Below are 41,043 nucleotides of genomic sequence, written 5' to 3'. Positions count from 1 at the left end.
TTCGTCATGGGGGCCGTCGCGTCCTCCTGGCGGGACTTCTTTGCTCGACCCCCCCCCCCCCCCCCTCGACTCTACGCAGAGGGGGCAGGCACTTCGACCTGCTGCACCGGCAGGGTCACCATCATCACGGTCGGGTCGTCCGGGTCCAGCCGGGTCTTGAAGCCCAGGCTCTGGCACATCGCCAGCATGGTGCTGTTCTCGCGCAGCACCTGGCCTTCCACCACGTCCAGCCCCAGCCACTTGGCGTACTCGATCATGATCGCCATCAGGCGCCAGCCGATGCCGTGGCCCTTCAGGTCCGAGCGGATCAGGATGCCGTACTCGCCGCGATGGTAGTCGGCGTCGGCATGCAGGCGCACCGCACCGAGCATGTCGCCGTTGCGCGGGTCGATCGCCACCAGCGCGATCGAGCGCGCGTAGTCGAGCTGGGTCAGACGCGCGATGAACTCGTGGCTGAAGTGCTTCACCGACTGGAAGAAACGCAGGCGCAGGTCTTCATCGCTGACACGGGCGAAAAACGCGCGGAACAGCGCATCGTCCTCCGGCCGTACCGGACGCACGAAAGCGCGGCCACCATCGGACAGCTCGAGGGTGCGCTCCCACTCCTTCGGGTACGGGAACACCGAGAAGCGCGGGTGGCCGCGGCCCTTGTGCAGGATGCGCGACGGCGCGATGGCCACGCGCGCATCGAGGGCGAGAATTCCCTTGCCGTCCACCAGCAGCGGGTTGATGTCCAGCGTGCGTACTTCGGGAATGTCGGCTGCCAGCTGCGCCAGCTTCACCAGCGCCAGCGCCAGCACGCGCTCGTCGGCGGCCGGCACATCGCCATAGGCCTTGAGGATGCGCGAGGCCCGGGTCTGGCCGATCAGCTCATGGGCCAGGCGCAGATCCAGCGGTGGCAGCGCCAGCGCCTTGTCATTGATCACTTCCACCGCGGTGCCGCCGCGACCGACCACGATGACCGGGCCGAACGTGGCGTCATCGGCGATGCCGACGATGATCTCGCGCGCCTTCGGGCGGATGATGGTCGGCTGCACCAGCAGGCCGTCGATGCGTGCATCGGGGCGTAGCTGGCGGGCGCGTTCGAGGATGGCATTGGCTGCGCTCTGCACCGCCGGCAGCGTCGCCAGGTTCAGGCGCACACCATCCACTTCGGATTTGTGCGGGACGTCCGGTGAGAGGATCTTCAACGCGACCGTAGCACCGCGCTCCAGCAGCGGCTGCGCCAGGTCCATCGCTTCGTGCGCGTCGCGCGCATGCATCACCGGCGCCGACGGAATGCCGTAGGCCTTGAGCAGATCGTGGGTGGCCAGCGGGTCCAGCCACTGCTGGCCATTGGCCAGTGCGGCGTCGACCAGCGCGCGCGCACGCGCGGTATCCACGCTGAAGTCCTGCGGCAGGCTGGGCGGGGTTTCCATCAGCGCGTTCTGCGCTTCGCGGTAGCGCACCAGATGCTGGAAGCCGCGCACCGCTTCGGCCTCGGTGGGATAGGTCGGCACGCGCGCCGCGTTGAGCGTGGCGGTAGCCTGGTCATCGTTGCCCAGCCACACCGCGAACACCGGCTTGTCGCGGTGGTGGCGCGGGCGCAGGCCGAGCGTGCGGGTCAGCGCCTGCGCGGCATCGGCCGAAGAAGTGAACGCGGTGGGCACGTTGACCACCAGCACCGCATCGTTCTCGTTGTCGGCCAGCAGCGCCTCGATGGCAGCTGCATAGCGATCACCATCGGCGTCGACCACGATGTCGACCGGATTGCTGCGCGACCAGCCCTGCGGCAGCACCTTGTCCAGCGTTTCCACCGTGCTGTCGGACAGCTGCGCAAGGGTGCCACGCAGCGCCACCAGCTGGTCCACCGCCAGGCGGCCGACGCCACCACCATTGCTGAGCACGGCCAGGCGCCGGCCAGGGAAGGTACCGAGGCGGCCGAGGGTCTCGGCGGCGGTGAACAGCTCGTCCAGTGCATTCACGCGCAGCAGGCCGGCGCGGTTGAAAGCGGCGCCGTAGACATCATCGGCGCGGGCCAGCGCCTGCACGTGGGTGTCGGCGCTGCCGGGCTGCACGCGCTCGGCGCGGCCGGATTTGACCACCACCACGGGCTTGGCGCGCGCCGCGGCACGCGCGGCCGACATGAACTTGCGCGCGTCCTTGATGTGTTCGACGTAGAGCAGGATGGCGCGGGTGCGGTAGTCGGTGGCGAAGTAATCGAGCAGGTCGCCGAAGTCGACGTCCAGGGTGTCGCCCAGCGAAACCACGGCGGAAAAGCCCACCGAGCGTGCCACGCCCCATTCCACCAGCGCGGCGGCAATCGCCGAGGATTCGGAGATGAGCGCGAGGTCACCGGCCTGCGGGAAGTGCGCGGCGATGCTGGCGTTGAGCCGCGCATGCGGCGCGATGACGCCCAGGCAGTGCGGGCCGAGGATGCGCAGGCCGTGCTTGCGCGACGCCGTTTCCACCTGTTCGGACAGCGAGCCCGGGCCTTCGCCGAGATGCGCGGTGAGGATGATCGCCGCCTGCACGCCGCGCTCGGCGGCGGTACGCACCACCTGCGGCACGATTGCCGCCGGCGCGGTGATGACCACCAGGTCGGGCACCCAGTCGAGATCGTTCAGCCGCTTGACCGTGCGGATGCCGTCGATCGCGGCGTGGCGCGGGTTGATCCACGCCACCTTGCCGGGAAAGCCGGTGCCACGCAGGTTGCGCATCACCGCACGGCCGGCGGAACGCTCACGCGGGCTGCCGCCGATCACCGCGACCGACTGCGGACGGAACACGGACTGCAGGTGGTAGGTACTCATGCGCCTACGGTACACGGACTGGCGCTGCAGCGGCATGATCGTGCGCAGGCACACCGGCACACCGCATCCACGCCATGCGTGGATGACGCAGCGATCCAGTAGATCCACGCCATGCGTGGATGACGGCCCGGTTACAGCAGGGTGCCGTGCAGGATGAGGGCGGCGATGCTGAAGTAGATCACCAGGCCGGTCACGTCCACAAGGGTGGCCACGAACGGGGCCGAGGCGCTGGCCGGGTCGAAGCCCAGGCGCTTGAGGATGAAGGGCAGCATCGAACCGGACAGCGAACCGAACGTGACGATGCCCACCAGTGCCGCGCCGATGGTGATGGCCAGCAGGATCCAGTGCTCGCCGTAGTCATGCAGGCCGCCCAGCTGCCAGATGACGATGCGCACGATGGCCAGGCAGCCGAGGATGGCGCCCAGCACCATGCCGGTCGGTACTTCGCGCAGCGCCACCTTCCACCAGTCGCTCAAGCGCAGCTCGCGCAGGGCCAGGCTGCGGATCAGCAGCGAGGTGGCCTGCGAACCGGAGTTGCCGCCCGAGCTCATGATGAGCGGGATGAACAGGGTCAGCACCACCGCGCGCGCCAGCTCGTCCTCGTAGTGCTGCATCGCGCTGGCGGTGAGCATTTCGCCGAGGAACAGCACGCTCAGCCAGCCGGCGCGCTTGCGCAGCATCTCGAAGAAACCGATCTGCATGTACGGCTTGTCCAGCGCTTCCATGCCGCCGAACTTGTGCGCGTCCTCGGTCGATTCCTCGATGAGCGCATCGAGCACGTCGTCGACGGTGACGATGCCCAGAAGGTGCTGCTGCGCGTCCACCACCGGAATGGCCAGCAGATCGTGGCGGCGGATCAGCCGCGCCACTTCTTCCTGGTCCAGCAGGGCATCGACGGTGACCGGCGGATTGACCTGGGCCACGTCGAGGATCGACTCCTCCGGCAGGCCGGTGATCAGCCGGCGCATGGTCACCACCTGCTGCAGCTGCTGGCTGGCCGGGTCGAGCACGTAGATCGCGTACACCGTCTCGCGGGTGCGCTCGACCTGGCGGATGTGCTGCAGGGTCTGGGCCACGGTCCAGGTGGCGGGCACGGCGACGAACTCGGTGGTCATCAGCGCGCCGGCGGTGTTTGCCGGGTAGCTCAGCAGCGTCTGGATGGCCTGGCGGGCATCGCTGCCCAGCAGCGGGATCAGCCGCGCGCGTTCTTCCTCGTCCAGCTCGTGGACGATGTCGGTAGCACGGTCATCGGCCATCAGCCCCAGCAGCGCGGCGGCGCGGGCCGGCGGCAGCGCGGCCACCAGCTCGCCACTGCGGTGCAGTTCGGGCGCTTCGAGCATCTTCACCGCGCGCGGCAGCGACAGCGCGGCCAGCGTTTCGGCGGCGCGCTCCAGGTCGAGCGTGTTGAGGAACTCCACCGCGTCGGCGGTGTTGTAGTTGGCCAGGGGTGCGGCGAGGGCAGCGGCGTCGGCCACCGGGCGCAGCAGTTGCTTCTGGTTCATGGGCTTGCCTTGTGGGGATGCGACCTCGCGCAACGCCAACGCAGGCAAACCGACCCGATATCAGGCGGTAGCCATCGCTGGCGTCGAACGAGGTCGACTTCTACTGTCGCTGGACATGGGTTGGGGACTCCGGATGGGTGTACTGCCAGACACGCTCGACAACGGCTCGACCGGCAGCGGCGGGCAGTCTGGACCTGCCGGCGCGCCCGGTCAACCCTGGCCCGGGCGGGTAGTCAGGTTCCACTGGGGTCAGAGCCCTTTGCGGCGCAAGGGGATCTGACCCCGACCTTCCGTGGCCGTTGTCGTTCGTGCACAGGCGGGCGCGCATAATGACCGGGTGGCCAGCGCGGCCGCGCTCCCCCCGGCGAACCAACGCAGCACAGGCCCCCGCGATGACCAGGAATTCCCATGCATAGCGGTGGCCTGGAACTGGCGCTGGTGCTGCTGCTGGCCGCGGTGATCGCGGTGCCGGTGTTCAAGAAGTTCGGCTTCGGTGCGGTGCTGGGTTACCTCGCCGCCGGCGTGGTGCTGGGCCCGGACGGGCTGGGCTTCGTGCAGGATGCTGACCGCATCCTCGGTGCGGCCGAGATCGGCGTGGTGATGCTGCTGTTCGTCATCGGCCTGGAGCTGTCGCCGGCGCGCCTGAAGGTGATGCGGCGCTCGGTGTTCGGCGCGGGTGCGGCGCAGGTGGCACTGTCCGGCCTGCTGCTGGGTGGCCTGCTGCTGCTTGATCATTTCCAGTGGAAGAGCGCGCTGGTGGTCGGCATCGCGCTGGCCCTGTCGTCCACCGCAGTGGGCCTGCAGCTGCTGTCCGAACACAAGGCGATCAACAGCGACCATGGCCGGCTGGGCTTTGCCATCCTGCTGTTCCAGGACCTGATCGCGATCCCGCTGCTGGCCGCCATCCCGCTGCTGGGCGGGGCGAAGAACGAGACCCTGCGCTGGGAAGACGCGGCCGTGGCACTGGGTGCGTTGGCGGTGGTGATCCTGTGCGGGCGGCCGGTGCTGCGCAAGGTGTTCGGCATCATCGCCCGTACCCGCAGCCCCGAGGTGTTCACCGCCACCGCGCTGCTGGTGGTGCTGGGCACCGCCTGGTTCATGCAGGAGGCCGGCCTCAGCCCCAGCCTGGGCGCATTCCTGGCCGGCGTGCTGTTGTCCGATTCGGAATTCCGCCACGAGCTGGAAGCGCAGATCGAGCCGTTCAAGGGCCTCCTGCTGGGCCTGTTCTTCATCGCCGTGGGCATGGGCATCGACCTCGACCGCATCACTGCCGAGCCGTGGCTGATCGCCACCGGCGTGGCTGCGTTGCTTGTGGTGAAGTTCAGCCTGCTGTACCTGATCGGCCGCATCGCCAAGCTGGGGTCGCGGCAGTCGCTGCTGCTGGGCAGCGTGCTGTGGCTGGGCGGCGAGTTCGCCTTCGTGGTGTTCAACGAAGCGCAGCGCGCGCACCTGCTGGGCGACGCCAACCATGACCGGCTGGTGGCCATCGTCGGCCTGTCGATGGCGATCACGCCGCTGCTGATGCTGGTGCTGCTGAAGCTGCTGGGCCGGGAAAAACCGGCGTCGCGCGATGCCGCACCGGCCGACAAGGTGGCCCCGGACAACCAGCCCAAGGTACTGATCGCCGGCATGGGCCGCTTCGGCCAGGTGATCGCGCGCCTGCTGACCGCGCAGAAGGTGCCATTCGTGGCGCTGGAAGCGAACCCGGACACCGTGGCCGACCTGCGCCGCTTCGGCAACCAGCTGTACTACGGCGACCCGACCCGTCCGGAGATGCTGCGCGCGGCGGGTGGCGAGCACATCGATGTGTTCGTGATCACCGTGGACGACCCGGAAACCAACCTGCGCGCGGTGCGCATGGTGCGCCGCCTGTACCCGGATGCGAAGGTGCTGGCACGCGCGCGCAACCGCCAGCATGCGTGGCGCCTGATGGACATGTCGGCCGAGCCATTCCGCGAAGTGTTCGGCACCAGCCTGGAAATGAGCGGGCGCGTGTTGACCGCGCTGGGCGTGGCCGCGGATGTGGCGCAGCGCCATGTGCAGCGCTTCCGCGAGCATGACGAACAGCTGCTGCGCGACCAGTACCTGGTGTATGACGACGAAGCCGCAGTGATCCAGACCTCGCGCGATGCACGCAATGACCTGATGCATCTGTTCGAGGCCGACGCGGAAAGCGACGAGAAATAGGTGTGCCGACCAACGGTCGGCACCCACCTTCAGGTCACCGGGCATGGCCCGGCGCTGCCCCTGCGGGTGGCGATGTCCGGTAGCGCCGGGCCATGCCCGGCGGTTCTCAGCCGTTGTCGCGCAGGAACCGGGCCATCGAGGACACGCCGGGCACGCGCGGTTCGAATTCGCCGGCCACGTCGATGAAGCCGCGCATGACCGCGATCTCGCGCGGGCTGCGGTTGAGGCTGTCGCGTACTTCCGGATCGGCACCGGCGCGCAGCAGGCGCTGGACCAGCAGCGGCAGCCCGTGCAGGGCGGCCAGGTGCAGCGGGCCGAAGCCGCGCGGATCACGCACGTCCAGGCTCACGTCCTCATCCAGCAGGCGCTCCACGGCGGCCATCACCACCTGCTCGTCGCAGGCGGTGCCCGGCTCGGCGCGTGCACCCAGCAGCAGCAGCAACGGCGTGACCGACCCGGCCGCGGCCAGGTCCGGCTCGGCGCCAGCCAGCAGCAGGGTATCCAGCAGGGCCAGCAGGCGCGAACGGTCGCGGGCGCTGAAGCCGTACAGCGCCGCGCAGTGCAGCGGGCCCAGCTGCTGCGCATCGCCGGCATGCACGTCGGCACCAGCGGTGAGCAGGCGCGCGACGATGTCCGGCAGGCCCAGCGCCGAGGCCAGCATCAGCACGGTCACTCCGCCCGGCAGGCGGTGTTCCAGCTGGGCGCCGGCATCGAGCAGGGCCGAGACGATGTCCACCTGGCGCATGCTGACCGCCGCCGACAACGGGGTCGCGCCACTGGCGGCGCCGTGCTGCGGATCGGCGCCACGCGCCAGCAGCAGGTCGACCACCGCCAGATGGCCACCACCGGCCGCACGCAGCAGTGCGGTGCAGCCCTGCGCATCGACGGCGTCGATGGCAAAGCCCAGATCGTTCAAGCGGCGCACGGCATCGACGTCACCAACCATGGCCGCAGCCGGCAGGTCGCGTTCACGCAGGGTGCGGCGCGGCAGCGGCCACACCCGCCAATCCAGCCAGTCGGCCAGGTCACGGCGGCCGATCGACAGCGCCACGCCCAGCGGCGTCTGGCCATCGGCGGCGCGCGCTTCCGGCGATGCACCGTGCTGTACCAGCAGCTTCAGCGCGCCTTCGCGGGCCAGCGCGGTGGCCAGGTGCAGGGCGGTCATGCCGTGGCTGTCGCGGGCTTCGCGGTCGACACCGGTATTGAGCAGGGCCTGCTGCAGGCGCAGCCAGCCCAGGCGCACCGCCAGCGACAGCGGCGGATCACCGGCCGGCGAAGCGGCGAACGGATCGGCACCGCGTTCGAGCAGTTCCAGCGCCAGCTGCTCCAGGCCGCGTGCGGCCTGGTCGTGCTGCGCGCAGGCAGCGAGGAAGCGGGCCAGGCCACCGCGGCCGGCCGGCGACAGGCCACGCTGCAGCATCACCTGCAGCGCCGGCACCGCGTCGATGCCGCGCGACAGCAGGGCGAACATGGGGGTATCGGCACAGGCGTCGCGCACGTAGGGATCGGCGCCATGGCCCAGCAGCCAGTCGACCGCGCGCGGTTCCAGCGCCAGTTCCGGGTCCAGCAGCAGGCCGCCCAGCTCTTCCGGCTGGCACAGCTTGGCCAGCGCGGCCATGCCTTCGGTATTGCCGAAGCCCAGCGCTTCGCGCAGCAGGGTCAGCGGCGGTCGGTCGGGTAGCAGGCCGCTGGCGCTGGCGGCTTCACCGCGCTCGGCCAGGCCATCGCTGACCGCGGCCGGCAGCGGATAGGACGGGTCCAGCAGGGCCACGATCGCCCAGCGCCCGGCTTCGGCGGCGTAGTCCACCGCACGACGGCCAAGCGGATCGCTGGCATCGGCGGCGATGCCCAGGTCGACCAGGCGCTTGACCAGCAGCGGCGAGACATCTTCGGCCATCGCGGCCAGCAGCACCGCGTTGCGGCCTTCGCCATCGACCGCCACCAGGTCCGGCTTGTGCGGCAGCAGGTGTTCGATGACGGCAGCGCGACCGGCACGGGCCGCTTCCAGCCACGGCGTGCGGCCCAGCGCATCGCGCGCTTCGAGGTTGGCGCCGGCACCCAGCAGCACGCCGATGATCTCGACATGGCCGGCCAGGGCCGCTTCGTGCAGTGCGCTGCGACGCTGGCGGTCGCGTGCATCGGCGCGCGCCTTGTGCTTGAGCAGCAGCTGCACGCCGGCCGGATCGTCGTCCTCGGTGGCGGCAGCGGCCAGCAGCACCGGGGTGCCTTCGCTGGGTTCGCTGCGCGCACCGCGCTCGAGCAGGAAGCGGGCCAGGCGCCAGTTGCCGACCTGGCAGGCCACCGCCAGAGGCGACCAGCCTTCGGTGTTGAGCGCATCCACCTCGGCGGCGGCATCGCGCAGCAGCGCGGCCACGCCTGGGTCGGAACTGCGCGCGGCGTGATGCAGAGGCGTGTTGCCATCGCTGTCCATCGCGCGCGAATCGGCGCCGTTGGCCAGCAGGGTCATCACCGCTTCGGGGCGCCCATGCCAGCTGTCGCGCGTGGCGGCCAGCAGCGGGGTCATGCCACGGTGCGGAGCATTCACGTCAACGCCACGACCGATCAGTTCGCGCAGCAGGCGCAGGTCGGGCAGCACGGCGGCGAGCACGGCCAGGCTGCGCTGGTCGCGCCAGTTCGGGTCCGGCAGCGCGTGCGGATCGGCACCGGCCTGCAGCAGCTGCAGCGCGCGGTCGATGCGGCCGTGGCGCGCGGCTTCGTACAGCGCCGGGGTCAGCTCCTGCGGTGCCATCGCTTCCAGCGGCGTGCTTTCGGCGGCGGCGTTGAACAGGGCTTCGGCATCGCCGCTGGGCAGATCCTGCGTAGTGCTGCGCAGGCTGACCATCGGCGCCGGTGCCACCCGCTGCAGCAGCAGGTGCAGGACCGGCGACAGCACCAGCGTGGCCAGTGCGGCAGGCCAACCGGCGCCTTCCGGCAACAGGCCCGGCCAGGCCGGCAGCACGATCAGCGCGGCCAGGGCGACCACGATCGCCGCCACCAGCAGGCCACGCCAGGCGGTCAGGTCACGCCCGGCCAGCGCGTGCCAATGCTGGGCGAGGCTGCCATCAAGGCGTTCGACATCGTTCCACAACGGCCAGGTGCGCCACGCGGCCAGCAGGCCGGCACTGACCAGCACGCTCAGGCCGAGCACGGCGGCCAGGCTGCCGCTGTCACGCAGCGCCGCCAGCGGCCATGCCAGCAGCAGCGCCAGGCCTGCCGGGGCCGCAGCCCACAGCACCGCCAACGCCGGCAGCTCCCGCCGCGCGATCAGCTTCGGAGCCTGCAGCGTGCGGCTGCGCCGCCACCACGACACGCCCAGCGCGAACGCCGGCTGCGCCAGTGCGGCAAGCACGGCACCGGGCAGCCCACCCACGACCGAGGCCAGCGCCAGCACGGCGCCGAGGACGAAAGCGATCGACAGTGCGCGTGGGCGCGACAGCTCAGTCATAGTGGCGCCGCATCATGCTGGTCACCGACGGCGGCACCTGCAGGTAGAAACCCCGCTCAGTCAGTTCGCTGCGGACCTTGTCCGGGTCGGCCTGGGCCAGCCGGCGCTGCGCATCCAGGGTCACTTCGAGGACGAACGACAGCGCACCCAGCGAGGTGACCAGCGGCGCAGGCAGCGCGCTGAAATCATCACGACGGGCGAGATAGACGTAGGTGTCCGGCTTGAGTTGGCTTTTATAGACGTAGGCGTGCATGTCCGCGGGACGATAACCCGGGAAGAGCCATGATTGTGTCGGAAAGCCGACACCGGGGAAAGCCGTCGCGCGACGATGGCGGCGCGATCGACGGCGTTTCCCCGATGGGGTTCAGCAATGTGGCGATGGCGTTCAGGCACGACCCGCCATCTCCCGCAGTTACTTCACCTTGGCGTAGGTGCCCTTCAGCGCCACGCCCGCCAGGATCGCGCCGGCGTAGCATTCGTAATTGGTCGCGCTCTTGAACTCGTTCTTCTTGTAATAGCTGACGATGTCGACCACGGCATTGGCGCCGCGCGACTTGGCGCCATCCTGCAGCGCGCGCAGCGCCGACAGGGCCACCCAGCGGCAGGCTTCCGCGTCGCTCTTGTTGGCGGCGTTGGTCTTCTTGTTGGTCACGTCCTCGCCCAGGCGCTGCTGCACGCTGACCGGCTGGCCGGCCAGGTAGAAACGCACGCTGCCGTCGATGCCGGCATCCTTGGCGGCCTGCGAGCTGATCAGCTCGTGCAGGGACTGCTCGACGCGGGTGTCGCGGGCCGAGGCGGTGGAGGTCAGGGCCAGCAGTGCGGTGGCCGTGGCGATCATCAGGGTACGACGCATCGAAACTTCTCCTTGTTCGGGGTGCGGGGTGGAGCGCGGTGTGGGGCGGTGGATCATTCGCTCCAGCGGCGGAACACCAGCGAGGTGTTGATGCCACCGAAGGCGAAATTGTTGCTCATCACGTACTCGGCCTGCAGTTCGCGGCCCTGTCCGGTGATGAAATCGAGCTGGCCGCAACGCGGGTCGACCTCGCCCAGGTTGAGGGTCGGGGCGAACCAGCCGGCGCGCATCATCTCGATGCTCATCCAGGCTTCGAACGCGCCGCAGGCCCCCAGCATGTGGCCGACGTAGCTCTTCAGCGAGCTGATCGGCATGCGGTTGCCGAAGACCTGGGCGGTGGCCTGGGTCTCGGCAATGTCACCGTGGTCGGTAGCGGTGCCGTGGGCGTTCACGTAGTCGATCTGCGACGGCTGCAGGCCAGCATCCTCCAGCGCCAGGCGCATGGCCTGGGCCATGGTGTCGGCGCTGGGCTGGGTGACGTGCTGGCCGTCGCTGTTGGTGCCGTAGCCGACGATCTCGGCGAGGATCGTCGCGCCGCGGGCCTGTGCGTGTTCCAGGTCTTCCAGGATCAGCGTGCATGCGCCCTCGCCCAGCACCAGGCCATCGCGGCCGGCATCGAACGGGCGCGGGGTGGTGTGCGGTGCATCGTTGCGCGTGCTGGTGGCGAACAGGGTGTCGAACACCGCCGCAGCGGTGGCGTCGAGCTGTTCGGCACCGCCGGCCACCATCACCGTCTGCTTGCCGCTGCGGATCGCTTCGTAGCCGGCGCCCACGCCCTGGCTGCCCGAGGTGCAGGCGCTGGAAGTGGTGTAGACCCGCCCGGACAGGCCGAAGAACACGCCGATGTTGACCGGCGCGGTGTGGCTCATCATCTTCAGGTAGGTGGTGGCGCTGATGCCGTCGGTGGTGAATTCGTGCAGCATGCGGCCGAATTCGCCGGTGGCTTCATGGCTGCCCGAGGACGAGCCGTAGGCCACGCCGGCACGGCCGCTGCGCAGCACCGGGTGCTCGAACAGGCCCGCTTCGCGCAGCGCCACTTCGGTGGCGCGCACCGACATGATGGCGACCTTGCCCATCGAGCGGGTGGTCTTGCGGTTGTAGTTAGGCGGCAGGTCGTAGTCCTGCGCCGGTGCAGCCAGCTTGGTGTTCAGGCCGGCGTAGACATCCCACTCGGGCATCGTGCGCACGGCATTGCGGCAGCTGCGCAGGTGCGCCTCGATGGTCGGCCAGTCATGGCCGAGCGGGCTGATGGCGGCGGCACCGGTGACCACCACGCGACGATCGGCAGCCATCAGATCATGCCCCCGTTCACCGAGATCACCTGGCGGGTGATGTAGCCGGCCGGCTCGGACAGCAGGAAGGCGACGGTGGCGGCCACTTCCTCCGGACGGCCGACGCGGCCGGCGGGGATCAGCTTCAGCGCATGGTCGACCACTTCGTCGTTCAGCATATCGGTCTCGATCAGGCCCGGGGCCACGCAGTTGACGGTGATCTGGCGGCTGGCCAGTTCCAGCGCCAGCGCCTTGGTGGCACCGATGATGCCGGCCTTGGCCGCACTGTAGTTGACCTGGCCGCGGTTGCCGGCCACGCCGGACACCGAGGACAGGGTGACGATGCGGCCCGGCTTGCGCCGCCGCACCATCGGCATGATCAGCGGGTGCAGCACGTTGTAGAAGCCATCCAGGTTGGTGTGGATGACCTGGTCCCAGTCGTCCTCGGACAGCGCCGGGAAGGCGCCATCACGGGCGATGCCGGCGTTGCAGACCACGCCGTAATAGGCGCCATGCGCTTCCACGTCCGCTTCCAGCGCCGCACGTGCGGCTGCACGGTCGGCCACGTCGAAGGCCAGCACGCGGGCCTGCTGGCCCAGTGCCTGGATCTCGGCCGCCACGGCCTGTGCTTCCTCTACGCGGCTGCGGCAATGCACCACCACGTCGAAGCCCTCGCGCGCGATACGCAGCGCAATGGCCCGGCCGATGCCCCGGCTGGCGCCGGTCACCAGCACGCTTCGATTCCCTGTCATGCCTGTCCACTCTCCAGATATGCCATCGAGTCGGCCGGTTCGAACACCGACACGTTGGCGACCGCCCATTCTTCATCGCCTGCCAGGATCCTGCAGGCGAACATCCCTAGCCCATTGTCACCCAACAGCTCGCAGCGCGCGTGTACGCGCAGCACACTGCCGCTGGGGAAGCTGCTGCGCGGACTGGTGTAGCGTCGGCTGCCGAGCAGGAAGCCCAGCTGCGGCGGGTTGCCGGCCACGCGTGCACGGCAGCCGGCCCAGGCCGCGATGGCCTGCGCCATGTACTCGATGCCGACCCAGGCCGGTACGCCGCCGTCGTCGATGAACAGCCCCGCAGCGGGCACCACCAGCTCGGCCTCGATGCTGTCCTGGTCCCAGCGCACGATGCGCTCCAGCAGGCACATGTCGTGGCGGTGCGGCACCACGTCTTCGATCGCGAACAGGGGCAGGCTCATGCGGCCACCGCCTGCAGGGCCAGCACGGCATTGCTGCCGCCGAAGGCGAAGGAATTGCTGAGCACGCGCCGCGGCGCCCGTTCCAGGCGCGCACCCGGGGCGACCAGCGGCAATGCCGGCAGTGCCGGATCCGCGCTGCCATCCCACCAGTGCGTCGGCAGCCGGTGACCGGGATTCTCGGCCAGCAGGATCCAGCACACGGCCGCCTCGATCGCACCGGAGGCGCCGAGGGTGTGGCCGGTCAGCGGCTTGGTTGAGCTGGCCGGCACCGTGGTGCCCAGCACCTGGGCCACGGCCACGCTTTCCATCGCATCGTTGTGGCTGGTGGCGGTGCCGTGCAGGTTCACGTAATCCACGTCGCCTGCATCCCAGCCGGCACGCTGCAGCGCCTGCTGCAGGGCGTCGATCGCGCCCAGGCCCTTCGGGTCGGGTGCGGACATGTGGTGGGCGTCGGCTGATTCGCCCCAGCCGGCCAGCTGCACCGGGCCGGCGTCGCGGGTCAGCAGGAACAGCGCCGCACCTTCGCCGATGTTGATGCCGCAGCGGTGCTGCGAGAAAGGGTTGCAGCGCAGCGCGGATACCGACTCGAGCGCGCTGAAGCCGGCCACGGTGAAGCGGCACAGCGAATCGGCGCCACCGGCGATGACCGCATCGACGATGCCGGCGCGCAGCATGCGCGCGGCCGACATCAGCGCCTTGGCGCTGGAAGAACAGGCGGTGGACAGCGTCCAGGCCGGGCCCAGCGCACCGCTGCGCTGGCGCACGAACTGCGCGGCGGTGCCCATTTCCTGCTGTGCGTAGTCGAAGCCCTGCGGCCACTCACCGGTCCCGGCGCGGGTGCGCAGGGCCTGCTCGGATTCACCGATGCCCGAGGTGCTGGTGCCCAGCACCACCGCCACGCGCGATGCACCGTAACGGGCGATGGCGGCCTGCACCGACGGCGCGATCTGCGCCAGGGCCGCGTCCAGCAGCGCGTTGTTGCGGCCGCGCAGGGCCACTGGCAGGTCGTCCAGCGCGGGCAGCGGCGTGCGCACTTCGCCCAGCGCCAGGGTCTGGCCCGGCAGCAGGGTGTCGTTGTCGCTGAGGCCGCCCGGTGCGTCGGCAAACAGGGCGGCGGCCACGGCCGCGCGGCCTTCACCGAGCGCGCAGACCACGCCGAGGTCGTTCAGGTAAATCGCTGCGGTCATTTATCCTGCCCGGCCATGTCGATCGATTCGATGCGCAGGGTGTAGCCCTCGGCGCGGTTGTCCAGCTGCACGCTGCCATCGTCCAAGCGCCGCAGCTGCAGCCACACCTGGCCATCGCGCGAGAGGTTGCGCTGGTGGCCGTCATCGACCACCTGCCAGCCGGCCGGCAGCGCGGCGGCAATCGCGGCGGTAGGCCACAGCGCGAACTGCAAGTCGTCGAGCACGCGCTCAGCACGCACCTGCGGCGGCAGCCACGGCGCACGCTGCTGGGTCAGCTGCTGGCCGTCCCACTGCAGGCGCACGCCGGTCTGGCCCATCGCCTGAACGGCCAGCTGCACCTGCTGCGCATCCGCTTCCAGCAGCGCATCGAGGTCTCGTTCATGGCTGCCGAAACGGAAATGCAGCTGCTGCTGCAGCGCCAGCGGCGCCGGCAGGCTGGCCGGCGACAGGCGCAGCGGCGGCAGTTCAACCAGCGGGCGCGGCATGCGGCTGGCACAGGCGGCCAGCAGCAGGCACAGCAGCACCGCGCCGAAGCGGACGATCAGGCGCTGCACAGTTGCTCCAGCACACGCATGCGACGACCGCTGGGGTCGGCCACGTAGGGGTTGTTGGTGTCCCAGGCGTAACCGGCCAGGATGGAGCTGATCATGTCGCGGATTTCCGGCTGCTGGTCGGGGTGGTAGATGATCTTCTGGAAACCGCCTTCGTACCAGCTTTCCACGAAGCGGCGGAAGGTCTTGACCCCCGCGCGCAGCGGAATGGAGAACTCGTTTTCCCAGTCCACGGCCTCACCGGCGTATCGGCGTTTCAGGCATTCGCTGGCCAGCTGTGCCGACTTGAAGGCGATGGTCACGCCGGAGGAGAACACCGGGTCGAGGAATTCACCGGCGTTGCCCAGCAGCGCGTAGCCCGGGCCCCACAGCGAGCTGACGTTGGCCGAATAGCCGGTGATGCGGCGCACCGGCAGCACGGCCCATTGGGCATTGGCCAGCAGGCCGGTCAGGTTCGGGTCCTCGCCGACGATGGCCTGCAGCTTCTGCAGGTCGTCACCCTCGTAGCGTTCGAAGAACGACGGTTCGGCCACCACGCCCAGCGAGCAGCAGCCGTTGGAGAACGGGATGGTCCAGTACCAGACGTCGATGTGCTCGGGGTGGGTGGTGATGAGGATCTTGTTGCGGTCGAAATCCGCTTCGGCCGGGATGTTGTCGCGCACGTGGCAGAAGATCGCACCGCGCACCGGGAAGTTGGACGGCGATTCCAGGTCCAGCAGGCGCGGCAGCAGGCGCGCGAAGCCGGAAGCATCGAGGATGAAGTCGGCTTCGATACGGTACTCGCTGCCATCGGGACGGCGCACGTTCACCGCCGGGTGCTCACCGGCTTCCACCGCCAGCACTTCATCGCCGAAGCGCAGGGTGGTGCCCATGCGCTCGGCACCGCGGGCCAGCACGTTGTCGAAGTCGGCGCGCTGCACCTGGTAGGTGGTGCCCCAGCCCGGCGAGAACTTCTGCCGGAAATCGAAGGCGGTGCGCTCATCCCCATGCACGAAGGCTGCACCGTTCTTGTACTGGAAACCCGCCTCCACCACGTCCTGCAGCAGGCCGGCCGCCTCGATGTACTCCATGCTCTGCGGCAGCAGGCTCTCGCCGATCGAGAAGCGCGGGAACTGCTGGCGTTCCAGCATCAGCACCTGGCGGCCCTGTTGGCGCAGCATCGCTGCGGCGACCGAGCCGGCCGGGCCGGCGCCGATGATCAGGATTTCAGTTTGCTCGACGTCGGTCGGTTGGGCATTTGCATCCACGGCAGTGTTCATCGGTGCGTCCTTGTTGCTCGATCAGGTGGAAAGGAAGGCTGCGCAGTACAGGGCGGTCAGGCCGCCGGCAGGTCGTGCGGCGGCGGACGGAACAGCGGCGAGATCAGCCAGACCAGGCCGATGCCGAACAGCAGGGTGAGGCCGAACGCGCGCAGCGCCGGGGTCTGCGACAGGCCCAGCAGGCCGAACGACAGCCAGGTGCTGGCTGCGCCCACGCACACCGCCAGCCAGGCACTGGCGTCGCCGCGGTGTTCGATCAGGAAGATGCCGTAGTCGATGCCCATGCCCAGCAGCAGCATCAGCGCCAGCACATTGAACAGCTGCAGCGGCTGGCCGAACAGGCCCAGCAGGCCCAGGGTGAGCGCACCGGCGATCAGGGTCGGGGCGAACACGCGCCAGGCCTGGCGGCGGTAACGCAGCCACAGCGCGCCGAACACCAGCGCGATGCCGACCAGCAGCAGCCCGCCCATCAGCTTGCGGTAGTGGCCCAGCAGCGTGGAGAAGTCGGCCGTGCGGTCCACCCAGCGCACGCCGGGCAGGCCCTCGGCCGCGCCCTGCAGGGTGGCCAGCGCGTCGGCGCGCGAGAGGTCATCGACCATCACCACGCTGACCATCTGCCCACCCACCGCGCCCACCCACAGGTGGCGGAACGGCTTGGAGGCCGGCGAGGCGAGGAAAGCTTCGGCGGTCAGCGGCGACGCCGCGAAGTCCGGCCGCGGCAACGGCTCGCCCACCGCTTCGGACACCGCCGACAGCACGCCCGGTTCCACCTTCGCGGTCAGTGCGGCATCGGCCTGCTGGCGCGCCGGCGACGGCAGCCAGTCACTGATCGCACGGTAGCCGCCGATGCGCTTGTCGCTGGCCAGCGCACGCAGGCGTCCGGTCAGCGCTTCTTCGCGTTCCAGCAGCTGGCCGGCGTTGGCGCCCTGCACCAGGTAGAACTGCGCCGGGCTCGGCATGCCCAGCAGCTGGCTGAGGCGGATCTGCTCGGCCATCAGCGCCGGCGGCGAGGACTGCAGGCTGCGCAGGTCGTCGTTGCTCTGCAGGCGCGCGATGCCGATGGCCGACAGCGCCAGCGTGGCGACGATGAACACGGTGACCGGGCGCGTGCCATGCAGGCGCGGGAACCGTTCCAGCGTGTTGCCCAGCCACTGCGAGAAGCGGGTCTGGCGGATCTCGCCACCGTCCAGCCACGGGAACCAGAAGATCACCGTGAGGAAGGCGCCGGCGAGGCCGACCACCGAGAACAGGGCCATCTGCCGCAGGCCCGGGAACGGGGCCAGGCCGAGGGCCAGGTAAGCCAGCGCACTGGTTACCAGGGCCAGCCACAGGCCCGGCAGCAGGTGCTTGAGCAGCTTCCAGCGGCGGTCGGCCGGCTCGGCCTGGCGCGACGCGAACCAGTGGATGCCGTAATCCTCGGCCACGCCGACCAGCGACGCGCCGAATACCAGGGTCAGCACGTGCACCTTGCCGAACACCAGCACGGTCACCGCGAGCGCCACGCCGCAGCCGATCAGCAGCGAGGCGGCCACCAGCAGGATCGGCCGCAGCGAACGGAACGCGAGCCAGACCAGCAGCAGCACCGCGGCCAGCGAGCCCCAGCCGATCGTGTTGATTTCCTGGTTGGCCTGCACGGCGGCCGCTTCGGCATGCAGCGGCACGCCGGCATGCAGGATCTCCAGATCCGCGGCGGCGGCCTTGGCGGCCTGGCCGGCACGCTCCAGCAGGCCATCGATATGGCGCTCGCCGTCGAGCTGGAAGGCCGAGCCGGGGGTATCGAACTGCAGCGCGGCCCAGTGCTTGCCCTCGGCTTCGAGCAGGCCATCATCGCCCAGGCGCAGGCCGGAGCCCTGGGCCTGCTGCTGCCACCATTGCGGCCACAGCGACAGCGGGTCCTGCCGCCAATCGGTCAGCCGCGGGGCGCCCATCGGACCGTACAGCGCGCCCAGCGCCTGTTCGGCCAACGCGCCCGGTTCGGCCTGCTGCAGCTGTTCGCGCTGGGCAGGGGTCAACAGGCGGTCGCGATACGGCGCGTAGAACGCGCGCGCTTCATCGAACCAGCCTTCGATCGAACCGCTGGGCACCAGCAGTCCGCTGTCGGTATCGCTGGCCATGGCCTTGGCGAAGGCGGCCTGCGCCTGTTTGGCGGCGGCGCCATCGGTACTGCCCAGCAACACCACCACCTGCCGCGAGCTGCCATCGGCGATGCGCCGGGTGACATCACTCAGCAGGCGGTCGTGCGCATCCTGCGGCAGCAGGGCGAGGATGTCGGTGTCGATCCGCGATTCCTGGCTCCACAGGCGCCACTGCTGCGCGCCCATCACCAGCAGCGCCAGCAGCCAGGCAATGCCCAGCCAGTGCCACCAGCGGCGCAGGCGCTCCGGCCCCTTCCCTGCGGTGTCAGTCGACATATCAGTCAAAACGGCGCGCCTCGTCGGCGGACAGGCTGGCCGGCGCTTCGGTCAGCGCGCTGAAATGGATCTGCGTGCGGTCCTGGTTGGCCTCCACGATCTCCACCTGGCGCACGTAGCGGTCGCCCTGCAGGGTCAGTGATTCGAAGGCCTTGGCCAGCATCGCCGACTTAGGGGTCAGCTTCAGCCGCCAGCCCTGCCCTTCGCGGCTGGCCTGCACGTTGAACTGGCTCGACAGCGCCTGCACGTCGCCACTCATCAGCGCGAACATGATGGCGTTGACCGAGCGCATCGCCGGCTGCTGGCGCGCATCCAGTTCGACGCGGGTGCTGCCATCACGCTGGCGGCTGAGGATGCGGTCGGCAGTGACCACCACTTCGGACGGGAATGGCTTGAGCGTGGTCCAGATCACGCCGTGCTGGCGTGCGACCACGAACTGGCCCTGCGAGCGCAGCGGGTTCTTGAAGCCGCTGACCTGCTTTTCCTGGCTGAACTGGCCACGCAGCACGTCGGGCCGCGCCACCGCCTGGGTGACCGCATCGACGGCGGCATCGGCAGCCTGCACCAGCGGCGCAGCGGCAAGCATCAGCGCGCACAGCAGCACGCGCAGGAGCACCATGCGAAGAGAAGGGATGAAGGGATTCACGGGGCAGGCACTCCAAGACGCTGCCACAGCACCGGCGGGCACTGGTACAGCATTTCCTTGCTGGTCGCGTCCACCGCGACCTGGATGGTCATCGCACGGGTCAGCACCTGGCCGCTTTCCGCATCCAGGATCTCGTATTCGATCTTCAGCCGGTTCTCCCATTCCACGATGCGCGAGACCACGCGCAGCGCCTGGTTGAACAGCAGCGGCCGCACGTACTTCACCCGTGCATCGACCACCGGCCACAGGTAGCCCGATTCGAGCATCTGCGGGTAGTCGTAGTCGTAGCGGCCGAGCAGCGCGCAGCGTGCGATCTCGAAGTACTTGAAGTAGTTGCCATGCCAGACCACGTTCATCGGGTCGCAGTCATGGAAGGCCGGGGACAGCGAGATCTCGCCGACCAGTTCGATTGCTTCATTCACCGACATACAGCTCCCAGCGTTGCGTGCGGATCTCCACCAGCAGTTCCCGCAGTTCGCGATCCAGCGCGCGGTCTTCTTCGACCAGGGCGATGCGCTGTCCCAGATCGGCGTACATGTCGGCCAGACTGCCATGCAGCTGCGCGTTCAGGCCAACCCGCTCGCGCAGGGCCAGGCCCTGGCGTGCGGCGATCAGCATCGCGGCCACCACCTGTTCAGTCAGTTCGATCACGCGCAGGCAGTCGCGCGCGGCGATGGTGCCCATGCTGACCTTGTCCTGGTTGTGGCATTCGGTCGAACGCGAGAACACGCTGGCCGGCATGGTCTGCTTCAGCGCCTCGGCGGCCCATGCCGAGACGCTGATCTGCAGCGCCTTCAGGCCATGGTTGATGGCCGCGCGCGGGCCGGTGGCCGCCGACAGGTTGGCCGGCAGGCCGTGGTTGTAGCGGGCATCGACCACCAGCGCCAGCTGCCGGTCGAGCAGATCGGCGACGTTGGCCACGGTGTTCTTCAACGTGTCCATCGCCAGTGCGATGTGGCCGCCGTAGAAGTGGCCCCCGTGCAGGATGCGCTCGCCGTCGGCATCGATCAGCGGGTTGTCGTTGGCGCTGTTCAGCTCGGTTTCGATCAGCTGGCGCAGGAACGGCAGGCTGTCTTCCAGCACGCCGATGACGTGCGGTGCGCAGCGCAGCGAGTAACGATCCTGCAGGCGCTGTTCGTTGCGCGGCGGGCGTTCGCTGTGCAGGTCGCTGCGCAGGCGCGCGGCGATGCGGCCCTGGCCCGGGTGCGGCTTGGCGGCGAACAGGGTTTCGTCGAAGTGGTGCGCGTTGCCATCACTGGACAGCACGTTGAACGCGGTCAGGCGGGTCGCCATGCGTGCCAGGTAGTCAGCGCGCTGCCAGGCCAGGCAGGCCAGGCCGGTCATCACCGCCGTGCCGTTCATGATGGCCAGGCCTTCCTTCGGCCGCAGCTTCAGCGGGACCATGCCGATCTTCGCCAGCACCGGGCCGGCCGGCTGCACCTGGCCTTCGAACAGCACCTCGCGCTCGCCACACAGCACGGCGGCGACGTAGGACAGCGGGGTGAGGTCACCACTGGCACCGACCGAGCCTTCGGCCGGGATCAACGGCAGCACGTCGTGCTGCAGCAGGGTGGCCAGGCCTTCCAGCAGCGGCACGCTGACGCCGGACATGCCGCGCACCAGCGAGGCCAGGCGCGCGGCCAGCACGGCGCGGGTCTCGGCCGGGTCCAGGTAACGGCCCAGGCCGCAGCCATGGTAGGTGTAGAGGTGGTGCGGCAGCTCGGCTACCAGCGCCGGCGGAATGTTCACCGTGCACGAATCGCCGTAGCCGGTGGTCACGCCATAGATCACGCCGTCCTCGCGCAGCAGGCGGTCGAGGAAATCGGCGCCGCGCTGGATATGCGCGCGAAAGGCCGGGGCCTCGCTCAGGGCGGCGTCGCACTGGCGCTGGGCCAGGGCAACCACGTCTTCGATGGTCAGCGGTGCATCGCCGAAACGGCACACGGGTACGGCGTCAATCGTCATGAGGAGCCTGGTCCCAGAAGGGGAAGAAATTGAACCAGTCCAGCGGGGACTGGATGACCTGGAGTTCAAGCCAGCGTGCGAAGCGCTGCGCCTGTTCGGCAAGTGCAGCGTCACGCGAACCACGCGGCAGCACCACGCGGTCGGCAAAGTGTTCGAAGGCCACGCGATAGCCATCGCCTTCGTGCAGGCAGGACATCGTGTAGACCGGGCACGCCAGCGCGGACGCCAGCACATAGGCACCGATCGGGAACGGCGCACGGTGGCCGAGGAAATCGGCCATCACGCTCCGCCCGCCCTGCACCGGCACGCGGTCGCCGACGATGGCCACGAAGCCACCGGAGGCGACCTTTTCGGCGAGCATCACCGCCGTGGCCGGACCCATCTCGGTGACCTGCACCAGCTCCACCGCAGCCAGCGGGTCCAGCCGCTGCAGCAGGCGGTTGAAGCGCTGCGCATGCGCGGTGTGCACCAGCACGGTGATGCGGAAGCCCGGCACCTGCTCGGCCAGCACCTGGCACAGTTCCAGGCAGCCGATGTGCGCGGTCAGGATCAGGCCGCCTTCGCGGCGCGCGATCTTGCCCAGCACCAGATCGCGCTGCAGGTGGATGCGCTCGGGCGGGTAACGGCCACCGAGGCCGAGGATCTTGTCCAGCATCGTGTCGGCGAAGCTGAAGAAATGGCGCAGGCTGTCACGCCAGCCCGGCGCATGGCCGAGCGCGCCGGCATGCGCCTGCAGCCGCTGCAGGTACTGCAGCGAGGCGCGGCGGCCCACCCGGTTGCCCAGCCAGTGGCAGACCACCACCGGCCACGCGCACAGGCGGAACGGCCAGCGCCCGAACCAGCGGTGCACCCAGCACAGGAACAGCACGCCGGCCACCGAGGTGGATTCGCCGATGTCGGCCCAGTGCGGTGCGTCGTGCGCGCGGCTCATCTCAACCCTGCCCCTGCACGCGGCGCCACAGCAGGCGCGGTGCGCGCGGCAGCATGCCGAAGAACAGGCGGGTGTGCATGCGGCTGATGCGCACATTGTCGCGCCACACATCGAAGTGCGAAACGCCGTCGGCCGGATAGGTCACGCGGGTGGCCAGGTGTTCCACCGGCACCTGCCGCCAGTACAGGCGCACCATCACTTCGGTATCGAAATCCATGCGCCGGCCGATGGTTTCCTGGCCGATCAGGCGCAGCACCGGCGGCAGCGGGTAGACCCGGAAGCCACACATGGTGTCGCGCAGGTGCAGCGACAGCGTATTGATCCACACCCAGATGTGGGTGGCGTAGCGACCGTACAGGCGCGCCTTCGGTACGCTGGCATCGTAGGCCGGAATGCCACAGATCACCGCGTCCGGGTGCGCGCGGGCGGCATCGATGAAACGCGGCAGGTCACCGGTGTCGTGCTGGCCGTCGGCGTCGATCTGCAGCACATGGGTATACCCGCGACGCTGCGCTTCAGCGAAACCGGCCAGCATCGCCCCGCCCTTGCCCTGGTTCACATCCAGCCGCAGCAGGTCGACGCCCGCCCGCTGTGCCAGTTCCCGCAGCACCCGCGCGCAGGAGGGCTGGGAGCCATCGTCGACCAGCAGGCAGGGCAGGCCGGCCGCCTGCACGCCGTCCACCACGGCGCCGATGGCATGCTCGTGGTCGTACACGGGAATGACCACCAGCGGCGCGAACGCGCCACCGGCCACCACGGCGTCAGTGCGCATCGGTCAGCACCACCTTGCCGCTGGCGTGCGTGCCATGCAGGGAGGTGTAGCGGAACGTCAGCGCGCCGCGCTGGGCATCCCAGTCCAGCTGCAGGGTCAGTTCGTCACCAGGGCGGGCCACGTGCTGGAACTTCACCGCCTCCATCCGCACGAAGCCGCGCGGCAGCGCGAAGGCCTGGCGGGCAAAGCGCACCGCCCAGTCCAGCTGGGCCACGCCAGGCAGGATCGCTGCCTGCGGGAAGTGCCCCTGGAACGCGCGCAGCGATGCATCCAGGGTGACACGCAGGGTTGCGGCCGTTGCGCCGCGACGGTCCCACTGCGGCACCGGCATCAGCGGCTGGAACAACGCCGACAGCGCGGCCTGGGTGACCTTGCCCTGCGCGTTGATCGGCATTGCCTCGACCAGCCGCCAGCGGCGCGGGCGGGTGACCGCATCGTGGCCCTGCGCCAGGCGGGCGCCAAGGCGCAGGCCGAAGGCACGGCGCGCAGCATCGCCGGCCGCTACCAGCGCTGGATCCGCCGGCACCACCACCGCCGCCAGCTGCTCGCGCTGGCCGGACAGCACCAGCACGCGCACGTCCTCTACTTCCGGGTCATCGCGCAGCGCGCGTTCCAGCGCATCCAGCGAGACCCGGCGTTCTTCGATCTTGACGATGCGGTCGGCGCGGCCAAGCAGGCGGAAGCGGCCATCGGCCAGCGCTTCCACGCGGTCCTGGGTGCGCCACCAGTCACTGCTGTCCAGGTGCGCCGAGGCCACCGCGAGGCAGCCGTCATCGATGCGCCACTGCACGCCCGGCAGCGGCTGCCACGGCGGCATGTCGGTCTCCCAGCGGCGCCAGGCGATGCCGCCGGTCTCGCTGCTGCCGTACACCTCGGTGGGGGCCACGCCCAACCACTGCCGCACCCGCCGCGCGGCCTCTTCCGGCAGCGGGCCGCCGGAGGAGAACACCGCACGCAGGCGGCCGTGCAGGCTGGCCCAGTCGAGCTGTTCGGGCAGGCGCTTCAGGTGTGCCGGGGTCGCCACCAGCACGCTGTCGGCGCCGCCCAGGGTGCCGACCAGGTCTTCATGGAAGAAACGCCGCGGCTGGATCTGGCGGCCCGCGGCCAGCGGCCACAGCACGCGGAACAGCAGGCCGTAGATGTGCTGGTGCGAGACCGTGCCGTGCACCTGCACGCCGTCGAGCTGCGCGCCGAAGGCGGCCTGCAGCGCATCGACTTCGCGCGCCAGCTGGTCCATGCGCTTGTTGATCGCGCTGGGCTGGCCGGTGCTGCCGGAGGTGAACACGCACAGTTCGCAGGCGCGCTCGTCCAGCACCTGCAGCACACCCTCGGCGGCCACGGCCGGCGTCAACGGGCGGTAGTCGGCCGAGACGTCGCCAGCGAAGCCACTGACCTGCGGCTGCAACGCCTGCAGGGTGGCCGGCAGGTTGTCAGCGGCGAGGAACACGCGCTTGCCGGCATGCCAGGCACCGAACAGGGCCGCAGCAAAGGCAATTGCATCGTCGAAATACAGCGCCCAGTCGCGGCCTTCGGCGGCGGCGAACGCATCGCGCCAGGCCAGCGCGCGCAGGCGGAAGGCCATGTGATCCAGGGCGACGCCTTCGCAGAGGCCGATGTCACGGCCGGGCTGCGCGTCGACCAGCAACCGGTCCAGGGCGATCCAGTCAGCCATGGGCATGGGCCGCCTTGACCCGACGCCGCACCAGCCATTCGCCTGCGAACAACAGTCCCATCATCACGTACGCCAACAATCCGTTGTAGAGCATCCAGACCCGGTCCGACGCGTACAGCGCGGTGAACAGGGCCAGGCCACCGTTGAGAACAAAAAAGCCGCACCACACCTGGGTGACGCGACGGGTATAGGCTACCGCGAAGTCCGGCAGGTCCGGCTCCTGCACGCGCGCCAGGCGCTCCACCAGCGGCGGGCCGAAACGCAGGCTGGTGGCGAACACCGCCAGCATCACCACGTTCACCAGCACCGGGTACAGCTTCAGCGGCAGGGCCTGGTTGAGCACGGTGGCCAGCCCGGCCAGCAGGCCGGCCCCGGCCGCGGCGGCCCACCACAGCGGTTGCCGGGTGCTCAGCGCACGCAGCAGGGCCAGGCCGAACAGCAGCAGCGACAGCCAGCGCGGCTCGAAGCGGCCCATGGCCACGTAGACCAGCACCGGATAGGCGAGCGAAAGCGCTGCCACCACGACCATGCGTGCACGTGCCATGGTCGGGATTCCCTGGCTGCGGTCAGGCGGCTGCCTGGCCAGGCAGCAGGCCATGCACGACATCGACGATGTCCTGCACGGTGCGCACGGCCTTGAAGGCTTCCGGCTGCAGGTTGCGGCCCAGCAGCGGCTTGAGCTGCACGATCAGGTCGACGGCATCGATGCTGTCGATGTCCAGGTCGTCATACAGGCGCGACTCCGGGCTGATCCGGGCAGGTTCGATCTCGAAGCTGTCGGTCAGGATGCGGACGATGCGCTCGAAGAGTTCATTCTTGGTCATGGCAGTTCCTGGCGCCTTACGACTGGCGGGCGGCGACGAACTCGCCGAGCGCGCGCACGCTGGAGAAATGGCGACGGGTTTCTTCCGAGTCGGCCGAGAGGCTGACACCGTACTTCTTCTGCAGGGCCAGGCCCAGTTCCAGGGCGTCGATCGAATCAAGGCCAAGGCCTTCCACGAACAGCGGCGCGGTCGGATCGATGTCCTCCGGCGTGATGTCCTCCAGCGAAAGCGAGGAAATGATCAATTCCTTGATCTCGTGCTCAAGTGCTTGCACGGGTCGGATCTCCAGACAGGTCGAAATAACGAGTGAGGTGGTCGGTGACGCGACGGGCCGCCAAGGCATCCCCCCTTGACGCGTCATCTTCGTCCAGGAAGGGCGCGATGGCGATATCTTCGCCGATCTGCAGCTGAACGTGAAAACGACGTGAGGGCACACGATACCACTTCTGGCCCTTGGTCAGCGTCGCCGGCGTGCAGCTGATACGCACCGGCGTGATGTCCAGCCGCCCACGCACGGCGATGTTGGCGGCACCGCGCTGCAGCCGCAGCGGCTGCCCCGGCACGGTGCGCGTCCCTTCCGGGAAAATGACCAGGGTGCCGCCGGCATGCACGGCCGCCACGCAGTCATCGACCAGGCCGGCGCCATCGTCATTGGCGATGTAGCCGGCGGCGCGGACCGGGCCGCGCATGAACGGGTTGCAGGCCACCGCGCGCTTGACCACGCAGTCGGCGTTGGGCAGCAGCGAGATCAGGCAGACCACGTCGATCAGGGTCGGGTGGTTGGCCAGCACCAGCAGGCCATCGCGCTGCAGGCGCTCGCGGCCCTCGACCTGCAGGGTCATCAGGCCCAGCCGGCACATCAGCCATACGTGGCTGGCAAACGCCACCTGCACCAGCCGCCGCGCCCGCCGCTGGCGCGCGACCGGGTCGCGCATCAACAGCAGGACCGGCATCACGAACACGCCCAGCAGCAGCCCGCCCACGCCGAACGCGGCGAAGCTCAGGCCGGTGCCGAATACCCGCCAGGCGTGGTCGAGACGGCGCAGGGCTTCAGCCATGGCGGCTCCAGCGCCAGCGCTGGCCCTGGGTCACGTGTTCCAGCGTGGGTGCCGACGACAGCAGGAAGCGGTGCAGGTCCAGCGCATGCGGCAGCAGGCCCGGTGCGGTGTTGCCCGCATCGGCGGCCGGTTCCCAGGCCAGGCGCAGGCCGGTGCCGGCCGCACCAGACGGCGCCAGGCGCCAGCACCAGGCGAAGAACGGGTCGGGTTCGTCGGCGAATTCGCTGAAAATGTCCGGCAACGGGGACTCATACATCACCACCCGCACTTCCTTGGCGCCATCGGCCAGCAGGCCGGCGGCCTCCAAGCAGGCGGCTTCCACGGTCGCCTGCCGAGCGGCCAGCGCCAGGTAGTTGCCACGATGGCCGCGGGCGATCGAATAGAGCGCGGCGATGGCGTTGTGCACCGACAGGCCGAAACCGGTGGGCGAGAGCGGTTCGGCGGCGATCAACGAGCCGAGCAGCTCCATCGAACGGGCCACGTCACCATGTCGGCTGGCAAACACCAGCGGCACGTCGCTGTCGGCGCCCTGCGCGTCTTCACACCAGCACGCGGCCTGGATGGCCATGCGGCCGAGGCGCTCGATGCGGCGGCGCTGCATGGCCGGCACTTCGGCCAACGACGGCGTGCCCTCGCCCTGCGGCAGGAACGGCGCGTCGGCCCATCCCATCCATTGGCTACGTTCTGTCAGTCCAGGCGCCCAGGCGGCCCAGTCGACAACGGAAAATTCGATCATTACCGGTGATGTTTGGATGGGCGGAAGACAGGCACGGGCCAACAGCTTGGCGACGCGCGGCGGCCCCCCATTCCTGCAGCCGTGCGTCCGTCCAGGACGTCGCCGGCAGCCCCCCTGGCGGCCGGAAAGGTGCGAACGCTAGCACGTCCCGCGCAGGGAATACATGTTTCACAAACCGAAACGGGGGCGGTCACCGGCCGCTCCCCGTTCACCTGCTTCAGTGGTAGCCGGCGTCGGCCCGCACCTTGCCGCGGAACACCCGGTACGACCAGGCGGTGTAGCCGAGGATGACCGGCAGCAGCACCACCAGGCCCACCAGGGTGAAGCCCAGCGAGGACGCCGGTGCCGCAGCCTGCCACAGCGTCATCGATGGCGGCAGCAGGTAGGGCCACATGCCCAGCACCAGGCCGGCGAAGCCGAGCACGAACAGCGCCAGGCTGAGCAGGAACGGCGGCAGGTCGCGGCGCGGGTGGGTGGCGCTGCGCCACAGCGCGGCGGCCACCGCCAGGGTCAACAGCGGCACCGGCGACAGCCACCAGAAGTTGCCGTCACTGAACCAGCGATCCATCAGCCGCGAATCGAGGAACGGCAGCCAGCTGGAAACAAGGCCCATCGCCGCGATCACCGCCACCACCAGCGGCCGGGTCATCTGCCGCGCCAGCGCCTGCACCCGGCCCTCGGTCTTCAGGATCAGCCAGGTGCTGCCCAGCAGCGCATAGCCGGCCACCAGCGCCGCACCGGTCAGCATCGCGAACGGGCTGAACCAGGTGAACGCGCCGCCGCTGAAGCGGCCATCAACCAGCGGAATGCCCTGCGCCAGCGTGCCCAGGATGACGCCCTGGGCGAAGGTCGCCAGCAGCGAGCCCAGGCCGAAGGCCACGCTCCACAGCCGGCGCGAGCGGTGCGCCTTGAAGCGGAATTCGAAGGCCACGCCACGGAACACCAGTGCCACCACCAGCAGCAGCACCGGCAGGTACAGCGCCGACAGCAGCACCGCATACGCCTTGGGAAACGCCGCCAGCAGGCCGGCACCGCCCAGCACCAGCCACGTCTCGTTGCCGTCCCAGATCGGCGCGGCGGTGTTCATCATCAGGTCCAACTGTTCCTCGTCCTCGGCGAACGGGGCGAGGATGCCGATGCCGAGCACGAAACCATCCAGCACCACGTACATCAGCACGCCGAAGCCGATCACCGCGAACCACGCCACCGGCAGCCAGGTCACCAGATCCATGTCAGCGCTCCTCCAGCGATTCGTCGGCGGCCGAAAGCGGCCGCGCCGGGGTGTGGCTGCCATGGTCCAGCGAGGGGCCCTCCTCATAGGGCTGCGGGCCATGGCGCAGAATCTTCACCAGGTACCAGATGCCCCAGCCGAACACGAAGGCGTAGCCGACCACGTACACCGCCAACGACAGCGCGGTCATCCACGCACTCTGCGGGCCCACCGCATCGGCGGTGCGCAGCACGCCGTAGACCACCCACGGCTGGCGCCCCATCTCGGTGACGAACCAGCCGGATACCAGCGCGATGAAGCCGCTGGGCAGCATCCAGTTCCAGCCCCGCAGCAGCCATGGCGAATCGAGCAGCTTGCTCCGCCACAGCTGCACCGCCGAGACCCAGGCCAGCAGCAGCATCAGCGTGCCCAGCCCGACCATGATGCGGAAGGCGAAGAACACCGGCGTCACCGGCGGGCGCTCGCTGGCCGGCACGGACGTGAGCGGATCGAAGGTGCCGTCCAGCGAATGGGTCAGGATCACGCTGCCCAGCTTGGGGATGGCCACTTCGAAATCGTTGCGCTGTTCTTTTTCGTTGGGCAGGGCGAACACCACCAGCGGCACGCCCTCGCCGGCCTTGCTTTCATGCCAGTGCGCTTCCATCGCCGCGATCTTCATCGGCTGGTGCTTGAGCGTGTTCAGGCCATGCATGTCGCCGACGAAGATCTGCACCGGCACGGTCAGCGCGGCAAACGCCACCGCCGCGACCAGCATGCGGCGGCCGGCTTCGACGTGCGTGCCCTTGCGCAGGTACCACGCGCCCACGCCACCGATCACGAAACAGGTGGTGATGAACGAACCCAACGCCATGTGCGCCAGGCGGTACGGGAAGGACGGGTTGAGCACCACCTGCCACCAGTCCACCGGATGCACGATGCCGTTGATCATTTCGTAGCCGGCCGGCGTATGCAGCCAGCTGTTGGACGACAGGATCCAGAAGGTGGAAAACAACGTGCCCAGCGCCACCATGCAGGTGGACAGGAAATGCAGGCGCGGCGACACCCGGCCCCAGCCGAACATCATCACGCCGAGGAAACTGGCTTCCAGGAAGAACGCGGTCAGCACTTCATAGGTCAGCAGCGGGCCGATGACCGTGCCGGCCACTTCACTCAGCCGCGGCCAGTTGGTGCCGAACTGGAACGCCATGACGATGCCGCTGACCACGCCCATGCCGAAGGACACGGCGAAGATCTTCTGCCAGAAGAAATACAGGTCGCGCCACACGGGCAGTTTCGTGCGCAGCCAGCGCCATTCGATGAAGGCCAGCCAGCTGGCCGTGCCGATGGTGAAGGCGGGGAACAGCACGTGGAAACTGATGACGAATCCGAACTGGATCCGCGACAACAACAACGCGTCCAAGGGACGCCTCCTGCCGGGTACGGGTGGGATACCGGACCACTTTAGGAGGATTTGGTTAAGCCGGGATGCGACCGGGTGACGCGCTGCTTCACTATGTCGCAGGGCGGAAGCCGGCGAGCATGGACCGGCGCTACCCTGGAATCGGTTGCGCTCGCCGGGCATGGCCCGGCGCTACCTTGGAATCGGCTGCGCTCGCCGGGCGTGGCCCGGCGCTACCTCGGCGGCGGTTGCGGTAGCGCCGGGCCATGCCCGGCGGGGGCCTTACCGCCAGAAATACCAGGCCGCTGCCGCCAGCAGCGCGCCAAACAACAGCACCTGCACCACCACATACAGCGCGCCACTGTCGCGCGTTTCCGCCTGCAGCCGCTGCTGCAACGCCTCGCTCACATCAGGCACGGCGTGCCGTTGTTCCAGCTCGCGCAGCGCCCGCGACAGCGCGCGCGCATCAGCATCGCGGGGGTCGTTGGCTTCGCTCACAGCAGCTCTCCGGCGGTGGCGCGTCGGGTCAGCTCCTGTTTCAGGGTCTGCCGTGCGCGGTACAGGTGGCTCTTGATGGTACCGCGTGGCAGCCCGGTCACCTGTTCAATCTCGACCAGATCGAAATCCTCCAGATAGTGCAGGCCCACGATCAGCCGCTGCGGCGGGGTCAGCCGTTCCAGCGCCGCGCCGAGCTGGCGCCCGGCCTGCAGCGCCTCGCTCAGCTCGGCCGGGCCGGGCCCCTCGTCGCCGATGCCCAGTTCCTCGGGCACCTCCACCGCCACCATCCACTGCATCTCCAGCCGGCGGCGGCGCAGGTGCTGCAGCGCGGTGGTGTAGGCCACCCGCGAAACCCAGGTGCGCAGCGAGGATTCAAAGCGGAACCGGTGCAGCTGGCGGAACACCGCCAGGAAGGTCTCCTGCAGCAGGTCGGCGACCTGGTCGCGGTCGCCGACCATGCGGGACAGAATGCGCGCGCACATCCCCTGGTGGGAGGCCACCAGGCGCGAGAATGATTGCTGGTCACCGTCGATGATCGCGATGACGAGGCGACGTTCGTCCTCCAAGTGTCCCAGTGCAACGGACGGGTTGCTGGATGACGGTGCGGTCCTGGTCATCGCGCTCTCAGCAGCTCCAGCGGCTCCTGTCTGGCTGCACGCAGCGACGGATGGAGGCAAGCCAGCAGATTGGTTGCCACCACCACGATCGCCGCAATGATCGCCACCCCGTAACTCCAGTTCGAAAGAGCCGGGTAGGAGGAGGCGTAACGGATGGTGCCGGCCAGCAGCAGGCCGCACAACGCCCCGGGCAGGCACAGCGCAAGATTTTCCAGCAGGAAGTACATAACCACGTCGTGGCGGCGTGCCCCCAGCGCGCGGCGGATGCCAATCGCCCGGCGCCGGCGGTTGACCCATGATCCCACCATGCCACTCACACCTACCATCATGATCACCAGGACGAGCAGCGTCATGCCGGACAGCAGTCGTGTCTTGAAGATGTCCACTCGCAAGAAATCGTCACGGTATCCCTGCAGCGAACGCGCCTTGTCAGGGTCGATCATGCGGTACGCCGCTACGCCATGCAGCGCCGCAATCGCGGCATCAAGGGTTCGTCGATCGAAGTCACCCCCACCGCTGGCCAGGCTGAAATAGCGCTGGTTGCCCGTGGGGTAGCCCGGAACCACCGCCCACTGCGTATCGGTCTCCCCGCCACCGGGAGACGGACCCGCGATGGCCGGGAAGACCCCGATAACGGTGCGTGCATCGTCCGGACCCAGGTACAGTTGCTGCCCGACCGCACGCCCACTTCCGTACAGCGCATCGGCCAGGGTCTGGCTGAGCAGCACTACTCGGGCCTCCTGCAGGGCGTCGCCACGCTGCAATCCGTTGCCTTGGGTCGGATGCAGCCCCAACGATGGCAGCCAATCGTCGGACGCCTTGATGAGCGGCAACTGTGCGCAGCCCTTCACCTCGATCGATCCTGCGGCGATGGCAGCATCCATGGCCTTGCCGCTGCTGCACATGCCAAATCGCCGGGATCGGCCACCAAATGGAATGGCATCGCTGACCGCAACGGAACGGACCCCCGGAACCGTCGAAAGTGCCGCCACGTCTTCGCGTATCCCTTCGGCAGAACCCTCGCTGTTCCGGGGATCGGCGACATGGATGATACCGACGCGCTCGGGATGCTCGCCGGCCTTTACCGCAAGACGTGTCTGACTGTCGGTGATTACCGACACGGACAGGATGAAGACTGCACTGGCCAATCCTGCCTGAGTAGCCAGAAGGAGCGCACCCGGCAGGTAATGGCGCAATGCCTTGATCATCAGCATACGAGGCTCCTCATGGACTTGCCGCGATCTGCTGGACCACGACCTTTCGGGTACACAACCGCAGCGCAGGAATGGCAGCACAGGCCAGCGCTACGACCAGTCCGATCAACAGTGCCAGCAGCGCAGTAGTTGCCTGAGGGGCGGTGAGCGCAGCGGCAACCAGCCTGCTGGACTGGACGAACTGCAACCCGCCCAGATAGACCACCGTGGCGAACGTGCCGCTCAGCAGGCCGACTACAGCGGCCTCCAGCAACATCTGCACCAGCACATCAACCCTTCGGGCCCCGATCGCGCGACGGATCGCCATTTCATGGCGCCTGCGGTCCAATGTGAGGTACAGCAATGCACCAGCGTTGGTCACACAGACCGCCAACAGCAGATAGCAGAGCCACAGCTGTACCCGCGTGTCCTGTGCCACCAGTCCCTGTTGCTGCAGCCAGTCTGGCATGGCCCACACGCTGCTGTACTCAGCCGGCAGCCCGTGCGACCTGGCATGGGCGGCCACCATCTGCCGATACTGCTCGAGGTCCTCAGCGTGTGGCAACAGCGCCCACAACTGCAGCCAGGCCATCGATCCACCCAACCGCGGCTTCTCCCCGCTCTCTCCCCAAACCGACACGCTGCCATCGACGATCAGATCGTCCGCCACGGCAGTGGCCAGCGGGAGAAACAACTGGTCTGCCTCGGCAAACGCTGCACCCGGAAGATCGGCGTGGTACATCGGCACCGGGTGCCAGGGCGCTGCCACCCCGATCACTCGGTACGCGTGTCCGTCAAGATCAACGGTGGTACCACGGCAGGTTTTCTCGGCACACAGACGCGCGGCCAATGTGGAAGACAACACGACCAAGCGTTGCGCTGCATCACCCTCGGCCTTACTCCAGCCGCGCCCGGAATCAAGTTCCACACCCAGCACCTGGAAGATCTGTTCGGTGGCATAGCGTACGCGCACGTTGAACGCTTGATCGGCGGCATCCTTGGCGACCACGCGCCCACCCGCCAGCGCCACCTGCGGCCAACGCGACCCTTGGCGCATGAGCTGTTGCGCATCTGGCCAGGTCAGATTTGCCCCGCCTTCACCGCCAGCCCGACGTTGCGCCTCAGGCCTGGCATCGATCACAGGCCGGTAGAGTTGGCTGCTGCGGCCGGGGGCGGGATCGTGATTGATCTGGCGTACGATCGACCCCATCACCATAGTGCAGCCGACCCCGGCACCCAGCACAAGTGCAACCACAGCATAGGCAATTGCGTTGCCCTTCAGGCGGCGGATCGCAAGCCGCAGATAGTAGGCAATCATCTTCGTCCCTGGAAGAAGTGGACCTGCAGAATCAGTGCGGCGTCGAGGCTGTCGGCAGGCCGGCGATGCGTTGCGTTAAAGCATAGGCCACAAGTTGACCGATACCCGCACTGCCAACCAGCGCCGCTGCCGCGCCGAAACTCAGATCGCGTGCCCCCACTGCCTCCAGAACCGCCAATGCGATGGCCAGGCTCACCAGGCTGATACCCCAGCGCAGGCCGGCCATGCGTCGGCGCGCCTCTTCAAGGCCCGCCAATGCGCGAATGACTTCCTCAGGCACGTGCGGGGCAACCAGTTTGCTTCTGGCGCGCGCATCGGCCAGCGCGTGGATGGCATAGGCGATACAGAGGAACAGCGTGATCGGGATCAATTCCTGCATGGTAGGGCTCCGGTTGGTGTTACTTGGATAGATGCACGAACCGGAACATCGGTTGCATGTATTTCACCGATCAACCCACTGCTGTGCGCTGTGCATGGATCAGGCGACCCTTGCCCCGGCCAACGCGTCACCGAAGGCCGGATTACGCGTAGCATTGGCCATGTAGGGACTGAAAGCGCAGAACATGGGAGCCGCATCGTCGCGCTCATAGAACAGCAGTTCGCCCATCTCGCTCGCAAACACCTGTCGAGCGCCCGCTGCTGCCCTGGCATACAGCGCGGTGTCCACCTTCGCAGGTCCCTTGGGGAACATCAGTTCGAACGAGTCCTGATGGTAGATGCAGACGACCGGTGTCCCTGACGGGCGGTCCACATAGAACCGATGCCAGTCGCGCTCTTCATCATCGAGATTGCTCTCGGTCTTCCAGGCGAAATAGGACCACAACGACTTCTGCATGGCATCGTGTAGCCGGGATATATCCGGATCAACCTTGCCGAAGCCGAACTCGAAGGCCGGGAATGTGATGTCGGTGCAGACGCTGCCAAGGCTGAACCACTGCGCATTCAATGGCAGCATCGACCGACTGACGCCGCGGGCACCGTTCTCGTGGGCCAGTACGGCCGCTTGCTGCAGCAGCGGAGACAATGCCACATAGCCCCACAGCCCGTGCAGCCCGGCAGCGTGCAGGCGAGGCCCCGCTTCGGAGTGGTTGAAATCGAAGATGCGGTTGATAACGTACGCAGCCCTGAAGCAGTCGTGCAGCGCGGCGGGGTACTCCACCGCGGTGGGCGGCAGGTCATCTGCCAGCTTCCAGTATGCGCTGATTTCATCAAGATGAAGGCAGGTAACGCCCGGTCGCCCGCGCAGCGCATTGGCAACGCCATCGGCTGGATTGTTGTAGAGCACTACAATCGGGCGGCTCATGCGGCGGCCCTCCGCTGCTGCGCATTGCCTGTCATGTACCTGGATGCGATATCGGCCTGCATGCGATCAACGAGGGGAAGGAACCCAGTCACTGCATCTGTTTCAAGGAAGAACATGCTTGACAGGCTGCGGTCCACGCAGAAGCCGACGGCCACATCCAGCCTGCGGCGGCGGACGGACGCAAGGGTCGAGGAATCCATTGCCACATCGTCACCGATCGCACGATCAAACAGTTCGTGCAGCGCGTAGTAGACGAAGATGGCGTGGGCAAGCGAGTGGTTGGGAATATAATTTCCCGACCACGGTGATACCGGCCGGTAGCGGATCTCCGACGACATGAACTTCCCATGGATCGACTCGTAGGCCGAAAGGAAGCTGTGGGTGGATTCGTGCAAGATCGCTTCGGCACAGAGCGCAACGGTCATTTCGGGCCGGTGAACGTTCAGGATGCGGATGCAGCCGGTGTGGATGGGGCGATACTCCGAGCCCAGCGGTACGCGATCCACGATGTCGTAAAGCTCGACGGACTTGCGCACCAGAATCCGCCGGGTAAACGATTTGATCATCAGACCGAACATCGGTGTGGCTGCATCGATAAGCGCCATCGCCTTTTCAAGTTTGTCCAGGATGATCTGCTCTTCGGCTGGGTCGACCTCAAGCCGCTCACGGCAGAAGGTTCCACTATCCGGTTCATGCCGCAGCGACAGCCGGCTGTCGATATCCAGTGTTATCACGTCCGCAATCTGCGGGCGCTGGCGAAGCTGCCAGTGACCGGCGTTGCGCACGGCAATGACATCACCCAGCGGGCTGTCGATCCGTTCGTCATCGCACAGCGGTACCTGGCCGGCGCGGACCATGGCAACGCTGCGCTCACGCTGCAGGGCATCGGCAATGCCCTGGAGCAGCGTACCGGTTCCTACATGGGCGCCATCGAACGCCTTGCCCTCTGGCTCTTCCAGATAGCTGGAGACCTCGGTTGAAAGCATCAGCCGGGTACGGCTCAGCGCGTCAAGCGCGCGGTAGTCGGCAAGGATCTGGTCAATCAGCTGCTGCTGCAGCGGATCTGCGGCACCATGGCGCGAGAGTACGTCACCCAGTTCGCTGGCAGTGTGTTCGATCCAGGCCGAAAGAAGTGAAGCAAAGATCTGCGGCGATTCATCGCCCTGCTGCATGGCGTGCAGCAGATCATTGAGCGTATGAGACATCCTGTCTGCTCCAGGCAGCGTGGTTGGCGGCCGCCATTCAGTGAATGGCGGCCGTTTTCAATCAGACGTCGAAGGTGCCATCGCCGTAGTCACCGGCGATCTGCTGCACCGTATCGCTGTCGGTCGCGTAGAAGGTGCACTTGGTGCCGCCGCTGGAGTACAGCGTGCACTTGGTTTCGGCCATGGCATCATCCATGTCCAACTGGGCCTGGACATCGAGGTAATCGATGTTCAGTTCCACCGAGGGGGACGCGACGTTGGCGGAGGCAACGTGCGGCGCGGATTCGCTGGTCTGGATTTCGGCAGCGCTAGCAGCACCGGCAACGCCCAGCATGGCGGCCAGCACCGGGGAGAGGAGAACCTTCTTGTCGATCTTCTTGGACATGCAGTGACTTCCTTTCTAGTGATGAAGGTAAAGCCGCAGGGCTACTTCCACACTTCGGCAAGCTCTTCCTGCGGCTGCCGTCGGACTCAGCCGACACCCGATGATTAACGGGCAATGAATCATTTGTCAAACAGCCGCAACATTGCCAAGTGTGGCCACACGTACGCCATGACCTGTGGCCCCCTCCCCCCGCCCGGGCGGCTGCTACCCTTGCCCGGTTTCCTCATCTGGTGCCGTGAGCCCATGTCCCGAGTGCTGCCCCTGTCCCTCCTGCTGTCGGCCGTGCTGGCCGCACCGGCCGCGCATGCTGCGCCGACGCCGATCACCATCGAACAGGCCATGGCCGACCCGGACTGGATCGGTCCGCCGGTCGAGAAGGCCTGGTGGTCCTGGAACAGCCGGCAGGTCGAGTACCAGCTCAAGCGCAGCGGCAGCCCGGTGCGCGACACCTTCCGCCAGCCGCTGGCCGGTGGCGCCGCCGCGCAGGTGGCCGATGACCAGCGCGGCACCCTGGACGTGGCCGAGCCGGTCTACGACCGCAGCCGCAGCCGCAGCGCCTTCGTCCGCAACGGCGATGTGTTCGTGCGCGACCTGCGCAGCGGCGCGCTGACCCAGCTGACCCGCAGCAACGAGCGCGCCGCCGGCGTGAACTTCGCCGCCGACAACGGCGTGATCTGGCGCGTGGGCCAGAACTGGTTCCACTGGACCGCCGCCAGCGGCGTGCAGCAGGTGGCCAGCCTGAAGGCCGACAAAGACCCGGCCAGCAAGCCCAAGGACGACCTGCTGCGCGACCAGCAGCTGCGTACCCTGGAAACCCTGCGCCGCGACCGCGACCAGCGTGAAGCGCTGAAGGACCAGGACCAGCGCTGGCGCCAGACCGACCCGACCCGCGCGGCGGCCCCGATCTACCTGGGCGCCGACGTCGAGATCGCCGACAGCCTGCTGTCGCCGGACCTGGGCCACCTGATCGTGGTGACCAAGCCGAAGGACTTCGACGACGGCCGCAGCAGCAAGATGCCGCTGTACGTGACCGAATCCGGCTACGAGGAAAGCGAGGACACCCGCACCCGCGTCGGCCGCAATGGCTTCGAGCCGCACACCCTGTGGTACGTCGACGTGCGCACCGGCAAGGCCGAGAAGCTCTCGCTGTCGGGCCTGCCGGGCATCGGCACCGACCCGCTGGCCGAACTGCGCCGCAAGGCCGGCAAAGACCCGCTGAAGGGCGACCGCAGCGTGCAGGTGATGAGCGACTTCATGGGCGGCGGCATGCGCTGGAGCGCCGACGGCCAGCAGGCCGCGGTGATGCTGCGCGCCAACGACAACAAGGACCGCTGGATCGTCAGCATCGGCAGCGACGGCCGTGTGCAGAACCGCCACCGCCTGACCGACAACGCCTGGATCAACTGGGGCTTCAACGATTTCGGCTGGATGGCCGATGGTCGCACCCTGTGGCTGCTGTCCGAAGAGTCCGGCTTCTCCCACCTGTACACCCAGGCCGGTTCGGCCAAGCCGCAGGCGCTGACCAGCGGCAAGTGGGAAACCTCCGCACCGGTGCTGTCGGCCGACGGCAAGGGCTTCTACTTCCTGTGCAACCAGCAGGCGCCGCACGACTATGAAATCTGCGCGGTCGACACCGGCAACCGCCAGGTGCGCGAGCTGACCAGCCTCAACGGCGTGGAAGATTTCTCGCTGTCGCCCGATGGCCAGCAGCTGCTGGTGCGCTATTCGGCCGCCTACCTGCCGACCCAGCTGGCCGTGGTGCCGAGCGCCGGTGGCCAGGCACGCGTGCTGACCGACACCCGTACCGCCGAGTACAAGGCGCGTGAGTGGATCCAGCCGAAGCTGGTGGCGGTGCCGTCCAAGCATGGCGCCGGCGTGGTCTGGGCCAAGTACTACGAGCCCGAGCACAAGGAACCGGGCAAGAAGTACCCGATCGTGATGTTCGTGCACGGTGCCGGCTACCTGCAGAACGTGCACCAGCGCTACCCGGCCTACTTCCGCGAGCAGATGTTCCACAACCTGCTGGTGGAAAAGGGCTACATCGTGCTGGACATGGATTACCGCGGCAGCGAGGGCTACGGCCGCGACTGGCGGACGGCGATCTACCGCAACATGGGCCACCCGGAACTGGAAGACTACAAGGACGGCCTGGACTGGCTGGTCGACACCCAGCAGGGTGACCGCGACCACGCCGGCATCTACGGCGGTTCCTACGGCGGCTTCATGACCTTCATGGCGCTGTTCCGTTCGCCGGGCACGTTCAAGGCCGGTGCCGCGCTGCGCCCGGTGGTGGACTGGAACAACTACAACCACGCCTACACCAGCAACATCCTCAACACCCCGGACATCGACCCGGAGGCGTACCGCACGTCCTCGCCCATCGAGTACGCGCAGAACCTGCAGGACAACCTGCTGATCGCCCACGGCATGATGGATGACAACGTATTCTTCCAGGACTCGGTGCACCTGACCCAGCGCCTGATCGAGCTGCACAAGGACAACTGGTCGATCGCCCCGTACCCGCTGGAGCGCCACGGCTACACCCGTGCCGATTCCTGGCTGGACCAGTACAAGCGCATCCTCAAGCTGTTCGAGCAGAACCTGAAGTGAGCAACGCCGCGGCCACGATCCAGATCGTGGCTGCGGTCATCCTGGATGACCGCGGCCGGGCGCTGGTGGTGCGCAAGCACGGCGCCGACCGCTTCATCCAGCCCGGCGGCAAGCCCGAGGCGGGCGAAGCACCGCTGCAGGCCCTGGCCCGCGAGCTGGACGAGGAACTGGGCGTGCAGTTCGATGCCGCCAGCGCGGTCGCCCTGGGCCGTTTCGAGGACTGGGCGGTGAACGAACCCGGCCACCGCGTGCAGGCGCAGGCCTGGTGGGTGCAGGTTGCGGGCATACCGACCGCACGCGCCGAGATCGCCGAACTGGCCTGGGTGCCGCTGCGGCCACCGCACGGCCTGCGCTTGGCACCCCTGAGCGAACACCATATCCTGCCGGCGGTCGCCGCCCTGGCGACGGTCCGCTGAGCACGCGGGCATCGCCTGAAAGGACACCGGATGTCATCGCCCATCCCCCGCATTCCCACGGCCCCATTGCCATCGACCCACCGCTGGATCTCGCCGTTGGCGCAGGGATCGTTCTGGGTGTGCCTGCTGCTGACCCTGTACTTCCTGCTGCAGGCGCTGGTTGCGTGGCCATTGGCCTTGTCCGGGCTCTGGAAACACCTGGTCGCCCTGGCCTGGGAACACCAGCTTGATCGCAGCCTGCACTGGATGCTCGCGCACCCGGTCGCCACATCGCTGCTGGCCGCCCTGTTATGCCTGACCTCCACGGTGGCCAGCTGGGGGCTGTGGAAGGAACGACGCTGGGGCCTGTGGGCCTTCATCTGCGCGCTGCTGTGGAGCGCATTGGCCAACTTCGCGATCACCTGGTGGTTCGACCGCGTGCTGACGCAGATTGTGGTGCTGCTCGCCGATGACCCGGCGACGGCCCACGAGCTGAACGTGCAGCGGCTGTTGTTCACCATCACCCTGCTGGGAACCTCGGTGCTGTTTGCCGGCCTGCAGGGTTGGCTGGCCTGGCGCCTGCTGCGGCCGGACATCCGCGCGCGCTTCCGCTGATCTGCACGGCCGCGGCCGCTGTGCTGCGGGACAACCGGGGGCGCTGCGGTAAAGTACGCGCCATGAACGATTTCGAGCGCGTCCGCGCCTACCTCACCGATCTGCAGGATCGCATCTGTGCGGCCATCGAGGCCGCCGACGGCCAGGCCCGCTTTCAGGAAGACCTGTGGCAGCGGGCCGAGGGCGGTGGCGGGCGGACCCGCGTGCTGCGCGACGGTGCGGTGTTCGAGCAGGCCGGCATCGGCTTTTCCGATGTGTCCGGCAGCCGCCTGCCGCCGTCAGCCTCGGCCAACCGGCCGGAACTGGCGGGCGCCTCCTGGCGCGCCACCGGCGTGTCGCTGGTGTTCCACCCGCTCAACCCCTACGTGCCGACCACCCACGCCAACGTGCGCTTCTTCCAGGCGCAGCGCGATGGCGAAGTGGTGGCCAGCTGGTTCGGCGGTGGCTTCGACCTGACCCCGTTCTATCCCTTCGATGAGGACGTGCAGCACTGGCACCAGGTGGCCCACGACCTGTGCGCGCCGTATGGCGAGGAGCGCTACGCCGCGCACAAGCGCTGGTGCGACGAGTACTTCTTCCTGCGCCATCGCAACGAAACGCGCGGCGTCGGCGGCCTGTTCTTCGATGACCTGCACGGCGATTTCGAGCGCGACTTCGCCTACCTGCGCGCGGTCGGCGACGGCTTCCTCGATGCCTACCTGCCGATCTTGCAGCAGCGCAAGGACACCGCGCACGGCGAGCGCGAGCGCGAGTTCCAGCTGTACCGTCGCGGCCGCTATGTGGAATTCAACCTGGTCTACGACCGCGGCACGCTGTTCGGCCTGCAGAGTGGTGGCCGCAGCGAGAGCATTCTGATGAGCCTGCCGCCGCGGGCGCGCTGGGAATATGGGTTCAGCCCCGAAGCCGGCAGCGCCGAGGCGCGCCTGGCCGATTACCTGGTGCCACGCGACTGGGTGTAGAGTCGAGCTTGCTCGACTGCCTTTCGCATTGCGCCAACAGCAGTCGAGCAAGCTCGACTCTACCAGG

The 41,043-nt window shown here is 68.2% G+C and carries 38 protein-coding genes; 5 read left to right on the top strand and 33 right to left on the bottom strand.

What is annotated here, in order from left to right:
- Nucleotides 1-71 precede the first annotated feature (71 nt).
- Entirely contained in the window at nt 72-2,792 is a 2,721-nt protein-coding gene (locus FJU31_RS04955) for a bifunctional acetate--CoA ligase family protein/GNAT family N-acetyltransferase (RefSeq protein ID WP_150453744.1), read from the bottom strand.
- Nucleotides 2,793-2,923: 131 nt separating this feature from the next.
- Nucleotides 2,924-4,294 carry a magnesium transporter gene (gene mgtE, locus FJU31_RS04950; protein WP_116863512.1) on the bottom strand — a complete coding sequence of 457 codons (1,371 nt, stop codon included), beginning with the start codon at nt 4,292-4,294 and terminating at the stop codon, nt 2,924-2,926.
- 408 nt (nt 4,295-4,702) lie between these two features.
- Here mgtE and FJU31_RS04945 point away from each other — a divergent pair, with 408 nt between their 5' ends.
- Complete coding sequence (locus tag FJU31_RS04945; RefSeq protein ID WP_150453743.1) at nt 4,703-6,481, top strand: monovalent cation:proton antiporter-2 (CPA2) family protein; 1,779 nt, start codon at nt 4,703-4,705, stop codon at nt 6,479-6,481.
- A gap of 106 nt (nt 6,482-6,587) precedes the next feature.
- On the opposite strand, the gene FJU31_RS04940 is transcribed toward FJU31_RS04945, so the two are convergent.
- From FJU31_RS04940 to FJU31_RS04790, 31 genes are all read right to left on the bottom strand, one after another.
- Nucleotides 6,588-9,926 (bottom strand): ankyrin repeat domain-containing protein, encoded by a 3,339-nt coding sequence (locus FJU31_RS04940; RefSeq protein WP_150453742.1) that lies wholly within the window; start codon nt 9,924-9,926, stop codon nt 6,588-6,590.
- On the bottom strand, nt 9,919-10,179 hold the full coding sequence (locus tag FJU31_RS04935; RefSeq protein ID WP_150453741.1) for a YcgL domain-containing protein: 261 nt from the start codon (nt 10,177-10,179) through the stop codon (nt 9,919-9,921). Before FJU31_RS04935 ends, FJU31_RS04940 begins: the two co-directional genes overlap by 8 nt.
- Before the next feature lie 159 nt (nt 10,180-10,338).
- Complete coding sequence (locus tag FJU31_RS04930) at nt 10,339-10,779, bottom strand: excinuclease ATPase subunit (RefSeq protein WP_150453740.1); 441 nt, start codon at nt 10,777-10,779, stop codon at nt 10,339-10,341.
- Between the two features lie 53 nt (nt 10,780-10,832).
- Nucleotides 10,833-12,071: a beta-ketoacyl-ACP synthase gene (locus FJU31_RS04925; RefSeq protein ID WP_150453739.1), complete on the bottom strand. Its 1,239-nt coding sequence runs from the start codon at nt 12,069-12,071 to the stop codon at nt 10,833-10,835.
- On the bottom strand, nt 12,071-12,802 hold the full coding sequence (locus tag FJU31_RS04920) for a 3-ketoacyl-ACP reductase FabG2 (RefSeq protein ID WP_150453738.1): 732 nt from the start codon (nt 12,800-12,802) through the stop codon (nt 12,071-12,073). Before FJU31_RS04920 ends, FJU31_RS04925 begins: the two co-directional genes overlap by 1 nt.
- The gene (locus tag FJU31_RS04915; RefSeq protein ID WP_150453737.1) at nt 12,799-13,257 is read right to left on the bottom strand and encodes a hotdog family protein; all 459 of its coding nucleotides are present in this window, start codon (nt 13,255-13,257) and stop codon (nt 12,799-12,801) included. Before FJU31_RS04915 ends, FJU31_RS04920 begins: the two co-directional genes overlap by 4 nt.
- Complete coding sequence (locus FJU31_RS04910; RefSeq protein ID WP_150453736.1) at nt 13,254-14,444, bottom strand: beta-ketoacyl-ACP synthase; 1,191 nt, start codon at nt 14,442-14,444, stop codon at nt 13,254-13,256. Before FJU31_RS04910 ends, FJU31_RS04915 begins: the two co-directional genes overlap by 4 nt.
- Nucleotides 14,441-14,998, bottom strand: a complete 558-nt coding sequence (locus FJU31_RS04905) for a DUF3261 domain-containing protein (protein WP_150453735.1) — start codon at nt 14,996-14,998, stop codon at nt 14,441-14,443. Before FJU31_RS04905 ends, FJU31_RS04910 begins: the two co-directional genes overlap by 4 nt.
- The gene (locus tag FJU31_RS04900) at nt 14,986-16,254 is read right to left on the bottom strand and encodes an NAD(P)/FAD-dependent oxidoreductase (RefSeq protein WP_150453734.1); all 1,269 of its coding nucleotides are present in this window, start codon (nt 16,252-16,254) and stop codon (nt 14,986-14,988) included. The genes FJU31_RS04905 and FJU31_RS04900 overlap by 13 nt, the downstream gene beginning before the upstream one ends.
- Before the next feature lie 56 nt (nt 16,255-16,310).
- Nucleotides 16,311-18,665: an MMPL family transporter gene (locus FJU31_RS04895; RefSeq protein ID WP_150453733.1), complete on the bottom strand. Its 2,355-nt coding sequence runs from the start codon at nt 18,663-18,665 to the stop codon at nt 16,311-16,313.
- A 1-nt stretch (nt 18,666) separates the two neighbouring features.
- Nucleotides 18,667-19,284, bottom strand: coding sequence for an outer membrane lipoprotein carrier protein LolA (locus FJU31_RS04890; protein WP_150453848.1), 618 nt, complete (start codon nt 19,282-19,284; stop codon nt 18,667-18,669).
- A 23-nt stretch (nt 19,285-19,307) separates the two neighbouring features.
- Complete coding sequence (locus FJU31_RS04885; RefSeq protein WP_150453732.1) at nt 19,308-19,739, bottom strand: acyl-CoA thioesterase; 432 nt, start codon at nt 19,737-19,739, stop codon at nt 19,308-19,310.
- Nucleotides 19,726-21,276 carry an HAL/PAL/TAL family ammonia-lyase gene (locus FJU31_RS04880; RefSeq protein ID WP_150453731.1) on the bottom strand — a complete coding sequence of 517 codons (1,551 nt, stop codon included), beginning with the start codon at nt 21,274-21,276 and terminating at the stop codon, nt 19,726-19,728. The genes FJU31_RS04885 and FJU31_RS04880 overlap by 14 nt, the downstream gene beginning before the upstream one ends.
- Complete coding sequence (locus FJU31_RS04875) at nt 21,266-22,207, bottom strand: lysophospholipid acyltransferase family protein (RefSeq protein WP_150453730.1); 942 nt, start codon at nt 22,205-22,207, stop codon at nt 21,266-21,268. The genes FJU31_RS04880 and FJU31_RS04875 overlap by 11 nt, the downstream gene beginning before the upstream one ends.
- Nucleotide 22,208: 1 nt before the next feature.
- Nucleotides 22,209-22,979, bottom strand: a complete 771-nt coding sequence (locus tag FJU31_RS04870) for a glycosyltransferase family 2 protein (RefSeq protein ID WP_150453729.1) — start codon at nt 22,977-22,979, stop codon at nt 22,209-22,211.
- Nucleotides 22,969-24,651 carry an ApeI family dehydratase gene (locus FJU31_RS04865; RefSeq protein ID WP_150453728.1) on the bottom strand — a complete coding sequence of 561 codons (1,683 nt, stop codon included), beginning with the start codon at nt 24,649-24,651 and terminating at the stop codon, nt 22,969-22,971. The genes FJU31_RS04870 and FJU31_RS04865 overlap by 11 nt, the downstream gene beginning before the upstream one ends.
- Nucleotides 24,644-25,195 carry a COG4648 family protein gene (locus FJU31_RS04860; protein WP_150453727.1) on the bottom strand — a complete coding sequence of 184 codons (552 nt, stop codon included), beginning with the start codon at nt 25,193-25,195 and terminating at the stop codon, nt 24,644-24,646. The genes FJU31_RS04865 and FJU31_RS04860 overlap by 8 nt, the downstream gene beginning before the upstream one ends.
- 22 nt (nt 25,196-25,217) lie before the next feature.
- Nucleotides 25,218-25,475: an acyl carrier protein gene (locus FJU31_RS04855; protein ID WP_025878014.1), complete on the bottom strand. Its 258-nt coding sequence runs from the start codon at nt 25,473-25,475 to the stop codon at nt 25,218-25,220.
- A gap of 16 nt (nt 25,476-25,491) precedes the next feature.
- Entirely contained in the window at nt 25,492-25,749 is a 258-nt protein-coding gene (locus FJU31_RS04850; RefSeq protein ID WP_005411610.1) for a phosphopantetheine-binding protein, read from the bottom strand.
- Complete coding sequence (locus FJU31_RS04845) at nt 25,736-26,533, bottom strand: lysophospholipid acyltransferase family protein (RefSeq protein ID WP_150453726.1); 798 nt, start codon at nt 26,531-26,533, stop codon at nt 25,736-25,738. Before FJU31_RS04845 ends, FJU31_RS04850 begins: the two co-directional genes overlap by 14 nt.
- The gene (locus FJU31_RS04840; RefSeq protein ID WP_150453725.1) at nt 26,526-27,269 is read right to left on the bottom strand and encodes a beta-ketoacyl synthase chain length factor; all 744 of its coding nucleotides are present in this window, start codon (nt 27,267-27,269) and stop codon (nt 26,526-26,528) included. Before FJU31_RS04840 ends, FJU31_RS04845 begins: the two co-directional genes overlap by 8 nt.
- A 217-nt stretch (nt 27,270-27,486) precedes the next feature.
- Nucleotides 27,487-28,500 carry a cytochrome d ubiquinol oxidase subunit II gene (cydB, locus tag FJU31_RS04835; RefSeq protein WP_150453724.1) on the bottom strand — a complete coding sequence of 338 codons (1,014 nt, stop codon included), beginning with the start codon at nt 28,498-28,500 and terminating at the stop codon, nt 27,487-27,489.
- Between the two features lies 1 nt (nt 28,501).
- On the bottom strand, nt 28,502-29,899 hold the full coding sequence (locus tag FJU31_RS04830) for a cytochrome ubiquinol oxidase subunit I (RefSeq protein WP_150453723.1): 1,398 nt from the start codon (nt 29,897-29,899) through the stop codon (nt 28,502-28,504).
- Between the two features lie 261 nt (nt 29,900-30,160).
- Complete coding sequence (locus tag FJU31_RS04825; RefSeq protein WP_150453722.1) at nt 30,161-30,376, bottom strand: hypothetical protein; 216 nt, start codon at nt 30,374-30,376, stop codon at nt 30,161-30,163.
- Entirely contained in the window at nt 30,373-30,993 is a 621-nt protein-coding gene (locus tag FJU31_RS04820) for an RNA polymerase sigma factor (protein WP_150453721.1), read from the bottom strand. The genes FJU31_RS04825 and FJU31_RS04820 overlap by 4 nt, the downstream gene beginning before the upstream one ends.
- Nucleotides 30,990-32,207, bottom strand: a complete 1,218-nt coding sequence (locus tag FJU31_RS04815; RefSeq protein ID WP_150453720.1) for an ABC transporter permease — start codon at nt 32,205-32,207, stop codon at nt 30,990-30,992. The genes FJU31_RS04820 and FJU31_RS04815 overlap by 4 nt, the downstream gene beginning before the upstream one ends.
- Nucleotides 32,208-32,217: 10 nt before the next feature.
- Complete coding sequence (locus FJU31_RS04810) at nt 32,218-33,504, bottom strand: ABC transporter permease (protein WP_150453719.1); 1,287 nt, start codon at nt 33,502-33,504, stop codon at nt 32,218-32,220.
- Nucleotides 33,505-33,535: 31 nt separating this feature from the next.
- Complete coding sequence (locus tag FJU31_RS04805; protein ID WP_150453718.1) at nt 33,536-33,883, bottom strand: hypothetical protein; 348 nt, start codon at nt 33,881-33,883, stop codon at nt 33,536-33,538.
- A gap of 99 nt (nt 33,884-33,982) precedes the next feature.
- Nucleotides 33,983-34,807 (bottom strand): hypothetical protein, encoded by an 825-nt coding sequence (locus tag FJU31_RS04800; protein WP_150453717.1) that lies wholly within the window; start codon nt 34,805-34,807, stop codon nt 33,983-33,985.
- On the bottom strand, nt 34,804-36,012 hold the full coding sequence (locus tag FJU31_RS04795) for a hypothetical protein (RefSeq protein ID WP_150453716.1): 1,209 nt from the start codon (nt 36,010-36,012) through the stop codon (nt 34,804-34,806). The genes FJU31_RS04800 and FJU31_RS04795 overlap by 4 nt, the downstream gene beginning before the upstream one ends.
- A 61-nt stretch (nt 36,013-36,073) precedes the next feature.
- On the bottom strand, nt 36,074-36,397 hold the full coding sequence (locus FJU31_RS04790) for a hypothetical protein (protein ID WP_150453715.1): 324 nt from the start codon (nt 36,395-36,397) through the stop codon (nt 36,074-36,076).
- A 243-nt stretch (nt 36,398-36,640) separates the two neighbouring features.
- Between FJU31_RS04790 and FJU31_RS04785 the strand changes: the two genes are divergently transcribed.
- The 4 genes from FJU31_RS04785 to hemF all read left to right on the top strand — a co-directional run bounded on the left by FJU31_RS04785 (nt 36,641) and on the right by hemF (nt 40,976).
- Entirely contained in the window at nt 36,641-39,007 is a 2,367-nt protein-coding gene (locus FJU31_RS04785; protein WP_150453714.1) for a S9 family peptidase, read from the top strand.
- The gene (locus FJU31_RS04780) at nt 39,004-39,423 is read left to right on the top strand and encodes an NUDIX hydrolase (protein WP_150453713.1); all 420 of its coding nucleotides are present in this window, start codon (nt 39,004-39,006) and stop codon (nt 39,421-39,423) included. Before FJU31_RS04785 ends, FJU31_RS04780 begins: the two co-directional genes overlap by 4 nt.
- A 30-nt stretch (nt 39,424-39,453) precedes the next feature.
- Complete coding sequence (locus tag FJU31_RS04775; RefSeq protein WP_150453712.1) at nt 39,454-40,017, top strand: hypothetical protein; 564 nt, start codon at nt 39,454-39,456, stop codon at nt 40,015-40,017.
- A gap of 62 nt (nt 40,018-40,079) precedes the next feature.
- Nucleotides 40,080-40,976 (top strand): oxygen-dependent coproporphyrinogen oxidase, encoded by an 897-nt coding sequence (gene hemF, locus FJU31_RS04770; RefSeq protein ID WP_150453711.1) that lies wholly within the window; start codon nt 40,080-40,082, stop codon nt 40,974-40,976.
- The last annotated feature ends 67 nt before the right edge of the window (nt 40,977-41,043 follow it).

The organism is Stenotrophomonas cyclobalanopsidis, assembly GCF_008710035.1.
GTDB classification, from domain to species: domain Bacteria; phylum Pseudomonadota; class Gammaproteobacteria; order Xanthomonadales; family Xanthomonadaceae; genus Stenotrophomonas; species Stenotrophomonas cyclobalanopsidis.
The sequence above is the reverse complement of the archived record's forward strand: the minus strand, read 5'-3'. Positions and strand labels throughout refer to the sequence as shown.

What these genes read in the sequence shown, in the direction of transcription:
- FJU31_RS04955 (WP_150453744.1), bottom strand. Translation starts at nt 2,792, where the DNA reads ATGAGTACCTACCACCTGCAGTCCGTGTTCCGTCCGCAGTCGGTCGCG.
- mgtE (WP_116863512.1), bottom strand. Translation starts at nt 4,294, where the DNA reads ATGAACCAGAAGCAACTGCTGCGCCCGGTGGCCGACGCCGCTGCCCTC.
- FJU31_RS04945 (WP_150453743.1), top strand. Translation starts at nt 4,703, where the DNA reads ATGCATAGCGGTGGCCTGGAACTGGCGCTGGTGCTGCTGCTGGCCGCG.
- FJU31_RS04940 (WP_150453742.1), bottom strand. Translation starts at nt 9,926, where the DNA reads ATGACTGAGCTGTCGCGCCCACGCGCACTGTCGATCGCTTTCGTCCTC.
- FJU31_RS04935 (WP_150453741.1), bottom strand. Translation starts at nt 10,179, where the DNA reads ATGCACGCCTACGTCTATAAAAGCCAACTCAAGCCGGACACCTACGTC.
- FJU31_RS04930 (WP_150453740.1), bottom strand. Translation starts at nt 10,779, where the DNA reads ATGCGTCGTACCCTGATGATCGCCACGGCCACCGCACTGCTGGCCCTG.
- FJU31_RS04925 (WP_150453739.1), bottom strand. Translation starts at nt 12,071, where the DNA reads ATGGCTGCCGATCGTCGCGTGGTGGTCACCGGTGCCGCCGCCATCAGC.
- FJU31_RS04920 (WP_150453738.1), bottom strand. Translation starts at nt 12,802, where the DNA reads ATGACAGGGAATCGAAGCGTGCTGGTGACCGGCGCCAGCCGGGGCATC.
- FJU31_RS04915 (WP_150453737.1), bottom strand. Translation starts at nt 13,257, where the DNA reads ATGAGCCTGCCCCTGTTCGCGATCGAAGACGTGGTGCCGCACCGCCAC.
- FJU31_RS04910 (WP_150453736.1), bottom strand. Translation starts at nt 14,444, where the DNA reads ATGACCGCAGCGATTTACCTGAACGACCTCGGCGTGGTCTGCGCGCTC.
- FJU31_RS04900 (WP_150453734.1), bottom strand. Translation starts at nt 16,254, where the DNA reads ATGAACACTGCCGTGGATGCAAATGCCCAACCGACCGACGTCGAGCAA.
- FJU31_RS04895 (WP_150453733.1), bottom strand. Translation starts at nt 18,665, where the DNA reads ATGTCGACTGACACCGCAGGGAAGGGGCCGGAGCGCCTGCGCCGCTGG.
- FJU31_RS04890 (WP_150453848.1), bottom strand. Translation starts at nt 19,284, where the DNA reads ATGGTGCTCCTGCGCGTGCTGCTGTGCGCGCTGATGCTTGCCGCTGCG.
- FJU31_RS04885 (WP_150453732.1), bottom strand. Translation starts at nt 19,739, where the DNA reads ATGTCGGTGAATGAAGCAATCGAACTGGTCGGCGAGATCTCGCTGTCC.
- FJU31_RS04880 (WP_150453731.1), bottom strand. Translation starts at nt 21,276, where the DNA reads ATGACGATTGACGCCGTACCCGTGTGCCGTTTCGGCGATGCACCGCTG.
- FJU31_RS04875 (WP_150453730.1), bottom strand. Translation starts at nt 22,207, where the DNA reads ATGAGCCGCGCGCACGACGCACCGCACTGGGCCGACATCGGCGAATCC.
- FJU31_RS04870 (WP_150453729.1), bottom strand. Translation starts at nt 22,979, where the DNA reads ATGCGCACTGACGCCGTGGTGGCCGGTGGCGCGTTCGCGCCGCTGGTG.
- FJU31_RS04865 (WP_150453728.1), bottom strand. Translation starts at nt 24,651, where the DNA reads ATGGCTGACTGGATCGCCCTGGACCGGTTGCTGGTCGACGCGCAGCCC.
- FJU31_RS04860 (WP_150453727.1), bottom strand. Translation starts at nt 25,195, where the DNA reads ATGGCACGTGCACGCATGGTCGTGGTGGCAGCGCTTTCGCTCGCCTAT.
- FJU31_RS04855 (WP_025878014.1), bottom strand. Translation starts at nt 25,475, where the DNA reads ATGACCAAGAATGAACTCTTCGAGCGCATCGTCCGCATCCTGACCGAC.
- FJU31_RS04845 (WP_150453726.1), bottom strand. Translation starts at nt 26,533, where the DNA reads ATGGCTGAAGCCCTGCGCCGTCTCGACCACGCCTGGCGGGTATTCGGC.
- FJU31_RS04840 (WP_150453725.1), bottom strand. Translation starts at nt 27,269, where the DNA reads ATGATCGAATTTTCCGTTGTCGACTGGGCCGCCTGGGCGCCTGGACTG.
- cydB (WP_150453724.1), bottom strand. Translation starts at nt 28,500, where the DNA reads ATGGATCTGGTGACCTGGCTGCCGGTGGCGTGGTTCGCGGTGATCGGC.
- FJU31_RS04820 (WP_150453721.1), bottom strand. Translation starts at nt 30,993, where the DNA reads ATGACCAGGACCGCACCGTCATCCAGCAACCCGTCCGTTGCACTGGGA.
- FJU31_RS04815 (WP_150453720.1), bottom strand. Translation starts at nt 32,207, where the DNA reads ATGCTGATGATCAAGGCATTGCGCCATTACCTGCCGGGTGCGCTCCTT.
- FJU31_RS04810 (WP_150453719.1), bottom strand. Translation starts at nt 33,504, where the DNA reads ATGATTGCCTACTATCTGCGGCTTGCGATCCGCCGCCTGAAGGGCAAC.
- FJU31_RS04805 (WP_150453718.1), bottom strand. Translation starts at nt 33,883, where the DNA reads ATGCAGGAATTGATCCCGATCACGCTGTTCCTCTGTATCGCCTATGCC.
- FJU31_RS04800 (WP_150453717.1), bottom strand. Translation starts at nt 34,807, where the DNA reads ATGAGCCGCCCGATTGTAGTGCTCTACAACAATCCAGCCGATGGCGTT.
- FJU31_RS04795 (WP_150453716.1), bottom strand. Translation starts at nt 36,012, where the DNA reads ATGTCTCATACGCTCAATGATCTGCTGCACGCCATGCAGCAGGGCGAT.
- FJU31_RS04790 (WP_150453715.1), bottom strand. Translation starts at nt 36,397, where the DNA reads ATGTCCAAGAAGATCGACAAGAAGGTTCTCCTCTCCCCGGTGCTGGCC.
- FJU31_RS04785 (WP_150453714.1), top strand. Translation starts at nt 36,641, where the DNA reads ATGTCCCGAGTGCTGCCCCTGTCCCTCCTGCTGTCGGCCGTGCTGGCC.
- FJU31_RS04775 (WP_150453712.1), top strand. Translation starts at nt 39,454, where the DNA reads ATGTCATCGCCCATCCCCCGCATTCCCACGGCCCCATTGCCATCGACC.
- hemF (WP_150453711.1), top strand. Translation starts at nt 40,080, where the DNA reads ATGAACGATTTCGAGCGCGTCCGCGCCTACCTCACCGATCTGCAGGAT.